Below are 56076 nucleotides of genomic sequence, written 5' to 3' on the forward strand. Positions count from 1 at the left end.
GGCCTGGACCGGCGAATGCCCCACCTGCCACCGCGAGTTACCCACCACGCGCCAGGCAGGGCACACCCGACCACTTCGGACCTAACGAAGTACTACTAGTGTCCTGCGCCGGAGATCGGTCGGCAGGAGCGGCCGAAGGAGCCGGCCGAAGCAGTCGGCCGGAGCGGTCAGCCGAAGCGGGCGGCAGGATCGGACGGCGGAATCGGGCGGCAGGATCGGGCGGCGACCCGTCCGCCCACCGGGTCGGGGACGACTCGGGGCACCCGTTTGGACTAGGTTGATCCCCGAAACGCACCAGTCGTAGGGACGAGGCGATCGGCTGTCCGGACGGGGCCCGACCGGCTCCTTCGCACTCCGACCGCCCTGCCCCGGCTACCCGCCCCTCTCCGGCCCGCGAAGGGATCAGCAGCTGTGAACCGTACGACCGTAGGTGGGCCGGAGCTCGGGGGCGGCCGGGGCGCCGGTGGCGTCCTCGTCCTCGTCGACCCGTCCGGGGCCGGGAACAGCCCGGTCGCGGAACTGCTCGCGCGGGAGCTGAACCCGAGCGTCCACCTGCGGACGGACGACTTCCTACGGGTCATCCGCAGCGGCCAGCTGCCGCCCCACCTGCCGGAGGCCCGGCGCCAGAACGCCACCGCCCTGGCCGCCGCCGCGCAGGCCGCCTTCGCGTACGCCACCCGCGGCTACCAGGTCGTGGTCGAGTCCCCGGCCGTCCCGGCCGCGCTCGACACCTTCCGCCGGGAGAGCCGCGCCACCGGCGCCGCGCTCCACTACGTGGTGCTCCAGGCCGGCCCGGCCCCGGGCGACGCCTCACCCGCCTCGCCCGCCCCGCACGACTCGCCCGCCACGCCCGCCACGCACGTCCTCGACATCCGTGGCCTCACCCCCGAGAGCACCGCCGAGTCCGTCCTCACCGCCCTCAACCGCCGCACCCACCTCCTCGGCTGGTAGGTCGGCCGGCGAGGGCGCCGGGCGGGGCCCGGCCTCCTCCTACGCCCCCACCACGCCGTCGATCGCCTCCCGCAGGAAGTCCGCGTGCCCGTTGTGCCGGGCGTACTCGTGGATCAGGTGCAGCATCACCAGTCGGAGCGACACGTCGGCCTCCCACCGCGGCTGGTGCCCGGTGACGTCGAGGGTCTCGGCGGCGAGCTCTATTCGCCGGGAGTGCTCGACCTCGGCCTGCCAGGCGGCGAAGGACTCGGCCCGGGTGGCGTCGGCGACGTCGTACGCGACCTGGTAGTCGCTGTCCGACCAGACCAGCGGGAGGTCCTCGGCGTTGATCACCCGCCGGAACCAGGTCCGCTCGACCTCCGCCATGTGCCGCACCAGCCCGAGCAGGCTCAGCGTGGACGGCGGGCTGGAGCGCTGCCGCAGCTGCTCGTCGGTCAGCCCCTCGCACTTCATGGCGAGGGTCGCCCGGTGGAAGTCCAGGAAGCCGCGCAGCATCTCCCGCTCACCACCGGTCAGCGGCGGTACGGGGCGTTCGTCGGGGGTGTTCACGGTGTCGTTCTCCTCAGAGCTCGTGTCAGCGCCGTCAAGCCGGTGGCGGACCGTCAAGCCCGCGTCCGGACCGTCAAACCCGCGTCCGGGCCGTAAGGCCCCGCGTCCGGACCGTCGAGCCCGTGCCAGGACCGTCGGGAATCCTTGCGGACTGTAGCGAACCGGCCGCCCCGACCGCCGGGATTTTCCCGCCGACCGCTCCCGACCGGCCAACACCCCGGTAGCCGCCCCGTGGAGCCGCCTCCGGTGGCTGCCCCCGTGGAGCCGCCCCCGGTCGCGCGGCGGGCGTCCGAGCCCCCTCGGAACACCGCCGCGCCCCTTTCCCACCGACCCCACCGGCCCTTCACGTACCGTGTTCGGACCATCACCGGTTTGGGTACGTACCTCGGCGCGTCCGACGCCCGGGCGCCCACCGAGCAGGAGATCCAGCGGCCCATGGACCACAACCGCATCCCCCCGACCGTCCGCCGGACGTACGGCGTCGACGACCTCAGCACCGCCCCGTCATTCGCCGGCGGGTTCATCAACTTCGGATACTGGCAAGGGATCGACCTCACCGCCCCGACCTCCGAGGACCGGGTGCGCAGCCAGGAGCAGCTCTACCGGCGGGTGCTGCGGGACTTTCCCGAACCGCGCGAACGGCTACGGCTGGCGGAGGTCGGCTGCGGTCGCGGGCTGGGTACGGCGCTGGCGCTGCGGGAGTTCCGCTTCGCCACCGTCACCGGCGTCGACATCCACCCCGACCAGGTCGAACGCGCCCGCGCCGTCAACGCCAGAGCCCTGGCCACCTACCCCGACCGGCTCGCCTACACCCTCGGCTCGGCCGACGAACTCCCCTTCCCCGACGCCTCCCTGGACGGCGTGTACTCCGTCGAGGCCGCCCAGCACTTCCGCGAGCTGACCGGCTTCGCCCGCGAGAGCGCCCGCGTCCTACGCCCCGGCGGCCGGCTCGTCGTCACCACCTTCTTCACCGCCCCCGGCCCCGACGCCACCGAACGCCTCAAGATCCTCCTCGCCGGCTTCGCCGACGGCCTGGACGTCGCCCACCCCCTGACCGGCTTCACGGACGACCTCAGCGCGTCCGGCTTCGCCGACGTCGCCACCGAGTCCATCGGCACCCACGTCTGGCCGGGCCTCGACCGCTACCTCACCGACACCGTCCCCACCGCGCACTGGACCCGCAACTTCCTCACCGCCTGGCGCGACGGCCTGCTCGACTACCACGTCGTCACCGCAGTCCGCCTCTGACCCCGTCGTTCCGGCCCGGATCCCGGACTGCTGTCGGGATCCGGGCCGGAACGCGCGGTCAACGCCCGGGGCAGGCGCTGTCGACGGCGGTCAGACCTCTCTCCTGGTCGTGCCGGCGCACAGCGCCCAGATGACGAAAGCGTCGATCGCGATCAGGACGATGGCCCAGAACGGGTAGTAGGGCAGCCACAGGAAGTTGGCGATCATTCCCAGCCCGGCGACGACGACGCCGACGGCACGGGCCCAGACGGCGCCGCTGAAGAGCGCCACCCCTGCCAGGACGATGACGATCCCGAGGATGAGATGGACCCATCCCCATCCTGCGGTGTTCATCGAGTACGTGTAATGGCGGGTGACGACCAGCAGACCGTCCTTGGCGATGGCGGAGATCCCCTGGAGGATCCCCATGATTCCGCCGGCGATCAGCATGATCCCGGCGAACACGGTCCACCCGGTCGCGAACGGACGCTGCTCGGGAACCCGGTCGGTACGGCTGGATCCGGTAACACCGCTGGTCATGGCAGGGACTCCTTCGATGACGACCGCCTCGCGGGGCAACGGGAGACGGGAGGGAAGAGAAGCGGGGCTCGGTGGCTCCGGTGAGCCACCCGGCCGGCTCCCGACCGGCACTGTCGGGGATCGGGGGAATCGATGACGCGGAGCGGAGCGGGGGCTCGGCGAAGGTCCGCGGGACACCGAGGAGACCGGATCCCGCTTGGTGTGCGCGTGCGGCCCGGTGGACTTCGCGGGGGCGCGCCGGCGGGCGACGGCCGTGGGGCCCGGAACAGAAGCCCTACGTTCACCGTAGACCCGATCCTCGGCCCGGTCCTGGGCCGGACGGCCCGCGACGGCGGACCCCTCGTCCCTCGTGTCGGGGGGCGGTCGACGGCCGCTGCTCACTCGGCGGTGCTCTCACCAGCGCTCCCGGCCCCGCCCGGACCAGCCCCACCCGGACCGGCCCCGCCCTGAGCGATCCCGTCCTGAGCGGCCCTGTCCGCACCGGCCCGTCCGGAGGCGGCGAGCAGGGCCAGGACGGCGAGTACCGCGAGGAGTACCAGGACGAGCAGGAGCACCGTCAGCACGGTCGGGTGGTTCCACAGGGCGAACACCAGGGCCAGGACCAGCAGCACCACGAGGACGAGCAGGCGCCGGTGGGCGTCGGTCCAGGTCCCGGCCCGTCCGGTGCGCACCCCGTGCGCGTCGCCCCAGCGGGCGGCGGAGTAGGCGGCGCGGTCCGCCCCGCCGCGGACGGCGCGCGGCAGCCTCCCCGCACCGGAGAGGTACGCGCCGAGTGCCACCACCACGCCCAGGACGATCGCGGTGCGCAGGCTGATCCGCAGGAAGTGCAGCAGCGTGTCGAAGACCGCCGCCGCGGCGGGCGGGGACTGCACGGCCGGCGGCAGGTGGTCGAGGTAGTAGCGGCGGGCGACCACCAGGGCGATGGCCACCAGCAGGCAGGCGCCGGCCGCGCCGAGGGCCGTGGTCACCAGGGCCCGGCGTCTGCGCCGCGCCAGCACGACGCCGATCGCGCCCAGCAGCACGGTGAGGACGGGCATCCAGTTGCCGAGCACGTCGAGTGCGTGCGCGGCCCCGCGGGCTTTCGCCAGCTTGTCGGATTGGAACAGCACCAGTTGCTTGTCCACGTCCGGGATCTTCTCCGCCGGGGTCAGGCCCGCGGCCACCAGCTGGTCCTTGAGCCGGTCGACGGCCGTGCCGACGTCGAGGGTGACGGTGCCGTCGGTGACCTGGACGGCGCCCCGGCCGTGGCCGGTGAGGGCCTGGACGACGGCGGCGTGGGCGGCGCGGTTCGCCTGGGTCCAGACGGTGGCGAAGGTGTCGCTGTGCACGACCCGGGTTGCGGCCTGGGTGACCACCTGGTCCACCGCGTCGTCGAGTTTGGGCCCGAGCGACTTGACCGCCGCGGCGGCCCTGGGCGGCAGGCCCTGGGACTGCAGCCACGCGGCCAGATCGGAGGTGACCGCCTGGCCGTCCACCTTCACGTCCACCGCGTGCGTGATCCGGTTGACCGCGGCGTCCTGGATCGCCGGATTCGTCGCCAGCGGCGCCATCGTGGAGACGTACCGGTCGGTGTCCAACGCGATGTCGTGCACCCAGACGGTGAGCAGCGAGACCGGCACCAGGATGCAGGTCAGCGTGATCAGCACGGCCGAGACGGCGCTCATGACGATGCCGCCCACCCGGGAACGGTGCCTGGGCTCCGCGCGTACGCTCCGGTTCGCCGGCTCGCCCGCGGGGGGCTCCGGCGGAGGGGGTTCCACTGGCCCGTTCAACTGTTCTCCCGGCGGTCGGCACGCGGCCGTGTCGCCGCTGTTCCCCATTCACACCGCACGGCCGGTCACCCGGCACCCCGGACTGGGCTGCCCGGAGGAGGAACCGCGGTGACGGAACGACGCCTGGGCCGTCGCCGCGCGGTCCCGGCCCCGGGCCGCGTCCTCACCCCGGGGAGGTGATCCGCGGGCGGGTGGCGGCCCGTAGCGTCGAACCGGCGCCGGGCCGCCGGGCCGGGCGCCGGACTCCGCGTGGAAGGAGCACCGCCATGGCCGAGGACGTCCTCGCCGAGACCGGGCCCGTCGACTACCTGGTGGTCGAGTTCCCCGGCAACCGCATGACCGGGGAGGGCTTCCGATCCTGGTCGACCTCGTGGACCGGGGTGTGATCCGGATCCTGGACTTCGCGTTCGTACGCAAGGACGCCGACGGCACCGTCACGGGGATGGAACTGACCGACTTCGACGGCGACGGTCGCCTGGACCTGGCCGTCTTCGAGGGCGTCGGCTCGGGCCTGCTCGGCGCCGACGACCTGGACGAGGCCGCCGCGGTCCTCGAACCCGGGAACTCGGCCGGGGTGCTCGTCTACGAGAACACCTGGGCGGCGCCGTTCGCCACCGCCCTGCGCCGGGGCGGCGCCCGGGTCGTCGCCAGCGGCCGGGTGCCCCTGCCGGACCTGCTGCGTTCCCTGGACGACCTGGAGGGCATCGCCGGGGCGGATCCGTCGGACGGTTCCGCCCCCGGGGCGTCCGTCACCGGGTGAGCCGCAGGGACACCACGGAGGGGAAGCCAACAGAGAGGAAGGACGAGTCATGCCCGGACTACTGCGAGGTGTCGCGCGCACCGCCGTCGTCGCGGGAACGGCGACCGCCGTGTCCAACCGGGTCTCCCGCCGTCAGGCGGGTCGGTGGGCCCAACAGGACATGGCGGCCGAACCCGCGCCGCCGCCCCCGCCGCCGCCTGCCGCGCCCACGACGACGAGCATGGACGACAGGATTGCCCAACTGCAGAAACTCGCGCAGCTGAAGGAGCAGGGAGTCCTCACCGACGAGGAGTTCACGGCCCAGAAGCAGCGACTCCTCGCGGGCTGACGGCCGGGGCCGGGCGCCGGCGTCCACCGGACCCGACGTCCGGCCGGTGTCCCGGCACCCCGGGACCGGGCCGGTGGGAGCACCGGCCCGGCGTGTTCACGCCGCGGAGCCGGGCCCGGCCCCCTGCTCGCCCCGGGTGATGTCCGGGTGATGCCAGTGCCCCGGGGTGAGGTCGGTGCCCCGGGGGTCAGTGGCCGTCCGCGGTGATGCCAGTGCCCCTCCGCGGTGAGGTCAGTGCCCCTCCGCGGTGAGGTCAGTGCCCGAGCGCCGCCTTGGCCGCCACGATGACCAGCCCGAGGAGCAGGTTCACCAGGCCCTCGACGGCAGTCTGGCCCGAAGTGGCGCCCGCCCGGCGGGCGCCCAGCGTCGCCCAGGCCACCTGCTGCGCCACGGCGACACCGAGGGCGAGCCAGGCGTTCTCGCCCGCACCGAGCCAAGGGCTGACCAGCACGGCCAGGGCGGGCAGCGCCGACGCCTCGACGAGCGGCCACTCGTGCCGGGCGACCTGCCGCACCGTCCGCCACCTGACCCGGCGACCGACCTCGCGCTCTCCGGCCACCTGCGCGTAGACGTGGGCGATCCAGAAGACGACCCCGGTGATCACCAACAGCAGGATCAACGTCAGCCGCGGGTGCGGCTCGTGGACACCGGAGGCGGCGATCACGGACGCGGCCAGCATCGAACCGTAGACCGCGCCGGCGTAGTCCGTCCGGCTTCCACGCCCGTCCGGAACCGGTCCGGGCAGGGCCGGGGTACGACTTCGGGACGTTGTCACGGCATCTCCTCCGTCGCTGTCGCCTCCCTCGCCGCGCGGCTCCTCCTCCCCGCACCCCGCCACGCGGCAACCCCCTCGCCGGGCCGGTGACGACCGGCGGCCTGATCCGATTCTCGCCGCTTTCCCGGGGCCCCGCCTCCCCCCGGCAGGTGGGTGGTGTGCGCTCGCCCGGCAGGTGGGTGGTGTGCGCTCGCCGTACCGCCGGACGGCCTCCGGCCCCGCTCACCCACACCGGGTGATCCCCGGGCCGGCCGCCGTCCGTACCGTGGCGGCGAAGGCTGTTTCCGCCGTCCGCCGGGGAGCGCTCCATGAACCCTTACCCTCCGATCGCCGAGCACGGGGTCATCGGCGACCTGCAGACCGCCGCGATCGTGTCCACCGACGGTGACATCGACTGGTGGTGCACCCCCCGGTTCGACTCCCCCAGCCTCTTCGCCTCACTGCTGGACCATGCCAAGGGGGGCCGCTGCAAGCTCGCCGTCGACCAGGAATCGGTGCCCGACGCCCAGGTGAAGCAGCTCTACCTGGCCGGCACGGCCATCGTGATCACCCGCTTCCTCGCCCCGCAGGGAGTGGCGGAAGTCGTCGACTTCATGCCCCCCGACACCTCCTCGACCCCCAGCGACCAGCACCGGATCATCCGCACGGCCCGGGTGGTGCGCGGAAGGGTGCCCTTCCTGCTGGAGTGCCGGCCCCGCTTCGACTACGGCCGCGCCGCGCACCGCCTCACGCTGGCGGACGAACGCAACGCGGTACTCCGAGGTCCGGACCGGGAACTGTGCGTGCAGGCCACCGAGCCGGTCGTCCTCCGCCCGGACGGCTCCGACGTCACCGCGCGGTTCACCCTGGGCGCCGGAGAGATGGCCACCGTGCTGCTGACCTCCCGCTCGCCGGACGGCCCGTTGCCCCCCGCGCCCAGTGACGCGGACACCGTCGCCGCCTTCGACGCCTGCCGGAAGTTCTGGTACGACTGGATCAAGTCATCGAACTACCGGGGCCGTTGGCGCCAGATGGTGGACCGCTCGGCGATCACGCTCAAGCTGCTCAGCTACCACCCGAGCGGCGCGCTGATCGCCGCCGCGACCATGGGACTGCCGGAACAGGTCGGTGGCGAGCGGAACTGGGACTACCGCTACACCTGGATCCGGGACGCCTCGCTCTCCGTCCACACCCTCATCGGCCTGGGCTTCCGTGACGAGGCCCTGGCCTTCCGCCGGTGGGTCCGCGACCGGATCGAGAGCGCGGGCGCGAGCGGGGAACGACTCCAGATCATGTACCGCATCGACGGCGACCCGCACCTGACCGAGGAGTCCCTCCCCCAGTGGGAGGGCTACCGCGGCTCGTTCCCGGTGCGGGCCGGAAACGCCGCCGCCGACCAGCTCCAGCTCGACATCTACGGCGAGGCCGCCTACGCGTTCGGCGCCGACGAGAGCGACATGGGGGCGCTGCGCGGCTGGGAGGCCTTCCGTCGGCTCGTGGACTGGCTGACCGAGCAGTGGGACCGCCCGGACGAGGGCATCTGGGAAACCCGCGGCGGGCGCCAGGACTTCACCTACAGCCGCCTGATGTGCTGGGTGGCCTTCGACCGCGCCGTCCGCCTCGCCCGGAAGTTCGCCCGCCCCGCGGACCTGACCCGCTGGACCTCGGAACGCGACGACATCCTGCGCCAGATCCTGCAACGCGGATGGAGCCCCAAGCGCGAAGCCTTCACCCAGCACTACTCCACCGACGTCCTGGACGCCTCGCTGCTGCTCATGCCCAAGGTCGGCTTCCTCTCCCCCACCGACCCGTCCTGGCTGTCCACGCTCGACGCCATGAACGAGGAACTGGTCCAGGACAGCCTGGTCTACCGCTACGACCCGGCCGCCTCCCCCGACGGGCTGAGCGGCTCCGAGGGCACCTTCAACCTCTGCTCCTTCCTCTACGTCGAGGCACTGGCCCGGGCGGGCCGGGTCGACCAGGCCCGCTACGCGTTCGACAAGATGCTCACCTACGCCAACCACGTCGGCCTGTTCGCCGAGGAGATCGGCCCCTCCGGAGAGCAACTGGGCAACTTCCCGCAGGCGTTCACCCATCTCGCGCTCATCGACGCGGCGGTCGCCCTCGACGAGGCACTCGACCGCCAAGGGGCCGCCTGACCCCACCGTGAGCGGTGGCCCGACGGGCCTCCGAGGAGTCCGAAAGGAAACGGCGCGTGACTTCGCTTCCCCGCCCGGTACGGCGCCGCACGAACCTGCTGCCGTCCTACGGAGTCACGATGATCCGCCCGGCCTCGTCCGACGGGTCGGACGGCGGGTCGGACGACGGGTGGGACACAGCCGAGGAGAGGAACCGGGAATGACCGGCACAGTCACCGCCCCCGCCGCCACCGGACGCCGCGTGCTGATCCCCCTGGCACTCGCCCAGTTCATCTGCAGCTTCGCCGGCTCCAGCATGAACGTGATGATCAATGACATCAGCACGGACCTGGGCACCAGCGTCCAGGGCGTCCAAGTGGCCATCACCGTCTTCCTGTTGGTGATGGCCGCCCTGATGATCCCCGGCGGCAAGCTCACCGACCGGTGGGGCCGCAAGCGCTGCCTGATGGCCGGTCTCATCACCTACGGAGTCGGCGCCGTGCTGAGTGCGGCCGCGCCCGGACTCGGTGTCCTCATCCTCGGCAACTCCATCCTGGAAGGCGTCGGCACGGCTCTGCTGATCCCCCCGGTGTACATCCTGACCACGCTGCTGTTCACCGGTACCGCCGCCCGCGCCCGCGCCTTCGGGACCATCATGGCCCTGGGCGGTATCGGCGCGGCAGCGGGGCCGCTCCTCGGCGGTGTGCTCACCACCGCCGTCGACTGGCGGGCCAACTTCGCCTTCCAGGCCGTGATCGTGGGCCTCATCGTGCTGCTCACCCGCAAGCTGGAGGATCCGCTCCCGGCCGACCCCACCCGACCGTTCGACACCGTCGGCGCCGTCCTGTCCGCGGCCGGCCTGATCCTGCTGGTCACCGGAATCCTCGCCGCGGACAACAACACCTGGCTGATGATCGCCCTCCTCCTGGCCGGCGCGGCCGTGCTGGCAGGCTTCTTCCGCTGGATCCGCCGGCTGGAACGCGCCGGACGCGAACCGCTGCTGGCGACCAGCCTCTTCCACAACCGCACCTCGAACCTCGGCCTGGTGACCCAGAACGCCCAGTGGCTCGTCCTGATGGGCGTCTCGTTCACCGTCGGCGCCTACCTCCAGGTGGTCCGTGGCTACAGCGCCATCGCCACCGGGGGGGTCTTCACCTCCGCCACCGTCGGCCTCCTCGCCACCTCGCTCGCCGCCGAACGCCTGGCCGAGCGCCGCGCCCAGCGCACCCTGATCGTGACGGGTTTCGCCACCACCACCGTCGGCATCCTCGTCCTGCTCCTCCTGGTACGCGCCGTCGACTCCGTCTGGGCCTTCACGCCCGGGCTCCTGCTGATCGGACTGGGCATCGGCCTGATGCTCACCCCCTCGGTCAACATCGTGCAGTCCGCCTTCCCCGACAGCCGTCAGGGCGAGATCTCCGGACTCTCCCGCAGCGTCTCCAACCTCGGCTCCTCGATCGGCACCGCCGTCGCCGGCACCATCCTGGTCGCCGAACTCACCCGGAACAGTTACGCGGTGGCCACGGCGGTGCTGGCGCTCTGCGGTGTCATCGGGCTCTGTGCGGCGCTGTTCCTGCCCCACGACCGGGCCACGGCGGCGCACGCGCCCGCGCCCGGCCGACACCGGTGAACACGACTCCGCGCACCGGGTCCCACCGGGTTCCCGGGTGACCGAGCGGCCCTGCGCGTGCAGACCGGAGGCCGACTCCGCCCCGGGGCCTTGCGCCGAACGGCGGCCCGCCCGAAATGCCGCCCACCGCGGCATCGCCCAGTCTTGGACCTGATCGGAAGTGCCCGTACGGGGAGCGGCCCCCGGTGGCGAGCCGCAGCGGCGGCCCGGCTGCCGACACCGACGCGAGGAGAGCGGAGTGGCGCGACAGCGTGGTCACCCCAGCCGCGCCGACCGGCTCCGCGCCGGATCCGCCTGGCTGCAGGGCCGCACGGTCACGCTGCGTGATGCCCCGTTCCCGCGCCGGCTCGCGGCGCAGCTGCTCCACATCCACGTCCTGGACACCGCCACCCGCCTCGCGGCGCAGACGTTCCTGACGGCCGTACCGGTGCTGTTCGTGATGGCCGCCTTCATGCCCCAGGAGGTGCGCAACAGCGTCTCCGACTCCCTGCGCACCGTCCTGGGCCTCCAGGGCGCCTCGCTCGACGACGTCAAGCAGGTGCTCCGGCCCAGCGGCCAGAGCGGGACCACCGACGCCTTCGGAGCCGTCGGGATCCTGGTGACGCTGCTGTCGGCGACGAGCTGCAGCCGCATCCTGCAACGCCTGTGCGAGCGGTCCTGGCACCTGCCCCACCTGTCGGGACGGCTGGCGGCGTGGCGGTGGCTCACCTGGCTGCTGGTGTGGCTCGCCGCGCTGGTCATCCAGGGGAAGGTGCGGGAGGGGTTCGGCGCGGGCGAGGCGCTCGGGATCGTCCTCTACCTGGTCACCGCCGTGCTGCTCTGGTGGTGGACGCAGCACCTGCTGCTCGGCGGCCGCGTCCCCTGGCCGCCGCTGTTGCCGGGGGCGGTGCTGACCGGTGCCGGACTGACGGTGCTCGCCGGGGCGGCGCAGCTTTACGTGCCCCGTTCGCTGAACCGCAGCGTGGCCCAGTTCGGCCCGCTCGGTCTCGTCTTCACCCTGCTCAGCTGGCTGATCGTGGTGTTCACGGCCGTCACGCTCGGTATCGGCATCGGGTACGTGGTGGCGGGCCAGGGCCGGCTGGCCCGGCTGCTGGGGACTCCGGAGCCGGGCGCGGAGCACGAGGAGTGAGGCCGCCCGGCGGCGGTCACCGCGGGTGACGGGAGCCCCCGCCGGACCCGTTCGGCCCGGGCCCTGCGGCTGCGATCCGGGCCCGTCCGGCCGGGGACGGCCGGACCGGGCGGCCCCACCGGCGGGACCGCCCGCCCCGTTGCCGGGCCCGGCCGGGTCGGAAAGGATGGGAATCGTCCGTGATCCGCGCCGCCCGCGCGCCGCCCTCCCTGAGGTGAGCACCATGGCCCTCAGCCCAGCCCTCGGGCTCCCTGCCCGCCCGGTGAACGGCGCTCGACGCGGCCCCGCCCCGACGTCTCCGGCTCCCCGGATACCCGGCGGCGAACCGGTGCTCGCGGCCCGCTTCGCCGTGCCCGCGACGCCGGAGACGTTCGTCCGAAGACCGCGCCTGGCCGACCGGCTCACCGAAGGCCTGCGGACGCCCCTCGTGTTGGTGAACGGCCCCGCGGGCGCCGGAAAGACCCTGCTCGTCGCCGACTGGCTGACCACGGGGCCACCGCCCGGCTCCGCGGTCTGGCTCACCGTGGAGCGGGAGGACAACGCACCCGGGGTCTTCTGGGCCTACCTGCTGGAAGCCGCCCGGCACCACGGCGTCGTCCTGCCGGACGACATCGGCCGTCCCTCCCGGGCCGACGAGGTCGATCACTCGCTGCTGGCCCGGCTCGCCGCCCACCTGAGCCTCCTGCCGGAACCCGTGGTCCTGGTGCTCGACGAGTTCGAGCACGTGTCCTGCGGCGAGGTGGCCGACGGACTCCAGTTCCTGCTCGCCCACGCCGGCTCCGGCCTGCGCCTGGTGCTGATCAGCCGGACGGAGCCGCTCCTGCCGATCCACCGGTACCGGGCCTCCGGCGGGGTCACCGAGGTCCGGGCCGCCGACCTCGCCTTCCGACCGGAGGAGGCCGCCGCGCTGCTGCGCCGACACGGTCTGGACCTCCCCGCGGAGAGCTCCCGCTCACTGACCGAGCGGACCGGCGGCTGGGCGGCCGGTCTGCGACTGTCGGCCCTGGCCGCCCAGGGCGCCGCGGATCCGGCGGCCCACCTGGAGGAGTTCGAGCCCGGCCGGAGCACGGTCGCGGACTTCCTGCTCGCCGAAGTCCTCGACACCCAGCCCGCCGAGACCCAGGACCTCCTTCTGCGGACGAGCGTCCTGGAGCGGATCCACCCCGAGCTCGCGGACGCCCTGACCGGCCGGACGGACGGCGCGCGGATCCTCGCGGCCCTCGCTCGCGCCAACGCCTTCGTCGAGCCCGTCGGGCACTCCTGGTACCGGTGCCACCCGCTCTTCGCCGAAGTCCTGCGCGTCCACCTGGCGGCGCGGAGCCCGGGGCTGGAGCGGGAGCTCCACCGCGGGGCCGCCCGGTGGCTGGCCGGGGCGGGGCGGCTCACGGACGCGCTGCCGCACGCCGCCGCGGCCGGCGACTGGGCGTTCGCCGCGCAGCAGGTCGTCGACCACCTGGCCATCGGCCGGCTGTTCACCGGCCGCGACGCGGAGCGGCTGGACGCCCTGTTCGCCGGGATGGCCCCCGACGTGCGGGGCCCGGCCCCGGAGCTGCTCCGGGCGGCACGCGACCTCGCCCACCACGACGTGGACAGCGGTTTCGAACACCTCCGGCACGCCGAGGCGCTTCTGGCCCGGCAACCCGGTGAGGACGACTCGGCGGCACTGCTCACCGCGGCCCAGCTGCGGGTGCTGGCGGGCCGCCTGCTCGGTTCGGCCGCCCTGGCCCGGGCCGCCGCCGAACAGGCGGAACGGTGGGAGGAGCGCGTTCCGCCCGAACTGCTGGCCGAACACCCGGAGTTGCCCGCGCTGCGGCTCAACGACCTCGGCTCGGTGCTGCTCTGGGAGGGCAGCCTGGCAGCCGCCGGCGCGGCGTCGACGGCCGCGGCGAGGACGGCCGACGGGGCCACCACCGCCGGTCCGCGGCAGGAAGCACTCGCCCGCCTCGCCTTGATCGATCTGCTCGACGGGCGGCCGGGCCGGTCCGAGGCCCGCCTGCGGAAGGCGGCGGCCGAAGCCGAACGCGCCGGCCTGCCGCCGGTCTCCCGCACCGGGGTCGGCCGGCTCGTGCAGGCCGCGCTCGCCGTCGACCGCGGGGACCTGTCCGCGGCGCGCGCGGCGGTCGACCGGGCCGCCGGGTCGACGGGGGTCTGCCCCGACCCCGCGGTCGCCGCCGGACTGGCGATCGTCCGGGCGAGGATCCTGCTGGCCGGCGGCCACGCCCGCGCGGCCGTCGACGCGCTCGGTCCGCTGGCGGAAGGCGGTCCGGCCCGCGCCGGAGCACCGCCCCGCTGGGTGACGGAGGGTGCGGCCCTGGTCCTCTCGGCCGCGCACCTCGCCGACGGTGATCCGGCCGCGGCCCTGGAGGTGCTGGAACGCGGTGGTGCCGACAGCCCGGAGTGCGCCGTCGCCGCCGCACGCGCCCACCTCGCGGCCGGCGACCACCGCAGCGCCCTGCGGGTCCTGGAGCCGATCCCCGACCACGACGGTCACGGGCCCGCGGTCACGGTCCGGGTCCTGCTGGCCAGGTCGCAGGTTGCCGCCGCCCTCGGCGACGAGGTCGGTGCGCTGCGTCTGCTCGCCCGCGCCCTCACGGCCGCCCGGCCGGAGCAGGTGCGACGACCGTTCCGGGAGGCCGGGCCGTGGCTGCGGCGGCTGATCCGCACCCGGCCGGCGCTGGTGGACTCCCACGGCTGGCTCCCCGCCGACCTCCTGCCGGGCCTGCCGGCCACCGGAGGCCGGGACGCCGCGCCGCCGGATCCGGTGGAGCCGCTGAGCGGCCGCGAACTCGACGTCCTGGAACAGGCGGCCCACATGCTGTCCACCGACGAGATCGCCGCGGAGCTGTTCCTCTCGGTGAACACGGTCAAGACCCACCTCAAGAGCATCAACCGGAAGCTCGCCGTCTCCGGTCGCAGCAGAGCCGTTCGGCGGGCGCGGGAGCTGCGGCTGATCTGACCTCAGGACCGCGGCGCGGAGGGGTGCTCAGTCCTGCCGGGCACCGTTCCCGGGCCGCCCCCGGGCCGCCCGGGAGGGGCTGGTCCGGTGGGAACGGAAGGAGTACCAGCCGGCGACCACCGTGCTCAACCCGAGCAGCAGCAGGAACATCGCGAGCAGAGCGTTGTCGGCGACCCGCACCCCGGTGAGCAGGACGACCACCACCGCCCCCGCCGTGGTCAGGCACGCCAGCCCGGTCCGCAGCACCACCAGGAGCAGGCCGGGACGCAGCACGGACCTGTTCCGGGTGCGGACCTCCTCCGCTTCGGCGTCCGCCAACCCGAACCGGAGGAGGGCGCGGTCCGCGAGCTGCGTGGTGGCGCGACGGTACATCTCGGCGCAGGCGGGCACCCAGACGAACGGGATGACCGTCCCGACGACCATCAGCACCCCGATGCCGGTCCAGCCCAGCCACTTGCGCACCCGGCCCCGCGTCGAGGTGTCGGGGGCCACCAGGCCGATCAGGTACGCCTGGCGGCGGACGACGGCCGCCCAGGAGCCCCCGCTCGTGCCGCCCGGACCAGCCGCTGCTGCGCTCCGCAGGGCCTCCCTCGCCGCCTCGGGCGTCCGATGCACCCCCTGCACCAGCAGGACCTCCACCACCGCGTCGTCACCGCAGGGATCGACACCGGCCAGGGCGCCCAGCTCCAGCACCATCCGCAGCTGGGCGAGCAGAGCGGCGACGAAGGCGACCGGCAGCAGGAGCACGAAGGGGCCGCCGAGGAAGGAGCCGTCCACCACTGACCGGCGCACCCCCCGGCTGACGACCCGCTCGGTGATTTCCTCGCGGGCGGCCCCCGCCCGCTCCGACGCGCGTGCTTCCGTCGTCGTGGCGGCCGCCTGGGGCCCGAGGTACTCCACCGCGAGGGCGGCCAACCGCTCGGGCATCCGGGCGGGGTCCGCGCGAACCGTCCGCAGCACGTCCACCAGACCGGGCTGCCGTCGCCGCGCACTCTCCGCTCCGCCCATCAGTCGCAGGATAACCCCGTCGATCAGGGGGCGCGCCGGGCGCGGATTCACCCGGTCCGGGTGATGCCGGGGCGCACCGGAGGCCGGTACATGGACGGTAGACAAGTGACTGCCACGACCTCCGGGGCAGTCCTCGATGTCAGGAGGCCCGCGGTGGACTACCCGCTGCTCGACATCTTCTTCACGACCATGTGGATCTTCCTGTGGATCATGTGGTTCTTCCTCCTGTTCCGTGTCTTCGGAGACCTGTTCCGTGACGACACGCTGACCGGCTGGGGGAAGGCCGGCTGGACCGTCTTCGTGCTCGTCCTGCCGTTCCTCGGCGTGTTCGTGTACCTGATCGCGAGGGGCAAGGGCATGGGCAGGCGCGAGCACCAGCAGGCGGCCGAGGCGGAGCAGCAGTTCCGCAGCTACATCCGGGAAACCGCCGCCGGCGCCCCGGCCTCCGCCAACACCGATCACGTCGACGAACTGGCGCGTCTCGCCGACCTCAAGAGCCACGGCGACATCACCGACGACGAGTACCGGCGCGCCAAGGAGAAGGTGCTCGCCTGACCGTTCAGCTCGTCCGGATCGCCTCCAGGCGGGCCGGGGCAGCGCCGAGCCACCAGGTCGGGTCGGCGCTGCCGTCGGTCGTGCGGCCGTCGCGGTGGACGTAGTGGCGCACATCGCGCCCCGGCTCGGCGAACGCGCCCGCGAGGGCCCGCTCCAGCCACTCGGCGCCGAACCGGAAGGCCTCGGCCGCCACGCCGCCGAGCGGGTGGAACTCGTCCTCGTAGACCCGCAGTTCCTTCGGTGCCGTGATCCGCTCGAAGCTCTCCAGCGCCTGGCCGAGGTCGGTGAGTTCGTCGAACTCCCCGATGCCGTACAGCACCGGGCAGGTGATGCCGGCCACCAGGTCGCCCAGCGGCATCCGGTGGGCGAGGTCGCGGTCGAAGGCCTCCTCGTCGGTGTACCCGGCCATGTACATGTAGTTGTTCTTGAAGGTGGGCTGGGCGCGCTCGAAGATGGTCGCGAAGTCGCCGGTGACGGCTTCGAAGGCGGCCAGCGCGGCCAGCCGCCCGTCGGTGGCGGCCGCCCGCGAGCCCCAGTAGCCGCTCATCGAGATGCCGAACATGCCGATGCGGTCCGCATCGACCTCCGGCAGTCCGGCCAGGTGGTCGAGGTAACGGCCGATGGCCCGCTCGTAGTTGGCGAGGTCGACGGTGAGTCCGCCGGCCCGGCTCTCGCCCTGGCCCGGCCCCTCGATGGACAGCGCGACCATTCCGCGGGAGGTGTAGTACCGCTCGGCCGCCCAGATGTAGTCCTCCTTGATCATGTCCATCCCCGGGCCGAGGATGACGGCCGGCGCGTTCTCGACGGGGCCGGCCGGCAGGTGCAGCAGGGCGAAGATCCGCGAGCCCTCGAAATCCAGCTCCACCCGCCGGACCCGGCCGTCGCGCAGCACACCCAGGCGTCCCACGCAGTGGTTGGCGCGCTCGCGCATGGCCGCCTTGCGCCGGTCGGTCGCGTCGAAGACCGAGTACTGGGCACGTCCCCACATCACGGCGGCCCGCAGGTAGAGGTCGGCGGCGGTCTGCGCGAAGCCGCCGCGCTCGTGGTGGGCGGCGCGCTCCTCGGCCTGGGCGGCCACCGTCGCCCACGCCTTGGGCAGCATCGCGCCGCTGCGGACCAGCGCGAACACCTTCGCGAAGTCGTTGTGGTCGTGGCCCAGCTGCTCCATGGTCCCGACGGCCTCGGGGTGCAGCGCGTCGAAGCCGCCCTGCGCGAGGGCGATGTCCAGGGCCCAGCTCTGGCCGGTCGAACGGACGGTCATGGGGGTTCTCCTTCTCGGCTTGCGGCGATGAACTAAGTACTTAGCCAATAAGTACTTAGCCATTAAGTACTCAAGCTAGGCTCCTGTCAACCGCAGCACCTCCCCCGCCGCACGCCCCCCTCAGGAGAACCGGCCATGGCCGAGCAGCCACCCACTCCCGACCGCGCGCAGGCACTGGACCGCCTGGCCCGCGCCGCCTACCGCCTCAGCGCCTCCGACTCCCGCCTGCGCGGCCGCGCCACCCGCACCCCCGGGGCCCTCTCCCTCACCCATGCCCGCGCCCTGCGCACCCTGGCCGACCAGGGCCCGCTGACCATCAGCCGGCTCGCCGCGGGCACCGAAACCACCGGAGCCGCCACCACCCAACTGGTCAACGGCCTGGTGGCGGCCGGGTACGTGACCCGCACCCGCCCCCCGGACGACAAGCGCTCCGTCGTGGTCACCCTCACCGACGCCGGGCGCGAGCGGCACCGCCAGCGCCAGGAGGCACTCACCGACGCCCTGCACACCGACCTGGGCGACTTCGACGACGACGCCCTCGACCGCGCCGCCGAGGTCCTGCACCGCCTGTCCGCGGTCTACGACCGCCTCTGACGACGCGCCCGCCGCCCCCGTACCGACTCAGCCGACCGCCACCCGACTCAGCCGACCGCCACGCCCGACCCCCGCACCGGCTCGGCCGCCGGCCCGGCCAGGGCCGCCAGTCGGCGCAGGGCGGCCCGGCGCTGGAGCGAGCCGAGCCCGACGGTCGCCACCCCGAGCGCCAGCCAGCCGACCGGGCCGGCCGCCATCACCACACCCGTCAGCAGCAGCGGGCCGGCCGACTTCTGCACCGACTGGGACATCCCGGCCACACCCAGGTAGGAGGCCTGGGCGCGCGGCGGCGCCAGGCTGACCGCCAGCTCCCAGGAGCTCACCGAGCGCAACAGCTCCGCCAGCGTCACCACCATGGCCGCGGCCAGCAGCGCGAGCGAGGCCGTCCACGGCCCGGCACCGGTCGCCGACACGATCAGCAGACAGCCGGCCAGCAGCGCCACCCCGTACCAGCGCACCGCCGCGGCGGCCCCGCGCGGACCGTCCGCCCGGGCCGAGACCCGCAGTTGCAGCAGCACCACGAGCACCGTGTTGAGCACCAGGAAGACCGGGACGACGGCGTGCGGCGCCCCGGTGTGGTGGACGAGCCAGAGCGGCAGCCCGACGTTGAGGATCGAGTCGTCCAGGTTCAGCGGCATGTCCAGCAGCACGAACAGCAGGTATCCGCGGTCGCGCCACGGACTCGGCGCGGGCGCGGCGTCGCCGCTCGGCACGGCCGACGGACCACCGCTCGGCCCGCCTCCGGACGCTGCCGCGACCAGACCGCGCCCGGCCGGCTCCCGGGTGCGCCAGACCAGCACCGCGGCCAGGGCGAAGGAGAGCCCGTTGGCCAGGATCAGCATCCGGTAGGCGGCCGTGGTGCCCACGGCGAGGCCGATCGCCGCGACGCCCGCGCCGACCGCGTACCCGGCGTTGGCCACGCTGCGGAACAGCGCCTGGTAGGTGCCGCGCCGCTCGCCCGCGACCCGGATGGCGAACAGCATCTCCAGGGTCTTGGCCGCCCGCTCGGCCAGGCAGGTCAGGGCGACCACGGGCAGCAGCGCGGCGAAGTCGTCCACCACCAGCAGCAGGCCCATCGTCCCAATCCGCAGCAGGTGGCACCCGATCAGCAGCCACCGCACGGGCACCCGCTCGGCCGCCCGCCCGGCCAGCGGGGATCCGGCGATCCCCGCCACCGCCCCCACACCGAGCAGCAGCCCGAGCCGACCGGCGTCCATCCCGCACACATAGGTGAAGTACAGCACCGAGGCCGCCGCCCACACCCCGGTGCCGGTGCGGTCCACGCACTGCGCCAGCAGCATGATCCGCGCGTCCCGCCCACCCGGCGGCTTGCGCAGTTGTGCCAGCAGTCCGTTCTCCCGCATGGCGAGCTCCCCCGTTGCGTGATCGACATCAATCTCGACGTCAAGATACTTCATGTCGAGATAGGTGCGGAACCCCCGGATCGGACCGCGCCCGCGCGTCCGCGACCGCCACCCACCACCACGCCTGCTGCGACCAGCCCGCCCCGGCCGCCGAGGTCGAGCGACCGACCACCCAGGGCGTCCAACTCGTCCTCAGCTCCTGCGAGTTCAGCGACACCCGCCAACTTCTCCCGGCCGCGCCCGATCCCGGCAACGACCGGAGCACCCTCACCCGGCCGGTGGCGTTCGAGCCCCGCCCCGGCGGCCAGACCTACGCCCTGGACGCCCCGCAGTCCCGCCAGGCGCCGAGCCTTGCCATCACGGCGAACCCGGCCACGCTCCCGCACTCCCCGACGGAGCGCTTCCCTTGCGGGATCGAGGAGTTGATCCCGACCGCAGCAGGGGCTGGGACGGCCCACTGACGCTTGAACCTGACACCGGTGTCAGGTTCTACCGTACCGGCATGACCACCACCACGGAATCCCTGCTCAGCCCGTACCGCCTCGGCTCGCTCGACCTCCCCAACCGCGTCGCGATGGCCCCGATGACGCGGTACCGGGCCGCCGAGGACGGCACGCCGCTGCCCGTCGTCGCCGAGTACTACGCCCAGCGCGCGAGCGCCGGTCTGATCGTCACCGAGGGCATCTGGCCCAGCAGTCGGGGCCAGTCCGAATGGTTCCTGCCCGGCCTGGAGACGCCCGCGCACACGGCCGGCTGGCGCGCGGTCACCGAGGCGGTGCACGCGGCCGGCGGCCGGATCGTCGCCCAGCTGATGCACGGCGGCCGCCAGGGCCACCCGCTCAACCGGCTGCTCGGCGACATCCCTGCCGGGCCCTCCGCCGTCCCCGCACCGGGCCCGGTGCACGTCAAGGACGGCGGCAAGGCCGAGGCCGTCACCCCACGCGAGATGACCCGTGACGAGATCCGCCAGGCCGTCACCGACCACGTCGACGCCGCCCGCAACGCGCTCGCCGCCGGCTTCGACGCCGTCGAACTGCACGGTGCCAACTCCTACCTGATCCACCAGTTCCTGGCCGACAACACCAACCTGCGCACCGACGAGTACGGCCCCGGCACGCTCGCCGACCGTCTGCGCTTCCCGGTCGAGCTGGTCACCGCCGTCGCGGACGCCATCGGCCCGGACCGCCTGGCCCTGCGCCTGTCCCCCGGAAACCCGCAGTTCGGCATGCACGAGGCCGACCCGGCGCCGGTCTACCGGGCACTGCTCGCCGAGCTGGACGGTCTGGGCCTGGCCTACCTCCACCTGACCGACAACGACGACTACCCGGCCCTGGCCGACCTGCGCCCGCGCTGGTCCGGCCCGCTGATCGCCAACGTCGGCGAGAACCGCGCCGCCACCGACCGCGAGCGCGGCGAGGCGGTGCTGGCCGCCGGACTGGCCGACCTGGTCTCCTACGGCCGCGCCTTCATCGCCAATCCGGACCTGCCGGAACGATTCGCCGCCCACGCCCCGCTCACTCCCGTCGACCCCACCCACCTCTACGGCCGGACGGCGACCGGTCTCACCGACTACCCGAAGCTCACCGACTCCTCCGCACTCACCGGCTGACCGCGGCTCACCGACCGGCCGAAGCCCCCCAGGCTTCTCCCCCGACCCGAAATCCCGCGCATCCGCCGAGGCCGAGTCCTACCCTGGGGCCCATGCGGATCCTCATCCTCGGCGGCACCTCCTTCGTCGGCCGCGCGATCGTCGACGCCGCCCTGCACAGCGGCGCCGAGGTCACCCTGTTCAACCGGGGCCGGACCAACCCCGGTCTCTTCCCCGACGCCCGCCACCTCGTCGGCGACCGCGACAACGGCGACCTCACCGCTCTGCGCGACGGCCACTGGGACGCCGTGGTGGACGTCAGCGGCTACCGCCCCCACCAGGTCGGCCAGGCCATGACCGCCCTCGGCGACCGGGTCGGCCGCTACCTCTTCATCTCCAGCCACGCGGTCTACCGGCGGGACGGCCTCGTCCCCGGCTCGGACGAGTCCGCCCCGCGCCGCGCGCCGCTGCGCGAGGCCGCGCAGCTCACCGAGGAGACCTACGGCCGGCTCAAGGTCGCGTGCGAGGACGACGTCACCGCCCGCTACGGCGGCCGGGCGACCATCGTGCGGCCCGGAAAGGTCGCCGGGCCGCACGACGAGCAGCGGGGGCTGACCTACTGGGTGCGCCGGGCCGCACACGGCGGGCGGATCGCACTGCCGGGCCGTCCGGAGCAGCCGGTACAGGTGGTCGACGCGCGCGACCTCGCCCGGCTGGTGCTCCGGCTGGTCCAGGACGACCGCCCGGGCGCCTTCCACGCCGTCGGGCCGGCCGAACCGACCACCTTGGGCGCCCTGATCACCACCTGCGCCGAGGTCGCGGGCACCGAGGTGGAGGTCGTCCCGGTGCCTCCGGAGACCGCCCCGCCGCCGTTCTTCCCCCTGGTCCGGGACCGACCGCTCTGGCCCGGCCAGCAGCGCGACCCGGCCCGGGCCCGCGCGGCCGGCCTGCCCGCGACCCCGCTCGCGGTCACCGCCGCCGACGTGCTCGACTGGGACCGCGACCGCGGCGAACCGCCACTCGGCCACGGCTTCACCCCTGAGCAGGAGGCGGTGGCCCTGGCCCTGGCCGCGGCGGACCGCCGCTGACTCCCTTCCGGCCGCCGCCGACCGCGCGCCGGCGGCGAACACCCCTGCCCTGACCGCTTGTCAGTGGCAGCCGCTATGGTCGGCCCCGAACGATCGCATCCGGACCAGACCGCCGACGCGGCACCGGCAACACCAGCACGAGCACCAGCACCAGCACCAGCACCAGCACCAGCACCGCCAGGGAGCACCATGACCACACCGGGCACCACACCGGACGCCAGGCCGGGGAGCGCACCGCTCACCACCGCCGACCTCGTGGCGGGCTGGCGCCGGGTCGGCGTCCGCGAGGGCATGGCGCTGATCGTGCACTCCTCGCTCTCCAGCCTCGGCCGGGTCGAGGGTGGTGCGGCGGCCGTGGTGGCCGCCCTGCGCGAGGCGGTCGGGCCGACCGGCACCGTCGCGGTGCCCACCTTCACCACCGACACGGTCTGCGACCCGGCCCCCGGGCACCCCGGCGCGCTCACCCCCGAGACAGCCGAACTCCGGTCCGCCGTACCGCTGTTCCACGCCGGGCTACCCTCTCGCATGGGCGCGGTGGCGGAGGCCCTGCGCGCGCTGCCGGAGAGCCTGCGCAGCACGCACCCCCAGGTGTCGGTCGCCGCCGTCGGGGCGCATGCCAGGGAGGTCACCGCCCGCCGCTCGCTCGGCTTCGCCGTGGGCCGCGAGTCGCCGTTCGGCGCGCTGCACGACCTCGGCGGGTACGTGCTGCTGATCGGCGTCGGGCACAACCGCAACACCTTCCTGCACTACGCGGAGACCTTCGCCCCCAACCGCCGGCTCAAGCTGCGCCGCTTCCCGATGGCGATCCAGGGCGAGCGGGTCTGGATCGAGGCGCCGGACGTGGGCGATGACAACGACACGCACTTCCCACTGGTGGGGCGGGAGTTCGAGGAGCGGGCGGGCATCCGCGAGGTGCTGGTCGGCGACGCGCCCTGCCGGTTGCTCCCGGTCCGCGACCTCATACCCTTCGCCGTCCGCCGACTCACCGAACTGCTGGCGGCGGACGGCTCCGCAGTGGCGTAGCCCGGTCGGCGCTTCCGCGCGAGCGGCCGACCGGGCCGTGCCCGTCACCTCGGTGCAGGCCGGGTTCACTGCACCCGGGCGTCAGTGCGGGCCGGGCGTCAGTGCTCGGCGTCGTGCAGGGAGTTGGTCTCCTGGATCTTCTTCCAGGACTTCGGCTCCACCGGCGCCTGCCGGTCGGCCTGGCCCGAGCCCGGCACCGAACCCGCACCGGGCGCCAGCGAGGCGACGGCACCGGCGGCCGTCGGGACCGGCCCGGTGGCCGGCTTCGCGGCGGTGAACAGCCAGGTGTCGAAGAGGCCGCCGAGCTTCTGGCCGGAGACCTTTTCGGCGTACGCCTGGAACTCCGGGATGGTGGCGTTGCCGTAGCGGCGCTCGGTCGGCCAGCCCTTGAGGATGCGGAAGAACTTCTCGTCCCCGACGGCGTTGCGCAGCGCCTGGATGGCGACGGCGCCCCGGTCGTACACGGCGCCCGCGAACTGGTTGTCGGCGCCGGGATCGCCGGGCTTGACGGTCCAGAACGCGTCGTCGGCCGGGTGCGAGGCGTAGACGTAGTCGGCCAGTTCCTGGGCGGTGCCCTCGTTCTCGTGCTCGGACCAGAGGAACTGCGCGTACCGGGCGAAGCCTTCGTTCAACCAGATGTCGCTCCAGCGCGAGACCGAGACGCTGTCGCCGTACCACTGGTGGGCCAGCTCGTGGACGACGACCGAGGTGTTGGAGCCCTTCGCGAACTGCCGGGGGCTGTAGAAGACCCGGGTCTGGGTCTCCAGTGCGAAGCCGGTCGTGACGTTGGGGACGTAGCCGCCGACCGAGCTGAACGGGTAGTCGCCGAAGTAGCCGCTCAGCCAGTCGACCAGCTCGCCGGTGCGCTCGACGCTCGCCTTGGCGGCGTCCGCGTTGTCGCCGAGGTCCTTGCTGTACGCGTTGTAGACCGGCAGTCCACCGGGCGTGGTGTCCGTGGTGACGTCGAACTTGCCGACTGCGAGGGTGGCCAGATAGGTCGCCTGGGGCTTGGTCTCGCGCCAGCTGTAGCGGGTCCAGCCGGCCTGGGAGGTGGCGCCGGTCAGGATGCCGTTGCTGATGACCTGGTTGCCGTCCGGCACCTGCACCGAGACGTCGAAGGTGGCCTTGTCGCTCGGGTGGTCGTTGCTCGGGAACCACCACCACGCCGACTCGGGCTCGCCGGCCGCCACCGCGCCGTCCGGCGTGCGCAGCCAGGCGGTGAAGCCGTACTTCTTCACGCTGGACGGCACGCCCTTGTAGCGGACCACGACGGTGGCCTGGCTGCCCTTGGCGAGCGGCCGGGCGGGGGTGATCTCCAGTTCCTGCTCACCGCTGGTGGTGAAGGTCGCGGGCCGCCCGTTGACCCGGACTTCCGAGACGTTCAGCGCGAAGTCGAGGTTGAACCGGGAGAGGTCCTGGGTCGCCGTGGCGAGGATGGTGGTGGTGCCTTCGAGTTCGTCGGTGGCGGGCTGGTACTTCAGCCGGATGTCGTAGTGCGAGACGCGGTAGCCGCCGTTGCCGTAGGTCGGGTAGTAGGAGTCGCCGACGCCGGCTGCGCCGGGTTGGAAGTCGGATGCCGAGGCGGGGACGGCCAGGAACAGGCTCAGGGCACTGGCAGCAGAGACGATCAGCCTCTTGCGCACGTGGTCCTCCAGGGATCACCGGAACGATGGGTCGGATCGATCCTTGTCCCGGTGATCCCCGGCTCACTCCCCGATTGTGAGATGTTCATGAAAAGAAACGCGCCGAAATGCCGGTGCCGCACCTGTGCCGCAACGCCGTCACACCGCCCCGCCCGTCACCCCAGGCACGCTGGCCACCCCAGCCCCACTGGCCAGTTCAGCCCCACCCGCCGCTCAGCCCCCGAGCGCCACCGGCGCCCGCACCAGCGAGCCGTACTCCGTCCAGGAGCCGTCGTAGTTCTTGACGTGCGGGTACCCCAGCAACTCGGTGAGCGCGAACCAGGTGTGCGCGGACCGCTCGCCGATCCGGCAGTAGGCGATCACCTCGTGCTCCGCCTCCACCCCCTTGCCCCCGTACAGCGCCCGCAGCTCCTCCGCCGAGCGGAACGACCCGTCGTCGTTGGCCGCCTGCGACCAGGGGATGTTGACCGCCCCCGGGATGTGCCCGGGCACCTGCGCCTGTTCCTGCGGCAGGTGCGGCGGTGCGATCAGCTCACCCCGGAACTCGGCGGGCGAGCGGACGTCCACCAGCACCGCGTCGGTCCCGGGCTTGGCGAACACCTCGGCCTTGGCCAGCACCTCGTCCCGCAGCGCCCGCAGCTCGGGCCGCTCGGGTCCGCTCAGCCGGTAGGCGGTGTGCTGGTAGTCCATCACCTCCTGGGTGAGTTCGCGGCCCTCCAGCTCCCACTTCTTGCGCCCGCCGTCCAGCAGCCGCACCGGCCCGAAGCCGCGCAGCCGCAGCAGCCAGTAGGCGTACGCCGCGAACCAGTTGTTGTTGCCGCCGTACAGCACCACGGTGGTGTCATCCTCGACCCCGGCCGCCCGCAGCAGGTGCTGGACGCCCTCGCGGTCGGCGTAGTCGCGGCCGACCCGGCTGTGCAGGTCGGTGGTCCAGTTCCAGCCGACGGCGCCAGGGATGTGGTCCCGGTCGTACGCGGTGGTGTCCTCGTCGACCTCGACGACCCGGACCGTGCCGTCGTCCAGGTGGCGGGCCAGCCATTCGGTGGCGACCAGCGCCTCGGGGTGTGCGTAGCCGTTGCCGCTCATCCCGCGCCCTCCTTCGTTCCGCCCAGGGCTGTACGGACCGGGCCTCCGGGCGCGCACGCACCGGCGCACCACAGACGGGCCGGACACTTCGAACGTACGTCCGCCATCGCTTGCGGGCCACCCCGGGGTCGTCGGGCATCCGCTGCGCCGACGCCGCGAGCGTCGGCTCCCGGACAGGCGGACGGCCCGGTGATCGGTCACCGATCACCGGGCCGTCCCGGGCGGAAAGCGGTTCCGTCGGCCTCGGGGAGCTCAGGAGAAGACCACGGAGCGCAGCTTCAGCCGGTCGCCGAGCCTCTTGCCGGGCTTCATCGCGTAGAAGACGTCTCCGGAGCAGTCGAAGTCGAGGAAGACCGTGGCCGTCGAGTCAGTGAGGTTCGCCGGCGCGAAGCCCGGGTCCTCCTCGGTGGTCCCCGGAAGGTTGATGCACTCACGGCTCTGCGGGTCGGCCAGGCCGGTGGGGACTCCCGGGCCGACCTTGTAGAGGAAGTCGCCGGTGGCGGCGTTCGCGGAGACGGGGGTGGCGAGCACGAGAGCGGCGGCACTCGCGACGGCGAGGACGGTGTTGCGGAGACGCATGAGTGAAAGCCTTTCAGGTGGCACCCGGCGGTACCGGTGTGAAGTGGTGCGAGATCACCCTAGAAGCCCGAAATCCGCAGAAACGGTTCTTCCAATCCACCCTTTCGAGTGGTTTAAGCAGAAAACCCATGACCTCGGCCGTCCACTCGCCAAACCGCTCAGTTCGGCGGAGCCGTGAAGAAGTAGCCCGAGTCGATGAGCACCGGCAGGTACGCCTTCAGCGCCGCCACCGTCTGCGAACGGTCCCCGCCGCCGTCGTGGTTGAGCACGATCGACCCGGGCCGGACGTCCTTGAGGATCCGGTCGGTGATCGCCGAGGTCCCCGGCCGGGCCCAGTCCCTCGGATCCACCGACCAGGCCATGTTCCGCATCCCGAGGTCGGCGGCCACCTTGAGCGACGCCGGGGACCAGTCCCCGCCCGGCGCGCGGAACCAGGCGGGCAGCCGGCCGGTGGTCCGGTGCAGCAGGTCGGAGGTGCGCACCAGCTCGTCCCGCACCTTGGTATCGGACAGGCTCCGCAGGTCCGGATGGGTCCAGGTGTGGTTGGCGATGTGGTGGCCGTGGTCGGCGATCTCCCGCACCAGCTCCGGGTGCTCGACGGCGTTCTCGCCGATCAGGAAGAAGGTCGCCCGGATCCCGTGCTGCTGGAGCAGCGCCAGCACCGTGGGCGTGTACCGGGGGTCGGGCCCGTCGTCGATGGTGAGCGCCACCACCCGCCGCGCCGCGTCCAGCTCGTACACCGGCTTGCTCTCCGCCTCGGTGAGCACCTTGTGCACGGGCACCGCGCTCGGCGCGGCGGCCGAGGGGGAGGCGGCCCCTGCCGAGGCGGCCCCAGGGGAGCCGGACGGCGGCGCCGACGAGGGAGCCGCCGACGGGGCGCCCGTCGCGGCGGCGGACGACGCGGCCGGTGCGTCGCCCCCGGGCCCGGCCGGCTCCACCGGGAGGGCGCTCTCGGCCACGCCCACCTCGGCGGCGGCCTCCCCGCCGCTCCAGGGGCTCCGGCAACCGGCGGCCGCCCCCAGTAGGGACATCCCGGCCGCGACCAGCAACAATCTTCGCGAAGTAATCTGACGATCTGACAGCATTGTGAATGCTTCCCCCGGCCGTCGCCGCCGCTCCCCGGCGGCAACTCCGACGGACCCGATCACCACTCCGACGGCCCAAAGCCGACCGGCCGCGCTCCCCGTCTCCCGGGGCCTTCCACCAGCCTTCCCGACCGGGCGCCCAGCCCCCGACCGGACCGCTACGCTGTGGCTTCCCCAGTGTGATGATCTGCCATCAGAGGACGTGGCCATGACGACGAGTCAGGACTTCCCCCACCCGGGCCCGCAGGACGCCGAAGCCGCCGAGCCCAGCCAGTGGGAACGTTTCGGCGTCGACACCACCGCCCCGCACTCTGCCCGGGTGTACGACTACTGGCTCGGCGGCAAGACCAACTTCCCGCCGGACCGCGCCATGGGGCAGGCCATCGAACAGGCCGTGCCGAGCGTCAAGGAGATGGCCAAGGCCAACCGCGCCTTCCAGGGCCGGGCCGTCCGCCACCTGGCCCGGGAGCACGGCATCCGCCAGTTCCTCGACCTCGGCACCGGCATCCCCACCTCCCCCAACACCCACGAGATCGCCGAGGCCGTCAGCCCCGGCACCCGGGTCGTCTACGTCGACAACGACCCGATCGTGCTCGCCCACGCCCGCGCGCTGATGGTCTCCAGCCCGGTCAGCCGCACCACCTACATCCACGCCGACCTGCGCGAACCCGACGAGCTGTTCGCCGACCCGGCGCTCACCTCGACCCTCGACCTCACCCGGCCGGTCGGCCTGCTGATGATCGCCGTGCTGATGCTGATCGCCGACGAGGACGACCCGTGGGGGCGGGTCGCCGCGCTGCGCGACGCCCTGCCTGCCGGGAGCTGCCTCGCCCTGACCACCCCCACCCCGGACTTCGACCCGGAGGCCGTCGGCAAGGTCGCCGAGGCCGCCCGGGCCGGGGGGATGACCCTGGTGCCGCGCGGCTACGACGACGTGGTCCGGTTCTTCGACGGCTGGGACCTGGTCGAGCCCGGCGTCGCCCCGGTCCTGGCCTGGCGCCCGGACGGCGAGCCCCCGGCCGACCCGAAGGCCGCGTACTACTGGGGCGGCGTCGCCGTCAAGCGCTGAGCCCCCGAGCCCCCGACCCGGGGAGTCGCCGAGCCGGTGGCGGGCAGGCGGGCGTGGCGGGCGGTGGTGGGCAGGCGGTGGCGGGCAGGCGGTGGCGGGCGGGGCCCACGGCCGGGGGCCCCTCACTTCAGCAGCCGCGACATCCGCCGGTCCGCCAGCGGCTTGCCGCCGGTCTGGCAGGTCGGGCAGTACTGCAGCGAGGAGTCAGCGAAGGACACCTCCCGAACGGTGTCCCCGCAGACCGGGCAGGGCTGACCGGTCCGGCCGTGCACCCGCAGTCCGATCTTCTTCTCCGCCTTCAGCTCCCCCGCCGCCAGCCCGCGCGAGCGCTCCACCGCGTCCCGCAGCGTGCTGCCGAGCGCGTCCCACAGCCGCGCCGTCTCCTCCTCGGTCAGGCCGGACGCGAGCTTGTACGGCGACATCCGGGCCGCGTGCAGCACTTCGTCCGAGTAGGCGTTGCCCACGCCCGCCAGGACGCTCTGGTCCCGCAGCACGCCCTTGATCCGGCGCCGGTCGTCCCGCAGCAGCGCGGCGAAGTCGTCCAGGGTGAAGTCCGGGTCCAGCGGGTCGGGGCCGAGCCTGGCCACGCCCGGCACCTCGGCCGGATCCGCCACCACGTAGACCGCGAGCCCCTTCTTCGTGCCCACCTCGGTGAGGTCGAAGCCGTCCCCGGCCTCGCCGTCCAGGCGCAGTCGCAGCGCGAGCGGGTTCTTCGGGCCGGGGCGCGGCGGTTCGGCGGGCAGGCTGTCCTTCCAGCGCAGCCACCCGGCGCGGGCCAGGTGCACCACCAGGTGCAGCCCGCCGGCCTCGATGTCCAGGAACTTGCCGCGCCTGGTCACGGGGCCGACGGTCCGCCCCTCCAGCGCCGTCACGGGCGGGTCGTACGTCTTCAGTGCGCTGATCGCCACCGGCTGCACGCGGGCGATCACGCGCCCGGTCAGCCGCTCGGACAGGAAGGCGCTCAGCGCCTCGACCTCGGGCAGCTCCGGCATGCGCCCAGTCTCCCGCACCCCGCCGCCCGCCGCCCGCCGTCCGCCGTCCGCCGTCCGCCGTCCGCCGTCCGCCGTCCGCCCATGGTGCCGTTCCGTGCCCGGGTTCCCCTTTGCCCCACCCCCGCCCCGAAGAGCAGGCTGGAACGGAGGAGGTGCCTCCCCACCATGAGCACCCTTGAGGAACAGATCGACATCACCGCCCCCGCCCTCGCCGCCTGGGAGCAGCTGCACCGCGTGCACGACTACCCCCGGTTCGTCGACGGCGTCCGCAGCGCCCAACCGCACGGACGCAACCTCGCCCACCTCGGGGTGGACGTCGACGGCGCCGAGCGCTCGGTCGACACCGAGATCACCGACCGTGGCCGGGGGCGGGTGATGGCCTGGCGGACCCTGGACCCCCTCCGGCTGAGCGGCGCCTTCGCGCTGCTGCCGCTCGACGCCCGGCACACCCGGCTGCAGATCCGGGTGGAGTACGACCCGGACGCGCTGCACCGGGTGTTCGGCGGGCCGCGCGGCTTCGCCCTGGCCGGGGCGATCGAGCGGACGGTCCGGGAGGACCTGCAGCACTTCCGCGAGCTGGTCGAGGCCCGGGTGAGCGCGGCCGACCACCACACACCGGCCGACCGTCACGCACCGGCCGACCACCGACCCCCGACCGACCACCGCGAGCCGACCGGCGCCGACCCGACGGCGGGCGACACCGACCGGTAAGAAGCGCATAAGACCAGCTCAGCGCGGGTGGTGAGGCTCTTCACAGCGCACCGCGGACCCGGCCGTCTCCCGGTCCACCTGTGGCACACTCGGATGCCATGGACATCGGCCCGGTCACCAGGACGCTCCGCGCGGCGGTCTTCGCCGCGCTGGTCGTGCTGCTCGCCGGGCTCGGCCAGGTGCTGGTCACCGGCCGCACGCTGCCGGTCGGCCCGATGCTCCTGGCATCGGTCGCCGTGTTCGCGGCGGCCTTCGCGCTCGCCGGCCGCGAGCGCGGCTACCCGGCGATCGCAGCGGTGTTCGTGCCCCTGCAACTGGGCGCCGGCGCGCTCTTCGACGTCGCCCAGTCCGCCTGCCCCTCCCTGCCGCCCGGCGCCGGGCACGGCCTCCAGCCGCTGCTGTGCGGCGGCGGTTCGCTCGGCGGCTTCCTGCTCGGCCACGGCGTCTCCCAGCAGACCGGGGTGCTGCTGCTCCTGCTGCTGCACGCGGTGATCGCGCTGGCGGGCGCGTACTGGCTGCACCGCGCGGACGCCGCGTTGGCGGGCCTCGCCCGGGCCGTCGGGATGCTGGGCGAGTTCCTGCACCGCCACCTTCCGGCCGCGGCCCGCTGGCTGCTGCTGCTCGCGGCGCCCGTCCCGGGCCGCCCGGCGGCACGGGTGCCGTTCCCCCGGGCCAGTCGGGTGCTGGTCCCCGCCGAGGACGTCGTCGTCCGTCCGGCCGTCCGGCGCGGTCCGCCGGTGTACGCCCCGACCGTCTGAGACCGGCGCCACCACGCGCCCGCGCCACCCGCGCGCCCGTGCCGTCCAAGCGCCCGCGTCGCCCGAGCCGGCATCGCCCGAGCCCCCGCGCCGCCCAGCCGGTCCTCTCCCTGCCCGCGCAGGCCCCGTCCCCCGGCCGCGCCTGCCCCTCCGCACGTTCGAGAGCACAGGACGACACCCCATGAGCAACACCCGCAAGACCGACAACGCCTCCGCCACCGAGCGCATGCGCACCGCCCGGGCCCGGACCGAGCGCTCCGACCGGATCCGCCGCCGGATCGTGGTCGGCGCCGCCTCCGCCGCCGTCCTCGCGCTCGCCGCGGGCGTGGCCTTCGCCGTCGGCGGCCCGTCCGGTTCCGGCTCGGACGCCGCCGCGAGCGGCCCGCTGGTCGTCCCGGCCAACGCGAGCGGCGACGGCGGCACGGTGATCATCTACGGCAAGGCCGACGCCCCGCACACCCTGCAGGTCTACGAGGACTTCCGCTGCCCGTTCTGCGAGCAGCTGGAGACCACCACCGGCACTGCTGTCCAGCAGCTCGCCGACGGCGGCACGTACAAGATCGAGTACCACCTGGCGACGTTCCTCGACAAGAACCTCGGCGGCAAGGGCTCGCGCACCGCGCTGGCCGCCGCCGGTGCCGCGCTGAACGAGGGCGTGGACAAGTTCAAGCAGTTCCACGACGTGCTGTACGCCAACCAGCCCGACGAGCGCAGCGACTCCTTCGGCGACGTCAACCACCTGCTGGACCTGGCCGGCCGGGTGCCCGGGCTGAAGACCGACGCCTTCGTCAAGGCCGTCCAGGACGGCACCTACGCGCCGTGGGCGGCCAAGGTCAACGAGGAGTTCGACAAGAGTGGCGTGACCGGCACTCCGACCGTCAAGCTGGACGGCAGGAAGCTGGACGTCCTCTCCGACGGCAGGGCCGTCTCGCCCGAGCAGTTCACCGCGATGGTCAAGCAGGTGACCGGGTGACGGCCGCCGGCCCCGGCACCACCGCCCCGGCCCCCGCCCCCGCCACGCGGCGGGTGTACGGAGCGGGCCGCCCGTTCGCCTGGCTGCTGCTGATCGGCGGCGCGGTCGGGCTGTTCGCCTCGGCGGTCCTCACCCTGGACAAGATCCGGCTGCTGAAGGATCCGTCGTACGTCCCCAGCTGCAACATCAACCCGATCATCAGCTGCGGTTCGATCATGCGCAGCGAGCAGGCCGAGGCCTTCGGCTTCCCCAACTCCCTGATCGGGCTGCTCGCCTTCGGGGTGGTGGTCGCGGTCGGCGCCGGGCTGCTGGCCGGGGCTTCGTACCGGCGCTGGTTCTGGCTCGGCCTGCAGGCGGGGACGGTCTTCGGGATCGGCTTCGTGAGCTGGCTGATGTACCAGGCGCTCTACCGGATCGGGGCGCTCTGCCCGTACTGCATGGTCGTGTGGGCCACGGTGATCCCGCTGTTCTGGTACACCACGCTGCACAACCTGCGCTCCGGGGTGATCCCGGCGGGCCCGCGCCTGCGAGTGGTCGTCCGGGAGGCGGCCCGCTACCACTGGGTCGTTCCGGCACTGGGGTACGCGGTGGTCGCGCTGCTGGTCCTCAACCGGTTCTGGTACTACTGGAGCACTTTGGTCTGATCCCCGGCCGCCGCCCTCCCGGTCCGCCGGGGCGGGCGGCGGCCCGGCCTGCGGGGCCGGGTCCGCGTCCGTACACCGGTGCGCCGGCACACCGGTCAGAAGACGAACGCCTCGACCTCCGCCAGGAGTTCGGCCCGGCGCCGCTCGCTGACGAACGAGGCGCGGAAGGAGTTGGCGGCCAGCCTGCGCAGGGTCTCCTGGTCGAGGCCGAGGGCGGCGTGGACGGCTCGGAAGTTGTCCTCGACGTAGCCGCCGAAGTAGGCCGGGTCGTCGGAGTTGACGGTGACCAGCAGCCCGGCGTCCAGCATCTCGCGCAGCGGGTGGTCCGCGAGCGTGTCGATGCAGCGCAGGCGGACGTTGGAGAGCGGGCAGAGGGTCAGCGGGATCTGCTCGCGAACCAGGCGGGCCACCAGTTCGCCGTCCTCCAGGCACCGCAGCCCGTGGTCGATCCGCTCCACGCCGAGGACGTCCAGCGCCTCGGTGATGTACGACGCCGGGCCTTCCTCACCCGCGTGGGCCACGCGCCGCAGCCCGGCCTCGGCGGCCCGGCGGTACACCTCGCGGAACTTCGCCGGCGGGTTGCCGACCTCGGCCGAGTCCAGGCCGATGCCCGCGATTCGGTCGAAGTACGGGCGGGCGGCCTCGAAGGTCTCCAGCGCGGACTCGGCCGACTCGTCCCGCAGGAAGCACATGATCAGCTGGGTGCTGATGCCGTACCGCTCCTCGCTGCGCGACAGCGCCCGGGTCAGGCCGTCCACCACGACGCCCAGCGGCACTCCGCGCGCGGTGTGCGCCTGCGGGTCGAAGAAGATCTCGGCGTGCCGCACGCCCTGGTCGGCTGCGCGCGCCAGGTAGGCGTCGGCGAGGTCGGCGAAGTCGTCCTCGGTGCGCAGCACGGCCATCAGGGCGTAGTAGAGGTCCAGGAAGGACTGCAGGTCACTGAAGGAGTACGCGGTGCGCAGTTCCCCGGTGTCGGCGTAGGGCAGCTCGACCCCGTTGCGGGCGGCGAGTTCGAAGGCGAGTTCGGGCTCGAGGGTGCCTTCGATGTGGAGGTGGAGTTCGGCCTTGGGAAGCGGCATGTGCGATCTGTCCGAGCGGTAGCGGGAGGAACCGGGAGGTAGGTAGGTACGGAAGGATTCATCCTACGATCTTCCCGAGCCGTGGGGCGCCTGGGGCCTCCGGGGCGCCGCGGGCAGTTCCCGGAGGGTGCGCAGCGGCGACAGCAGCGGCAGCGTGCCGGACAGCGTGAGCAGGCCGGTCATCACCCACATCGTCGCCCGCAGCCCGATCACCGCGCCCAGGACGCCGCCGGTCAGCGCGCCGAGCGGAATGGTGGCATGGACGGCGAACATCGAGCCGGCCGTCACCCTGGTGAGCAGTTCGGGCGGGGTGTAGGACTGCCGGAAGCTGCCGAGCACGATGTTGCAGAGCACGACCGCCGCGACGACCGCGACCGACCCGACCACGTACAGCGCCGTCCCGGCACCCGGCCCGGCCAGTGGCATCAGCAGCCCGAACGGTACGACGGCGAGCAGCACGATCCGCACCCCGCGCGCCGTCCCGAACCGGCGGCACAGCGGGCGGGCCGCCAGCGCACCGAGCACGCCGCCGACCGCGGCGGCGGAGGCGAGGACACCGACCCAGGCCGGGGCGATCCCGGCCTCCCGGACCAGGAACAGGGCGAGGATCGCCTGGTAGCCCATGAGCGCGAAGTTCGCGGCCGCGCCGAAGCACAGGAAGGCACGCAGGTACGGGTCGCGCAGCAGGAAGGACAGCCCCTCCCGGACCTGCCCGGGCATGGCCGCCTGCTGGTGGACCACCGGTTCCGGTCGGGCGCGGATCCGCAGCAGGGCGCCGGCCGCGATCAGGAAGCTCACTGCGTCAATGAGCAACCCGGCGGCCGCGCCGACGAGTTGGACGGTCAGACCGGCCAGTCCTCGCCCGGCGACCTCGGCCGCCGAGCCGCTGCCCGCCAGCTTCGCGTTGCCCTCGATCAGGTCCTCCGGCGCCACCAGCTCGGGCAGGTACGCCTGGTCGGCGGCGTCGAAGAACACCGAGCAGGCCCCGCTGAGGAGGGCCACGGCCAGCAGTTGAGCCATGGTGAGCACGCCGAACCAGCCCGCCACCGGCACGCTCGCGAACAGCGCGGCGGAGCCGAGGTTGCAGCCGATCATCACGGCCCGCCTGGGCATCCGGCCGACCCACACCCCGGCCGGCAGGCCGAACAGCAGCCACGGCAGCCAGATCGCACTGGTCAGCAGGCCGCCGGCGAGCGGCCCGGCGTCCAGGGTGAGCACCGCGACGAGCGGCAGCGCGACGGTGGTGACGCTGCTGCCCAGTCGGCTGACGGTCTGCCCCGCCCACAGCAGCCGGAAGTCGCGCTGGGCGAACAGGCCCCAGCGGGAGCGGGCTTCGGAGGCTCCGGAGGCTTCAGGGGCCTCGGAGGCTTCAGGGAGTCCGGGGCTCGAAGGGTTTGCGGGGCTCGAAGGGCTGGCGGGGCTCGAAGGGTTTGCGGGCGGCGGGGCGACGGCGGCGGTCACGGCTTGGCCGGGACGCTGTGGGCGAAGGCGAGGACGGTCTCGCGGTCCCGCCCGTCCTCGGGCACCGGCCGGTGCGCCCACTTCTGGATCACCGCGTGCAGGTCCGCCGCCAGCTCCCGGGCCTCCTCGGGGGTCAGCCGAAGCCAGGTCTGGGTGGCCACCGAGCAGCCGTCCCGCCAGTCGGTCCCGTATCCGCCGCGCCGCGCGGACCACTCGCGGACCAGCTCGACCTGGCGTTCCAGCAGGATCGATCCGGCCGCGTCCGCGACCGCCTCGGCGACCGGATCGCCGTCGAAGTCGGCCCTGGTCCAGCTGAGTTCGCGGTCGGCCAGCCGCCACCAGTGCTCCCGGCGGTCCCGGGCGAGTTCGGGCGCCTCCTCGATCAGTGCGCTTTCCGCCAGCACCTTCAGGTGGTGGCTGACGTTCCCGACCGCCTGCCCGGTGCGGCCGGCGAGCTTCCCGACCGTGGCCGGGCCCTCGACCTTGAGCAGGTCGAGCAGTCGGCGGCGCAGCGGATGGGTGAGGGCGGCGAGCACCCGGGAGTCCTGGATCTCCCGGGCGCCGCGCGGTCGGTCCGGGGCCGGGGGGCCGGCCGGCCGCTCCGAGGCGTGGGCCGTGCGGCCCGTCGTGTCGTCCATGGGAGGATCATATGTACAAGGGCTCTTGTACGACACTCCTTTCACAATGACTCTTGTGCACTACCGCCCGACCGAACCGGGTGTACCGGTGCCGGGCACCGGGCACCCGGTACAAGAGGGGGATTCCGCCGAGGAGGAACCGAGATGCGGCACGCCGACGCCACACACATCCGGCCCGAGGGCATCTCCCCGCACGCTCTGGGCAACGACACGCTCCTGCACGAGCTGGAGCAGCTGCACCGCACGCGCCACGAGACCTTCCTGTACGGCTCGGAGGAGGCGTTGAAGCGGCACACGCTGCGCACCGGTCAGCTGGAGGCCGAGTACCTGCACCGCTTCCCCACCCGGCAGGTGACCGCCGGACGCACCAGGGCCGGCGCCCGGGCCCGGGAGGCGGCGGCCCGGGTGGAGTCGCTGCCGGAGTGACAGCGCCCGCGTGGCCGCGCCCGGGGCCCCGTGAGGGAGTGACCCCGAGGGAGTGACGGACCCCACCGCTGCCCGGCGGGACACGCCGGGCAGCGGTGGCGTGCCCGGGGCCGGGCCGTCGGGGAGGGTGTGAGGGCAGACGCCACCGGACCCACGACCCCTCGGGAGCCCCGCATGCCCATCGCCAGCGTCAATCCCGCGACCGGCGAGACCCTGGAGACCTTCGAACCGCTCGACGCGGACGGCATCGAGCAGCGGCTGGCCCGCGCCGAAGCCGCCTTCCACAGCCACCGCACCACCCCGCTCGCCGCCCGTGCCGGGTTGATGCGCCGCGCCGCCGACCTGCTGGACGAGGACCTGGAGGCGATCGCCCGCACCATGACCGAGGAGATGGGCAAGCCGCTCGCCGCCTCCCGGGCCGAAGCCGCCAAGTGCGCGAAGGCGATGCGGTGGTACGCGGACCACGCCGAGGAACTGCTCGCCGACGAGTACCCGGCGCCGGACGACGTCTCCGACTCGGGCGCCGCCCGTGCCTACGTCCGCTACCGCCCGCTCGGGCCGGTGCTGGCCGTGATGCCGTGGAACTTCCCGTTCTGGCAGGTGATCCGGTTCGCCGCGCCGGCCCTGATGGCGGGCAACGTGGGCCTGCTCAAGCACGCGTCCAACGTGCCGCGCACGGCGTTGGCACTCGAGTCGCTGTTCCTGCGGGCCGGATTCCCGGAGGGCTGCTTCCAGACCCTGCTGATCGGCTCGGGCGCGGTCGAGGACGTGATCCGGGACCGCCGGGTCGCCGCGGTCACCCTCACCGGCAGTGAGCCGGCCGGACGGGCGGTCGCGTCCACCGCGGCGGACGAGGTCAAGAAGGCCGTGCTGGAGCTGGGCGGCAGCGACCCGTTCGTGGTGCTGCCGAGCGCCGACCTGGACGCGGCGGTGCGCACCGCCGTCCGGGCCCGGGTGCAGAACAACGGCCAGTCCTGCATCGCCGCCAAGCGCTTCATCGTGCACGCCGACGTCTACGACCGCTTCACCGCCGGCTTCACCGAGGCGATGCGGGCGCTGCGCGTCGGCGACCCGATGGACGAGGCCACCGACGTCGGCCCGCTGGCCAGCCGCCAGGGCCGGGACGACCTGGAGGAACTCGTCGAGGACGCCCGCACCCACGGCGCCCGGGTGGAGTGCGGCGGCGGGCGCCCGGAGGGCTGGGACACGGGCTGGTTCTACGAGCCGACGGTGCTGACCGGCATCACCCCGGCGATGCGGATCCACCAGGAGGAGACCTTCGGCCCGGTCGCCACCGTCTACCGGGTCGCCGACCTGGACGAGGCGGTGGCCCTCGCCAACGACACCCCGTTCGGCCTCAGCGCCAACGTCTGGACCACGGACGGAGACGAGCAGGAGCGTTTCGTGCGCGACATCCAGGCCGGCGGCGTGTTCTTCAACGGGATGACGGCCTCCCACCCGGCGCTGCCGTTCGGTGGCGTCAAGCGCTCCGGCTTCGGACGGGAGCTGTCCGGGCACGGGATCCGGGAGTTCTGCAACGTCACCACGGTGTGGATCGGCTGAGGACTCCCGGCCCGTGCCGAACCCCCGCCGGGGTCAGGCCGCCATCCGGTGCCTGCCCCGCCCGGGGGTCATCCAGCGGGCGATCACGCCGACCATGGCGATGACCGTGAGGCCCCAGAAGATCGCCATCAGCACCATGACCGGCAGCAGGCTCACCTGGGTGGCGATCATGCCGAGGCCGACCGACAGCGCGATCATGAACGTCACGACCGTCGGGCTGAGGGTGAGCAGCCAGCTCCAGGCCCGGTGCCCGAGGCTCGGGTTCGCCGGGGCCGTGGGGCCGGTTTCGAGTTCCTTGTAGGTCAGCAGGTCCATCGGGGGTCGCCTCCAATGCTGGACGGGAGGGAAAGCCTGGCCTTGGGGGGTCAGGAGGCCTTGCGCGGAGCCGCGGACTTCCGGCTGGTGGTCTTCTTCGCCGGGGACGCCTTCGCCGAGGAGGACCCCGCCGTCGAGGCCTTCGCCGACGTGGTGGTCTTCGCCGACGCGGTCTTCTTCGCCGACGCGGTCGTCGAAGCGGTCGTCGAAGCGGTCTTCGAACCGGCCTTGGCGGCCGGCGCAGGGCTCTTCTTCGCCGGAGCGCGCTTGCGCGGCGCGGGCTCCTCCTCCTCGGACGCGCCCTCCGGCTCCGCCTCGCCCTGCGGCCCGCCGGCCGGACCGCGGCCGCCCTTGGCCTGCTTGAGGCTGCTGCGCAGCGCCTCCATCAGGTCGATGACGTTGTCCGGCGCCTCGCCGGACTCCTCCTCGTGCGGGATCTCGACGCCCTCCAGCCGCGCGGTGATCACCTGCTGCAGCGCCTGCTGGTAGTCGTCGTGCAACTGGGACAGGTCGAAGTCCTCGGAGAGGGTGTCCATCAGCGACCGCGCCATCTTGAGCTCCTGCGGCCGGACGGTGACGTCGTCCTCGGGTGCGATGCCGGCCGCCGGGCGGACCTCGTCGGGCCAGATGCAGGTCTGCAGCACCAGCGTGTTGTCGTGCACCCGCAGCACCGCGGGGGACTCCCGGGTGCGCAGGGCGATCTTGGTGACGGCGATCTGGCCGGACTCGGTGAGCGCGTCGCGCAGCAGTGCGTACGGCTTGGCGGCCGCCTTGTCGGCGACGCCCACGTAGTAGGCCTTGGAGAACATCAGCGGGTCGATCTCGCCCTCGTCCACGAAGGCCAGCACGTCGATGATCTTCTTGCTGGGCAGCGGCAGGTCGGCGAGGTCGCCGTCGCTGAGCGTGACGGTCCGCCCGTCGGGGGACTCGTAGCCCTTGGCGATCTCCGCGTACGGGACCTCCTTCTCCTCCCGCTCGCAGTAGCGCTTCATCCGTACCCGGCCGCCGTCCTTGGCGTGCACCTGGTGCAGCGGGACGTCGTGCTCCTGGGTCGCGGAGTAGAGGTGGACGGGGATGCTGACCAGCCCGAAGCTGATCGTCCCCTTCCAGGTGGTCTGCATGGGGTCGCTCCTGACCGGCGCCGGGAACGGACCGCGCCGAGAACGCTCTGGGAGGCACCGACGAATGCCCCGAGAGTCCCACTTTGCCCGGATTTGCCCCGATTGGCCACAGCGAGCCCGGCCCGAGGCGACACCGCCCCGGCCGACGGGTCGACAATGAGCCGAGGAGGTCGATGCGGATGACCGCCACACCCCGGCCCGGCCAGGCCCCGCCCCCGGACCGCACGACGTACCGGGTGACCTACACCGCCTTCGGAGAGGTGCGCGAGGACGAGGTCACGGTGGTGCCCGGATACTCGCAGGAGAGCGACATCCCGCGGATCCTGGCCGCCCGGCACACCGGCCGCCCGCCGGGGCGGGATCCCGGGGTCGTCGTGCTCGGCCTGCGGGAGCTCCGGCCCCAGCCTGGCTGACGATGCGTCAGATCTGAGCTTTCCGACGCCCGGGTTCACGCCCGTGCACCCCACTTGACCTGGCCTTTTGTGTCCGGTGAGCGAACAGTTATCAAAGCCTTGTTCCGATACCCGGGCGTAGAAGTTAGGTTGCACCGCAATGCGCGGGTCTGTCCCCCCACCCTCTGGCGCGACGAGCCGAGGGTCGCCGCGCTGGAAAGGCACAGGGCACCCCTAGATGAGTGCGAACACCACCAAGCCGACGGCAGCCGACCCGGCTCCCCACGAGGCAGGGCCGCACGGACCCGGCGACGGCCACCTGAAGGCCGGTCTCAAGAACCGCCACCTGTCGATGATCGCCATCGGCGGCGTGATCGGCGCCGGCCTCTTCGTCGGCTCCGGCGCGGGCATCGCGTCCACCGGCCCGGGCATCCTGCTCTCCTACACCCTGGCCGGCGTGCTGGTCGTGTTGGTGATGCGGATGCTCGGCGAGATGGCCGCGGCCGACCCGCAGAGCGGCTCGTTCTCGGCGTACGCGGACCGCGCGCTGGGCCGGTGGGCCGGATTCACCATCGGCTGGCTGTACTGGTTCTTCTGGGTCGTGGTGCTCGCCGTCGAGGCGACGGCCGGCGCGAAGATCCTCAACAACTGGGTGCCCGGCGTGCCGCAGTGGGGCTGGGCGCTGATAGTGATGGCGGTGCTGACCGCCACCAACCTCTTCTCGGTGGCCTCCTACGGCGAGTTCGAGTTCTGGTTCGCCGGGATCAAGGTGGTCGCGATCGCCGCGTTCCTGGTGATCGGCACCCTCGCCGCCTTCGGCCTGATGCCCGGCACCCACGCGGTCGGCGCCGAGAACCTGACCGGCCACGGCGGCTTCCTGCCGCACGGGGTGGGCGCCGTGTTCACCGGCATGCTCACCGTGGTCTTCGCCTTCATGGGCAGCGAGATCGTCACCCTGGCGGCCGGCGAGTCGGAGGACCCGGAGAAGGCCGTCTCCAAGGCCACCAACAGCGTGATCTGGCGCATCGGCATCTTCTACCTGGGCTCGATCCTGCTCGTGGTCACCCTGCTGCCGTGGGACAGCGCCGCGGTCAAGGAGAGCCCCTACGTCGCCGTGCTGAACCACGTGGGCATCCCGCACGCGGGCCAGGTGATGGACGTGATCGTCCTGACCGCGGTGCTCTCCTGCCTCAACTCCGGGATGTACACGGCCTCCCGGATGGCCTTCTCGCTCGGCCGGCGCGGCGACGCCCCGAAGGTCTTCGCGACGGTGACCTCGCGCGGCGTGCCCCGCGTGGCCATCCTCTCCTCGGTGGTCTTCGGCTTCGTGGCCGTCTTCTTCAACTACACCTCGCCGGACACCGTGTTCGCCTTCCTGCTCAACTCCTCCGGCGCCGTCGCGCTCTTCGTCTGGCTGGTGATCTGCTTCTCCCAGCTGCGCATGCGCCGGATCATCGAGCGCGAGATGCCCGAGCGGCTGACCGTCCGGATGTGGCTGTACCCGTACCTGACCTGGACGGCGATCGGCATGATCGGGTTCGTGGTGGCGTACATGTTCACCGACGCCGACGGGCGCAAGCAGATGTACCTGTCACTGGTCGCCGCGGCGATCGTGCTCGCGGCCTCGGTCGTGGTGGGCCGACGGCAGCGGGCCGCGGTGGCGGCGGAATCCTGATCCACCCCACACCGCGCGGGAACGCCGGGCCCGGGAGCCGTTGCGGAGGCCCCGGGCCCGGTTCCGTTTTCCGCCCGCCCTGCTCCCGGCACCGTGACCGTCCGCTCACGCTGCGCCGATGTCGGGCCACCTGCCGTGTGAGGCCGCCCACAGGGCGTCCGGCACCTACGACCCCCGATAGTGGACGGCCGCGGCGGCGGCTCCGGCCGACCGCGACCGCCGCATGCCGGTCCGGCCCGGCCGGGCCGCGCCCGGCCTGAAGAACGCAGGCCACCGCGCCTGTCGCCCTGCGGTTCCTCCGCCACCCCAGAGGCGGAACCCGCGGGCGGCCAACTCGGACAAATGCGCCAAATGCCTCGGCGGACCGCGCCCTGGCCGCCCAGCGTGCACTACGCGCCGTAGTAGCGAGCGCCTTTGCCACCCGTCCCGCGCCCTGCCAAGAATGGCCCGTCGCCAGGCAGCGCAGCCCCCCGGTCCACCCGGTCCGCCGCGCAGCCCGCCCGCCCCGCCGCTCTCCGCCGGGGCGCCACGGCCGTCCCGGACGGCCGCGCGGGCCCCGCCCACCCGGAGCCCGCGCGATGCCCGTGCCCGGCCCACCGGCACGGCCCCCGACGGAAAAGGAACGCCCGCTTCATGCAGCTCAGCCATGCCCGCCGCAACTCCCTGATCACCGGCATCGCCACCCTCGTGGTCGCGAGCGCCGCCACCGCCGCCCTCGCCGTCCCGCAGGCCGGGAACACCGCCGACGCCGCCGCCCCCGCGGCCGCCGTCTCGGTGGACGGCAAGCCGGCCGCCGACCAGGCCCAGGCTGACACCGCTGCCGCTGACCAGCAGGCCGCCCAGGACGCCCAGGCCAAGGCCGCGGCCGACGCCGCCGCCCAGGCCCAGGCCCAGGCCCAGGCCCAGGCGCAGGCGCAGGCCCAGGCCGAAGTCGAGGCGAAGGCCCAGGCGGACGCCAAGGCCAAGGCCGACGCGGACGCCGCCGCCTCCCGCTCCCAGGAGCGCCAGAACCTCGACAGCGCACCGGCCTACTCCGGCAGCCCCCAGCAGATCGCCGCACAGATCGTCCCGGGCGGCCAGCTGCAGTGCTTCAGCAACATCGTCTTCCGCGAGAGCAGCTGGAACCCGCTGGCCGTCAACGCCTCCTCCGGTGCCTACGGCCTGGTCCAGGCCCTGCCGGGCTCCAAGATGGCCTCCGCGGGCGCCGACTGGCGCACCAACCCGGCCACCCAGATCAAGTGGGGCCTGAACTACATGAACACCCGCTACGGCAGCCCCTGCGCCGCGTGGTCGTTCTGGCAGACCCACCACTGGTACTGAGCCGCCGCCACCCGGTCGGCGCCCCCGGGGCCCGCGACGCACCTCCGCGTCGCGGGCCCCGGCCCGTTCCGGCTCGGACCACCGGCCGGGCCGGTGGTCCGTGTCCCGGCCCGGCCCGGCCCGGCCGCCGAGCCGACTGCCGCCCCACCCCGCCCCGCCGACCCGAGCCCGGCCTGACGTGGACGCGTCCGGAAGGCGACGTGAAGATATGGCGTACGGTCGTACGATTTGCACTGATTGCCAGGAATTACGGGCCGTCAGGGCTTTGCCACCGTTCGCGGGCCCTCTTACGCTCCGGCGTCATGGCCTCACCCCTGATCAGCGTCGTGCTCCCCGCCTACGACCAGCACGAACAGCTCGCCGACTGCCTGGACTCACTGCTCGCGCAGTCCCTGGCCGACGTCGAGGTGATCGTGGTCGCCGACCGCTCCCCCGAGACGGCGGGCGCCCTCGCCGACACCTACGCGGCCCGGCATCCCCGGGTGTCCGTGCTGCACCTGAACGCGGCGGTCGGAGTCGGAGTGAGCCGCAACGCCGGGGCCGCCCGGGCCGTCGGCGACTACCTGCTGTTCCTCGACGCGGACCACCTGCTGCCCCGGGACGCCCTCCGTACGCTCGCCGACCGCCTCAAGCAGACCGGCCCGGTGGACGTGCTGCTGTTCGGCCACTCCCGCCGGCACCAGGACCGGGACTGGCCCGGCGGAGCCGAGGCGCTGCTCGCCGAGGCCGGCCCCGAGGTGTTCGCGCCCTTCGACCGGCCCGCGCTGTTCGGCGCGCCGCCGCTGGTCTGGGACCGGCTGATCCGCCGCGGCCACTGGGAGGAGCTGGCCCTCGCCTTCCCGCCCGGCCGCTACGAGGAGGTCCCGGTGGCGCACGCGGCGCTGTTCGGCGCGCAGACGGCCGCCGTGCTGGCACGCGAGTGCGTCCAGCTGCGCCGCCGGGAGACCGTCCACCCGGCGAGCGGCCCGGGCAGCAGCGTCTTCGACCTCTTCGACCAGTACGAGCGCAGCTTCGCCCTGGTGGAGGACCAGCCGCACCTGTACGCGGTACGGGACGCCCTGTTCGTCCGGATGATCCGGCACTACCTGTTCGTCTTCGACCTCGCCGGCTGCGTCACCCGCGCCGAGCGGCCCCAGTTCTTCCACCGGGCCGCCGAGCACCACCGCCGCTTCCAGCCGCCCGGCCACCGGCGGCCGGGCGGCCGCGAAGGGATCAAGTTCTCCCTGCTGGCGGGAGGCGCCTATCCGGCGTTCGAGGTCGCCAAGCTCTCCCACATCGCGCGCGGCACGCTCACCGGGCGGAAATGAGCCGCCGGAAGCGAACCGGCCGGAGCTGAGCCGGCCGGAAGCGCGCCGGGCGCCCCACCGGACGCGGTAACCCGTCGGCCCGGCCCGGTCGTGCCCGGTGCCCCGGGGGCGCCGCGGCTGCCATGATCGGCGCAGCCGTCGTCGCATCGTCGCACCCCCTCCGGGAGGCCCTGGTGAGCCGTCCGTCCGCCGTCCCCGGCGCCGAGCTGGCCCGTGAGCTGGCCTCCGTCCTGCGCGGGGAGGTCCGGTTCGGCGCCGCCGAACGGACCGTGTACAGCCACGACGCGTCCAACTACCGGCACCTGCCCCTCGGCGTGGTCAAACCCGCCGACCCGGACGACGTGCGCACCGCGCTGGCGCTGTGCCGCCGGTACCGGGTGCCCGTGGTCGCGCGCGGAGCCGGGACCAGCATCGGCGGCCAGGCGATCGGTCCGGGCGCCGTGGTGCTGGACTTCCGCCGCCACCTCGGCGAGGTGCTGGAGATCGACCCCCAGGCCCGCACCGCGCGCGTCCGGCCCGGCACCGTCCTGGACGACCTCCAGCGCGCCGCCAGGCCGTACGGGCTGCGCTTCGGCCCGGACCCGTCCACGCACAGCCGCTGCACCATCGGCGGCATGATCGGCAACGACTCCTGCGGCTCCCACTCGCTCGCCTGGGGGCGCACCGCCGACAACGTCGAGCAGCTGGAGCTGCTGCTCGCCGACGGCACCGAGCTGACCGTCGGCGGCCCGCTCACCGGCCGGGAGCGCGCGGAACTCGCCGAACTGCCCGGGCGGCCCGGCGAGCTCCACCGGCAGCTCCAGGAGTTCACCCAACGCAACCTCGCCGCCATCCGCCAGGGGATGCCCCGGCTGCCGCGCCGCACCTCCGGCTACCCCCTGGACGCGCTGCTGCCCGAACACGGCCACGACCTCGCCCGGGCGCTCACTGGCACCGAGGGCACCTGCGCACTGCTGCTCGCCGCCACCGTCCGCCTCGTCGAGGACCCGCCCGCCCGCGCCCTGGTCGTGGCCGGCTACCCCGACGAAGGCGCCGCCGCCGACGCCGTCCCCGCGCTGCTGCCGTTCGGGCCGCTCACCGCGGAAGGCATGGCGGCCGACCTGGTCACCGCCCTGCTCGCGGCCGGCCCCCGCCCGCCCGCGCTGGACCGGCTCCCCGCCGGCGAGTGCTGGCTGTTCCTGGAGACCGGCGGCGCCACCCCGCTGGAGGCCTACCAGGCCGCCCGCCGACTCGCCGACGCGGTGCGTCGCGAGCGCTCCGCCGCCGTCGCCCTGGTCACCGACCCCGCCGAGCAGCGCCAGCTCTGGGCCGTCCGCGAGGCCGGAGCCGGCATCGTCACCCGCCTCCCCGGCGGCGGGCAGGCCTGGCCCGGCTGGGAGGACTCCGCCGTCCCGCCGGAACGGCTCGGCGACTACCTGCGGGACCTGCGCGCCCTGCTGCGCCGGCACAGCCTGCGCGGCGTCCCGTACGGGCACTTCGGCGACGGCTGCGTACACCTGCGGATCGACTTCCCGCTGGACGAGCCCCAAGGGGTACTGGTCTTCCGGGAGTTCCTGGAACAGGCGGCCGACCTGGCGGTCTCGTACGGCGGTTCACTCTCCGGCGAGCACGGCGACGGCCAGGCCCGGGCCGAACTGCTGCCGCGCATGTACCCGCCCGAGGTCATCGACCTGTTCGGCGCGTTCAAGCGGATCTGGGATCCGGAGAACCTGCTCAACCCCGGCGCCCTGGTCGACCCCCGCCCGCTCGACGCCGACCTGCGCTTCGTCACCGCCCCGCGCCGCCCGCTGCCACTGGCGCTGCCGTACGAACAGGACGGCGGCAGCCTGGCCAAGGCGGTGCACCGCTGCGTGGGCGTCGCCAAGTGCGTGGACCCGACCACCGGGGTGATGTGCCCGAGCTACATGGCGACCGGCGAGGAGCGGCACTCCACCCGGGGACGGGCGCGGCTGCTGGCCGAAATGCTGCGGGGGGAGGCCATCCCGGACGGCTGGCGCTCCGAGGAGGTCCGGGAGGCGCTCGACCTCTGCCTGAGCTGCAAGGGCTGCGCGAGCGACTGCCCGGTCCACGTCGACATGGCGACCTACAAGGCCGAGTTCCTCCACCAGCACTACCGGCACCGGCCGCGCCCGCTCGCGCACTACTCGATGGGCTGGCTGCCGCTCTGGCTGCGGGCCGCCGCCCTCGCCCCGGGGGCCGCCAACGCGCTGGCCCGCTCCCCGCTCCGCGGCCCGCTCAAGCGGCTCGGCGGGATCGACCCGCGCCGGGTGCTGCCCGTCTTCCCGCCCGAGACCTTCACCGCCTGGTACCGCCGCCACCGCGCCGCGCACCCGGCGCCGCCCGGCGCGCGCCCGGTGCTGCTGTGGCCGGACACCTTCTCCGACCACCTCCAGCCGAACGTGCTGCGCTCGGCCGTCGAGGTGCTGGAGCACCTGGGCTTCGACGTCCGACTGCCCTCGGGCCCGGTCTGCTGCGGGCTCACCTGGTACTCCACCGGCCAACTTGCGACCGCCCGAAGGGTGTTGCGCCGCAGCCTGCGCGTACTGGCGGCCGACGCATCGGCGCCCGGTGCGCTCCCGCCCGACACCCCCGTGGTCGGCCTGGACCCGAGCTGCACCGCCACCCTGCGCGAGGACCTGCCCCGGCTCCTCGGCTCGGACGGCCGCCCGCTCGCCGAACGCACCCGCACCTTCGCCGAGTTCCTCGACCAGTACGCGCCGGACGCGCCGCTGCCCGACGTCCCGCTCGCCGCCGTCACCCAGACCCACTGCCACCAGCACGCGGTACTCGGCTCCGCCGCCGACCGCCGGGTGGAGGCCCGGATCGGCCTGGACAACCGGGTGCTGGACTCCGGCTGCTGCGGCCTGGCGGGCAACTTCGGCTTCGAACGGGGCCACTTCGAGGTCTCCGAGGCGATCGCGGAGCGCGTGCTGCTGCCGGAGCTCCGGGCCGCCGGGCCGGACACGGTGGTGCTGGCCGACGGCTTCAGCTGCCGCACCCAGATCGCCCAACTCGGCGACGGCAGGAAGGCCCTGCACCTGGCGGAACTGCTCGCCCGGGCCCTGCGGGAGTCGGCCGGCTAGGCCACCGCGCCGCGGTCCGCCGAGCCCCGCGACCGACCACGCGGCCCCGGCCCCCACCCTCGCCGGGGTGGGGGCCGGGGCCGTGGGCCGGGGCCGTGGCCGTACGGCGGCGTCAGCCCTGGGCGGACGCCGTCGGCGTCTCCTCCGCGCAGACCGCGGAGACGAACTCGGCGACCCGGGCCTGCGGCAGACCGCGCGCGATGTCCGCCTCACTGATCATGCCGACCAACTTGTGTTCGGGGTGGTTGATCACCGGCAGCCGGCGCACCCGGTACTGCTCCATCACCCGCAGCACCTGCTCGGTGTCCTCGTCCGCCTCCACCGTCATCGGACGCCCCTGCGCCAGCTCGCCCGCCGTCACCGACGCCGGGTCACGGCCCTCGGCGACGCAGCGCAGCACGATGTCGCGGTCGGTCACGATGCCCAGCAGCTTGTCGCCCGCCCCGCAGATGGGCAGGGCGCCCACGTCGCGTTCCTGCATGATCCGGGCGGCGGCGGCGAGCGTCTCGTGCTCGCGGATGCACTCCGCGCCCGGGTGCATGATGTCGCTGGCTTTGGTCATGGTCCGCCTCCTGACCTGGCTGTCTCCCCTGTCCATCCTGATCCGGGCGGGTGGCCGACGCCACTGGGCGCCCTCAGGCCTCGGGTTGCGGCTCGCCGCCCCCGTCGGGTTCTGCCCTCCCGTCCGGCCCCGGGGGCACCGGCGGGGTCGGCGGTATCGGCGGGGTCGGCGGGTCGGGGTCCTTCAACGGGGATCGCTCCAGCACCTCCTCCAGGGGCGGGAGTTCGTGCCGGTCCGGTTCCCGCTCGAACGTGTCGTCGGGGACTTCCCCGGTCTCCACCGCCTCCTCCGCGGCCTTCGCCCCGGCGGCGGCCGCGGCAGCCGTCAGCAGGTTCCGCTGCTGGACCTCGGTCGCGCTGTCCAGGAAGCGCAGCAGCTCCACCGGGAAGGGCAGCACCAAGGTGGAGTTCTTCTCGGCCGCCACCTCCACCACGGTCTGCAGCAGCCGCAGTTGGAGCGCGGCCGGGGTCGCGCTCATCACTGCCGCCGCCTCCGACAGCCGCGCCGACGCCTGGTACTCGCCGTCCGCCGTGATGATCCGCGCGCGCCGCTCCCGCTCGGCCTCCGCCTGGCGGGCGATCGAGCGCTTCATCGACTCCGGCAGCGCGACGTCCTTGATCTCCACCCGGTCGATCTCGATGCCCCAGCCCAGAGCCGGGCTGTCGATCATCAACTCGAGCCCCTGGTTGATCGGTTCACGGTTGGCCAGCAGGTCGTCCAGCTCGCTCTTGCCGATGATCGAGCGCAGCGAGGTCTGCGCGACCTGGGAGATCGCGAAGTTGTAGTCCTGCACGTTGACCGTCGCCTTCACCGGGTCGACCACCCGGAAGTAGACCACCGCGTCCACCCGCACGGTCACGTTGTCCCGGGTGATGCCCTCCTGCCCCGGGACCGGCATCGTCACGATCTGCACGTTCACCCGGCGCAGGCGGTCCGCGATCGGCACCAGCGCCACCAGCCCCGGCTGACGCACCTCGTCGCGCACGCGGCCGAAGCGGAACACCACGCCCTTCTGGAACTGCTGGACCACCCTGATGCTCAAGGCCGCCCAGATCGCCCCCAGCCCGGCCAACCCCCCGAGGGCGCCCAGCACCGCATCGACGATCATCGCGGCCTCCTCGCGGCTCCGCGCACACCGGCGCGTCCGGCCACCGCCGACCCGGCCGGGCCGGGAGCCACCGGAGCAACTGCTTCCACGCTACGCCTGCCCGGCCGACCCCGATCGAACCGAACGGACCGACCGGACCGGTGGGGGCGGCGGACCACGGACCAGCGGACCAGCGGGACGGCGGAAGGGCGGGACGCCTAGGATCGAGCGCATGCCGCTCATGGCCACGCCTCCGACTCCCGCCGACGACCCCGGCGACCCCCGCCACCCGGCCGAGGCCGCCGCCCGAGCCGACGGACTTGCCACGCTGGACCGCGTGGTCACCGACTGCCGGGCCTGCCCCCGCCTGGTCGAATGGCGCGAGGAGACCGCCCGTACGAAGCGCCGCGCCTACCAGGACTGGGACTACTGGGCCCGCCCCATCCCCGGCTTCGGCCCGCCCGACGCCCCGCTCGTCCTGGTCGGCCTCGCGCCCGCCGCGCACGGCGCCAACCGAACCGGCCGGATCTTCACCGGCGACCCCTCCGGCGACCTCCTGTACGCCGCCCTGTACGACCTCGGGCTCGCCAACCGCCCGGAGTCCGTGCGCTACGGCGACGGCCTGGAGCTGTACGGCGTGCGGATCACCGATCCGGTCCGCTGCGCCCCGCCCGACAACAAGCCCAGCACCGCCGAACGCGACACCTGCCGCCCATGGATCGCCCGGGAACTGCGACTGCTGCGCCCCACCGTCCGCACCGTCGTCGCCCTCGGCGGCTTCGCCTGGCAGGCCATGCTCCCGGTGATCACGGACGCCGGCTGGCAGGTCCCCCGCCCCCGGCCCGTCTTCGGCCACGCCGCCCGGGTCGACCTGCCCGCACGGGACGGCGGGCCGCCGCTCCGGCTCTACGGCTGCTACCACGTCAGTCCCCGCAACACGAACACCGGCCGCCTGACCACCGCGATGCTGCGGGACCTGCTGCGCGACGCGGCGCATTCGGCGGGGCTGCGCACCCGGTAGGCGCCCGGCGGTCGAAAGTGCCGCAGGCACCCTCGTGCCGGGTGTGAGCGTCATGGCATACTCCGGAGCGTGACGATCTCCACCCATGCGACCAGGGCCCTGCGCGCCGCGGTGTTCACCGCGCTCGCCGTGCCGCTGGCCGCGCTGGGCCAGGTCGTCATCACGGGCCGTCCGCTGCCGCTGTCGCTGGTGGCCTCGGCCTGCGTCGTCGTCTTCCTGGTCACGGCCGCCCTGGCCGGCGGGGAACGGCGGATGCTGCACGTCTGCGCGGTGATGGTGCCGGTCGAGCTGCTGCTCAACACCACCTTCAACCTGGGCCAGACCGGCTGTGGGCCGATGCTGTCCGGCCAGGTCCCCGCACGCGGGGTCAACCTGCTGGTCTGCGGCGGCGGTTCGATGGACGGCTCGCTGCTGTCCGGCCCGCTGGGCCACGCCGGGCAGTTGGCACCCGCCGCGACCCAACTGCTGCTCCTCCTGGTCCACCTGGTGATCGCGCTGGCGGCCGCCGCCTGGCTCCGGCTGGGCGATGCGGCGCTGTCGGGCCTGGCCCGGGCGATGCGCGCGCTGCGCGAGTCGCTGACCCGCCCGCTGCGCGCCCTGCTCGTCCTGCTGCTCCCCGCCCCGGTGCGTCCGGTGCTGCGGGTGCCACTGCCGGTGTCCGACCACGAGCGGCCGCGCCGCGAGGCCGTGGTGCTGAGCCCGGCACCCCGGCGTGGCCCGCCGGCCTTCGCGCCTGCCTGCTGATCGCCTCCGTACCGGCCCGCCCCCGGACCGCCCCGGACCCGATCGCCTCCGTACCCGGCCCAACGGCCCCCGTACGCCCGCAGGCAGTGCGCACGACTCCCGCGTCCACCGACCCCGCCGCACCCGGTGCGGTTTCCCGCGCGCACCCGCGCGCCGCGTACAGGAGTTGACCTCCCCATGGCTCAGGCCCCCAGCAAGCAGCAGGCCAACCGCATCAGTGCCCGCGAGCGGATCCAGGAGGCGCAGCGCCGCGAGCAGCAGGCCGCCAAGCGCCGTCAGCGGATCGTCGTGACGGTGGCCGCCGTCGCCGTGCTCGCCGTCGCGGGCGGTGCCGCCGTCGCGATCGGCTCGGCCTCGAAGAAGGACGACAAGGCCCCGGCTGCGGCCGCCTCGGCGCCGCTGGTCGTCCCGGCCAACACCACCGGCCCGGACGGCACGGTGATCACCTACGGCAAGGCCGACGCCCCGCACACCATGGAGGTGTACGAGGACTTCCGCTGCCCGATCTGCAAGCACTTCGAGGCGGCGAACGGCGAGACCGTCAAGAAGCTCACCGAGGACGGCGGGATCAAGGTGGAGTTCCACCTGGCGGCCTTCCTGGACAAGAACCTCGGCGGCAAGGGCTCGCGCACCGCGCTGGCCGCGGCCGGTGCCGCGCTGAACGAGGGCGTGGACAAGTTCAAGCAGTTCCACGACGTGCTGTACGCCAACCAGCCCGAGGAGCGCGAGGACGGCTTCGGCGACGTCAACCACCTGCTGGAGCTGGCCGACCAGGTGCCCGGGCTGAAGACGGACGCCTTCGTGAAGGCGGTCACCGACAGGACCTACGCGCCGTGGGCGGCGAAGGTCGCCGACGCGTTCAACGACAGCGGGGTGACCGGCACCCCGACGGTCAAGGTCGACGGCAGGCCGGTCACCCTGTTCAGCGGCAACGCCGTGGTCTCGCCGGAGCAGTTCACCGCGCAGGTCAGGCAGGCCGCCGGCCTGCAGTAGGCCCGGCCCGCACCGCATTCGCACGGCGATTCGCACGGCGCCACCGGCCCGGCCGAACTCCCGGCCGGGCCGGCCCTCCCCACCAGTCACCGGAGTGTGCTGCCATGTCTGCCGCTACCACCGCGCACCTCTCCCGACCCGCGCCCGCCGTCGGCCGGGCCCCGATCGGCGCGAGCCGGGCCTACGCGTTCCTGCTGTTCCTCGGCGGCCTGGTCGGGCTCGCCGCCTCGGCCGTCCTGACCTTCGACAAGCTCCGCATCCTGGAGAACCCGTCCTACGTCCCCGGTTGCAACCTCAACCCGGTGATCAGCTGCGGCTCGGTGATGCGCACCGAGCAGGCGGAGGTCTTCGGCTTCCCGAACCCGCTGCTCGGCCTGGCCGCGTTCGGCGCGCTGGCGGCGATCGGCGCGGGGCTGCTCTCCGGCGCCGCCTACCGGCGCTGGTTCTGGCTGGGCCTGCACGCGGGCACCGCGCTGGGCGTGGTGTTCGTGCACTGGCTGGTCGACCAGGCGCTGTACGACATCGGCGCGCTGTGCCCGTACTGCATGGTGGTGTGGGCCACGGTGGTGGCGCTGTTCTGGTACACGACGCTGCACAACCTGAGCACGGGTGTGATCCCGGTGGGCCCGCGTCTGCGGGTGGTGGTCCGCGAGGCGGCGCGGTACCACTGGGCGCTGCCGGTGCTGTGGGCGGCCGTGATCGCACTGCTGGTCCTGAACCGCTTCTGGTACTACTGGAGCACGCTGCTCTGATCGGCCGTCACCCCACGTACCCCGACGAGTGCAGCAGCGCGGCGGCGCCGGTCCGCCGGGCCTCCAGGGCCCCGCCGAGCCGGCGTGCCGCGCAGGGGTGCAGCAGCGCGGCGGCCTGGGCGGGCGTGAACCAGCCGTGGTCGGCGATCTCCTCGGCCTGCAGCCGGACCACCGCGCCCGCCTCGACCGTCCCGCCGTCGAACATGAACTGCACCGCGGGGTGGGCGTGTTCGCCCTGGTCGGGGATGGCGTCGCGCCACTCCACCACGAGCAGTCGGAGCTCGCCCGCCACCAGCCCCGTCTCCTCGTGCAGTTCGCGCGCGGCGCACTCGGCGGGCCCCTCCCCCTGGTCCATCCCGCCGCCGGGGAACTGCCACTGGTCGCGGTAACTGGCCTTCAGCAGCAGGACCCTGCCAGCTTCGTCGGTGAGCAGCACGCTGCAGCCGACGTAGGCGCGCACCAGCCGGGCGAGCCACTCCTCCTCCGAGAGTGCCCAGGTGTCGCAGGTGTCCGTCATCGTGCCTCCTCCGCCGAGTGCCGTTTCTCGTGGACACTCTGCCGCGATCCCCGCTCCGCAAACGGTGGTTCGCACCCCATCACCCGAACGAGTGCCCGCAGGGACGGTCCGGCGGCGCGTCAGCCGAACACCGCGCGCCGGAAGGCGTTGCGCAGGTCGGTGAGCGGCTGGGTGACCCGGTCGTGGTGCACCTTGTTGGTGAGCAGCAGCGCCCAGCGGCCGAGCCGACGGGAGACCCAGAAGCCGGTGCCGGTGAAGCCGTAGTGGACGAAGGTGCCCTCGGCCGGGTCGGTGCCGGGGGCGTACAGCCAGGACAGGCCTCGGGCGGGCCGAAGGCCGCCGGTCTGCTCGCGCAGCGACTCCTCGATCCACGGCTCACCCCACGGCAGTTCGGGCGGCGGGGCGAGCACCGCGGCGAGGAACCGGGCGAGGTCGCGGGCGGTCGCGAAGGCCCCGGCGTTGCCGGAGACGCCGCCGAGCAGCCGGGCGGAGGGGTCGTGGACGACTCCGCGCAGGTGGCCGCCCGCCTGCTCGTCGTACTCGGTGGGCGCGGTCCTGGCGGTGGCCGCCGAGTCGAGCGGTCCGTACCGGGTGTCGGTCATGGCGAGCGGGCGCCAGGCCCAGCGCTCGGCGAGAACGTCCAGCGGCGCGCCGCCGAGGTCCTCGACCAGGTAGGTGAGCAGCACGGCGGCCCGGTCGGTGTACTCGACGGCCGTCCCGGGCTCGCGGTGCAGCGGGGCGGCGATCACCCCGGCCCGGATCGCCGCGGGTCCGCGCCCGTAGAGCGACTCGAATCGGGTGTACGGAGGCATCCCGGCGGTGTGGGCGAGGAGATGGCGGGCGGTCACTCCGCCGACGGGACGGCCGGCGGCCGGTGGCCACCATCGAACGAGCGGTTCGTCCAGTGGCAGCCGCCCGGCCTGCCACAGCGCTCCGGCGCAGGGCCAGAGCGCGACGATCTTGGTGAGGCTCGCCAGGTCGTACAGCGTGTCCGGCCCGGGTGCGAGCCGCGCGTACGGGCCCCGCCCGAGCGCGCCGTGGCTGCCGCCGCCGAGCGTGCCCCCGGCGTCGCCGACGGCCCACACGGCGCCCGCCCCGACGCTGCGGACGCCCGCACGGACCAGCCCGTCCAGCTCCCCGCCCGGCGCGGCCAGCGCGGGGAGCCGGTCGGCTCCGGGTACTCGGTGGCTCATCCCCGTCCCCCAGGGTCCGTCGTCAGGTCAGCCGTCAGGTCAGCCGTCAGGTCAGCCGTCAGGTCGACGGGAACCTACCCGGCGGGCCGGGCGCTCAGACCGCGGCGGCGAGTTCCTTGCCGAGGCAGATGCTCTGCGGGTGCTCGCGGTAGATGCCGAACTTCTGGATCGCGGCGTAGCCCTCGGACCCGTACAGCGCGATGGCCTCGGGCTGCTCGGTGCCGGTCTCCAGGATGAAGCGGGTGCGGCCCGCCTCGACCGCCGTCTCCTCCAGGCGGCGCAGGACCGCCCGGGCCAGGCCGCGGCCGCGGGCGTCCGGGATCACGAACATCCGCTTCAGCTCGGCGTCGCCGTCGCGCAGCCCGTGCGGGCCGGCCTGCTTGGCGCGCCAGCCGCCGCAGGCGACCGGCCGGCCGTCGAGGTAGGCGATCAGGAACAGTCCGGCCGGCGCCTCGAAGTCCTCGGGGTGCAGCACGGTCTCGTCCGGGTCGCCGTAGCGGCGGACGTACTCCTGCTGCACCTCCGCCGACAGGGCCTGGGCGTCGGGGTGGGCGTAGCCGGTGGTGCGGAACTCGACGGTGCCGGTGTCCTCGGCGGCGGGGATGGCGGTGGTGTCCATGGTTGAAAAGCCTACGATCTCCGCTCAGCGCCCCTCGAACCGGGCGATCAGCTCCTCCTTGCCGAACATCCGGGCGGTGTCCAGGGCGCTCGGGGTGCCGGCCTGCGGATCGGCGCCGCCGGCCAGCAGCGCGGCGAGCACGTCCTCGGCGCCCTTGAAGACGGCGCCGGCCAGCGGGGTCTGGCCGCGGTCGTTGGCCAGGTTCGGGTCGGCACCGCGCTGGAGCAGCGCCTCGACGGTCGCCGCGTGGCCGTGGTAGGCGGCGAGCATGACGAGGGTGTCGCCGCGGTCGTTGGTGAGGTCCGCCGGGGCGCCGGCGTCCAGGTAGGCGGCCAGGGTGGCGGTCTCCCCGGCCCGGGCGGCGTCGAACAGCTTCCCGGCCAGTGCGATCACCTCGGCGTCGGGGGCGTCGGCGGGCTGCTGGCTGGCGGCGTCGGTCATGGCGGGCGGCCTTTCCGGTCGGTTCGTCGGGCGGTCACGGGCTGCGCCCAGGGCACGGTAGCGGCCGGTGCCGGAGCGGGCCAGCCGGTGTCCGTGATCCGGATGGCGGCCCGGCCGCCACGACACGCGGCCGCGCGGTTCGCGCAGCCATTCGAGCGAACTTCCCCGACCCCCCGGAAGCTTCCCGTCCGCCCGGCGGGAATGCCTGGCCGCACCGGATCCCCGCGGCGACCGGCCCCACCCCGGCCGGTTCGCATACCGCCATCCGGCGTCAGGAACGGTATCGAACGGCAGAACCACCCATTTGCACCGTTCCATCATCTATTACTTTTTGTCACGATTAATGCACTTTCCGTAACACCCCCGCTTGTCCCCCCTCCTGAGGAGCGGAACGTGATCCTCTCGATTTCCGGCATCGTCCTGTTCGGCACCATTGCCTTTCTCTTCTTCCGCCGAGACGGACTGAAGGTCTCCCACGCCATCGTCTGCGCCCTCCTCGGCTTCTACATCGCCGGCTCCTCGATCGCCCCGAGCATCACCGCGGGCGGCGCGAGCCTCGCGAGCCTGCTCAGCGGCATCAAGTTCTAGCCGCCGCCACTCTCCCCCGTACCGGCCCGGGCGCGGATCCCACCGCCCCGGGCCCCGTCGTACCCCACCCCGCCCCACCCGTCCCACTCGCCCGGGGAGTCAAGGAATGCCGCTCCACCGCCACCTCAGCAAGGGCCGCGAGGCCGCCCGGACCGCCGGGGAACACGCCGCCGACATGTTCGCCCCGCTCTCCGTCATCGGCCGCGGCCTGCGCCACCAGGTCGGCTGGGCCAAGTCCCGCTGGCAGGCGACCCCGAAGGACCGTCGCGGCCCGACGCTCTTCCTGACCGCCGCGATGCTGGTCGGCATCTACCTGCTGCCGCACGGCCTGCTGTTCGCCCTCGTCGCCCTGATGGCCAGCGCCGCCTGGGCCGGCCGGGCCCCCAAGTCACCGCCCGCGCCGCCCGCGCCGGACGTCGCCGAC

Annotated in this window: 54 protein-coding genes and 1 pseudogene (1 of these 55 only partly in view); 32 read left to right on the forward strand and 23 right to left on the reverse strand. The window is 73.7% G+C overall.

The genetic code is table 11. The features are described from left to right. Positions 1-411: 411 nt before the first annotated feature. Complete coding sequence (locus IF30_RS0127045; protein WP_051711269.1) at positions 412-951, forward strand: hypothetical protein; 540 nt, start codon at positions 412-414, stop codon at positions 949-951. Between the two features lie 39 nt (positions 952-990). On the opposite strand, the gene IF30_RS0127050 is transcribed toward IF30_RS0127045, so the two are convergent. Then, positions 991-1446, reverse strand: a complete 456-nt coding sequence (locus tag IF30_RS0127050) for a DinB family protein (protein ID WP_051711301.1) — start codon at positions 1444-1446, stop codon at positions 991-993. Positions 1447-1872: 426 nt separating this feature from the next. Between IF30_RS0127050 and IF30_RS0127055 the strand changes: the two genes are divergently transcribed. Then, on the forward strand, positions 1873-2748 hold the full coding sequence (locus tag IF30_RS0127055) for a class I SAM-dependent methyltransferase (protein WP_234322858.1): 876 nt from the start codon (positions 1873-1875) through the stop codon (positions 2746-2748). A 90-nt stretch (positions 2749-2838) separates the two neighbouring features. On the opposite strand, the gene IF30_RS0127060 is transcribed toward IF30_RS0127055, so the two are convergent. Beyond that, positions 2839-3267 carry a DUF7144 family membrane protein gene (locus tag IF30_RS0127060; protein ID WP_030243277.1) on the reverse strand — a complete coding sequence of 143 codons (429 nt, stop codon included), beginning with the start codon at positions 3265-3267 and terminating at the stop codon, positions 2839-2841. Between the two features lie 377 nt (positions 3268-3644). Beyond that, positions 3645-4946 (reverse strand): hypothetical protein, encoded by a 1302-nt coding sequence (locus IF30_RS0127065; RefSeq protein ID WP_234322859.1) that lies wholly within the window; start codon positions 4944-4946, stop codon positions 3645-3647. Positions 4947-5305: 359 nt separating this feature from the next. On the opposite strand from IF30_RS0127065, the pseudogene IF30_RS42050 reads away from it, so the two are divergent. Together IF30_RS42050 and IF30_RS0127075 are read left to right on the forward strand one after the other, a co-directional pair. Continuing rightward, a pseudogene (locus IF30_RS42050) lies at positions 5306-5799 on the forward strand (DUF6325 family protein). A 49-nt stretch (positions 5800-5848) separates the two neighbouring features. Further along, positions 5849-6127: an SHOCT domain-containing protein gene (locus IF30_RS0127075; protein WP_030243280.1), complete on the forward strand. Its 279-nt coding sequence runs from the start codon at positions 5849-5851 to the stop codon at positions 6125-6127. A gap of 253 nt (positions 6128-6380) precedes the next feature. Here the strand turns inward: IF30_RS0127075 and IF30_RS0127080 are convergent, their stop codons facing one another. Beyond that, the gene (locus IF30_RS0127080) at positions 6381-6902 is read right to left on the reverse strand and encodes a hypothetical protein (RefSeq protein WP_051711271.1); all 522 of its coding nucleotides are present in this window, start codon (positions 6900-6902) and stop codon (positions 6381-6383) included. A gap of 308 nt (positions 6903-7210) precedes the next feature. Between IF30_RS0127080 and IF30_RS0127085 the strand changes: the two genes are divergently transcribed. From IF30_RS0127085 to IF30_RS0127105, 4 genes are all read left to right on the forward strand, one after another. Beyond that, positions 7211-9040 (forward strand): glycoside hydrolase family 15 protein, encoded by a 1830-nt coding sequence (locus IF30_RS0127085; RefSeq protein WP_030243284.1) that lies wholly within the window; start codon positions 7211-7213, stop codon positions 9038-9040. Positions 9041-9239: 199 nt separating this feature from the next. Continuing rightward, the gene (locus IF30_RS0127095) at positions 9240-10649 is read left to right on the forward strand and encodes an MFS transporter (protein WP_037901354.1); all 1410 of its coding nucleotides are present in this window, start codon (positions 9240-9242) and stop codon (positions 10647-10649) included. A gap of 238 nt (positions 10650-10887) precedes the next feature. Then, entirely contained in the window at positions 10888-11778 is an 891-nt protein-coding gene (locus IF30_RS0127100) for a YhjD/YihY/BrkB family envelope integrity protein (protein ID WP_234322860.1), read from the forward strand. 223 nt (positions 11779-12001) lie between these two features. Next, the gene (locus IF30_RS0127105; RefSeq protein ID WP_078891729.1) at positions 12002-14734 is read left to right on the forward strand and encodes a LuxR C-terminal-related transcriptional regulator; all 2733 of its coding nucleotides are present in this window, start codon (positions 12002-12004) and stop codon (positions 14732-14734) included. 27 nt (positions 14735-14761) lie between these two features. Here IF30_RS0127105 and IF30_RS43960 read toward each other — a convergent pair whose 3' ends face one another. Next, the gene (locus IF30_RS43960; RefSeq protein ID WP_158835512.1) at positions 14762-15742 is read right to left on the reverse strand and encodes a hypothetical protein; all 981 of its coding nucleotides are present in this window, start codon (positions 15740-15742) and stop codon (positions 14762-14764) included. A 153-nt stretch (positions 15743-15895) separates the two neighbouring features. Here IF30_RS43960 and IF30_RS0127115 point away from each other — a divergent pair, with 153 nt between their 5' ends. Continuing rightward, positions 15896-16297 (forward strand): SHOCT domain-containing protein, encoded by a 402-nt coding sequence (locus tag IF30_RS0127115; RefSeq protein ID WP_030243291.1) that lies wholly within the window; start codon positions 15896-15898, stop codon positions 16295-16297. Positions 16298-16301: 4 nt separating this feature from the next. On the opposite strand, the gene IF30_RS0127120 is transcribed toward IF30_RS0127115, so the two are convergent. Further along, a complete protein-coding gene (locus tag IF30_RS0127120) occupies positions 16302-17558 on the reverse strand; it encodes an alpha/beta hydrolase (protein ID WP_030243293.1) in 1257 nt (418 codons plus the stop codon). A gap of 135 nt (positions 17559-17693) precedes the next feature. Here IF30_RS0127120 and IF30_RS0127125 point away from each other — a divergent pair, with 135 nt between their 5' ends. Beyond that, entirely contained in the window at positions 17694-18152 is a 459-nt protein-coding gene (locus IF30_RS0127125; RefSeq protein ID WP_030243295.1) for a MarR family winged helix-turn-helix transcriptional regulator, read from the forward strand. A 47-nt stretch (positions 18153-18199) separates the two neighbouring features. Here IF30_RS0127125 and IF30_RS0127130 read toward each other — a convergent pair whose 3' ends face one another. Continuing rightward, complete coding sequence (locus IF30_RS0127130; RefSeq protein WP_234322861.1) at positions 18200-19516, reverse strand: MFS transporter; 1317 nt, start codon at positions 19514-19516, stop codon at positions 18200-18202. A gap of 278 nt (positions 19517-19794) precedes the next feature. Here IF30_RS0127130 and IF30_RS0127135 point away from each other — a divergent pair, with 278 nt between their 5' ends. From IF30_RS0127135 to IF30_RS0127150, 4 genes are all read left to right on the forward strand, one after another. Next, a complete protein-coding gene (locus tag IF30_RS0127135; protein ID WP_030243298.1) occupies positions 19795-19977 on the forward strand; it encodes a hypothetical protein in 183 nt (60 codons plus the stop codon). 41 nt (positions 19978-20018) lie between these two features. Then, the gene (locus tag IF30_RS0127140; RefSeq protein WP_030243300.1) at positions 20019-21125 is read left to right on the forward strand and encodes an alkene reductase; all 1107 of its coding nucleotides are present in this window, start codon (positions 20019-20021) and stop codon (positions 21123-21125) included. A gap of 92 nt (positions 21126-21217) precedes the next feature. Further along, positions 21218-22192 carry an NAD-dependent epimerase/dehydratase family protein gene (locus IF30_RS0127145; RefSeq protein ID WP_030243302.1) on the forward strand — a complete coding sequence of 325 codons (975 nt, stop codon included), beginning with the start codon at positions 21218-21220 and terminating at the stop codon, positions 22190-22192. 189 nt (positions 22193-22381) lie between these two features. Beyond that, complete coding sequence (locus tag IF30_RS0127150; RefSeq protein WP_051711274.1) at positions 22382-23215, forward strand: aminoglycoside N(3)-acetyltransferase; 834 nt, start codon at positions 22382-22384, stop codon at positions 23213-23215. A 98-nt stretch (positions 23216-23313) separates the two neighbouring features. Here the strand turns inward: IF30_RS0127150 and IF30_RS0127155 are convergent, their stop codons facing one another. The 4 genes from IF30_RS0127155 to IF30_RS46985 form a co-directional block, all read right to left on the reverse strand. Next, positions 23314-24858, reverse strand: coding sequence for a M1 family metallopeptidase (locus IF30_RS0127155; RefSeq protein WP_030243305.1), 1545 nt, complete (start codon positions 24856-24858; stop codon positions 23314-23316). 213 nt (positions 24859-25071) lie between these two features. Further along, complete coding sequence (locus IF30_RS0127160) at positions 25072-25944, reverse strand: sulfurtransferase (protein ID WP_030243307.1); 873 nt, start codon at positions 25942-25944, stop codon at positions 25072-25074. Positions 25945-26196: 252 nt separating this feature from the next. After that, complete coding sequence (locus IF30_RS0127165) at positions 26197-26523, reverse strand: hypothetical protein (RefSeq protein WP_030243309.1); 327 nt, start codon at positions 26521-26523, stop codon at positions 26197-26199. Between the two features lie 158 nt (positions 26524-26681). Beyond that, positions 26682-27482: a polysaccharide deacetylase family protein gene (locus tag IF30_RS46985; protein WP_158835515.1), complete on the reverse strand. Its 801-nt coding sequence runs from the start codon at positions 27480-27482 to the stop codon at positions 26682-26684. 334 nt (positions 27483-27816) lie between these two features. Between IF30_RS46985 and IF30_RS0127175 the strand changes: the two genes are divergently transcribed. Beyond that, positions 27817-28677: an SAM-dependent methyltransferase gene (locus IF30_RS0127175; RefSeq protein WP_037901358.1), complete on the forward strand. Its 861-nt coding sequence runs from the start codon at positions 27817-27819 to the stop codon at positions 28675-28677. Between the two features lie 122 nt (positions 28678-28799). Here IF30_RS0127175 and IF30_RS0127180 read toward each other — a convergent pair whose 3' ends face one another. After that, on the reverse strand, positions 28800-29669 hold the full coding sequence (locus IF30_RS0127180; RefSeq protein WP_030243312.1) for an Fpg/Nei family DNA glycosylase: 870 nt from the start codon (positions 29667-29669) through the stop codon (positions 28800-28802). Positions 29670-29834: 165 nt separating this feature from the next. Between IF30_RS0127180 and IF30_RS0127185 the strand changes: the two genes are divergently transcribed. From IF30_RS0127185 to IF30_RS0127200, 4 genes are all read left to right on the forward strand, one after another. Next, positions 29835-30380 (forward strand): SRPBCC family protein, encoded by a 546-nt coding sequence (locus tag IF30_RS0127185; protein WP_063752792.1) that lies wholly within the window; start codon positions 29835-29837, stop codon positions 30378-30380. A gap of 98 nt (positions 30381-30478) precedes the next feature. Then, positions 30479-31138, forward strand: a complete 660-nt coding sequence (locus tag IF30_RS43970) for a hypothetical protein (protein ID WP_051711279.1) — start codon at positions 30479-30481, stop codon at positions 31136-31138. A gap of 181 nt (positions 31139-31319) precedes the next feature. Then, complete coding sequence (locus tag IF30_RS0127195; protein WP_030243315.1) at positions 31320-32111, forward strand: DsbA family protein; 792 nt, start codon at positions 31320-31322, stop codon at positions 32109-32111. Next, positions 32108-32755: a vitamin K epoxide reductase family protein gene (locus tag IF30_RS0127200; RefSeq protein WP_030243316.1), complete on the forward strand. Its 648-nt coding sequence runs from the start codon at positions 32108-32110 to the stop codon at positions 32753-32755. The genes IF30_RS0127195 and IF30_RS0127200 overlap by 4 nt, the downstream gene beginning before the upstream one ends. A gap of 95 nt (positions 32756-32850) precedes the next feature. On the opposite strand, the gene IF30_RS0127205 is transcribed toward IF30_RS0127200, so the two are convergent. From IF30_RS0127205 to IF30_RS0127215, 3 genes are all read right to left on the reverse strand, one after another. Further along, entirely contained in the window at positions 32851-33834 is a 984-nt protein-coding gene (locus IF30_RS0127205) for an adenosine deaminase (RefSeq protein ID WP_030243317.1), read from the reverse strand. A gap of 63 nt (positions 33835-33897) precedes the next feature. After that, on the reverse strand, positions 33898-35295 hold the full coding sequence (locus tag IF30_RS0127210) for an MFS transporter (protein ID WP_234322862.1): 1398 nt from the start codon (positions 35293-35295) through the stop codon (positions 33898-33900). Beyond that, positions 35292-35933, reverse strand: coding sequence for an ArsR/SmtB family transcription factor (locus IF30_RS0127215; RefSeq protein ID WP_078891732.1), 642 nt, complete (start codon positions 35931-35933; stop codon positions 35292-35294). The genes IF30_RS0127210 and IF30_RS0127215 overlap by 4 nt, the downstream gene beginning before the upstream one ends. A gap of 144 nt (positions 35934-36077) precedes the next feature. Here IF30_RS0127215 and IF30_RS0127220 point away from each other — a divergent pair, with 144 nt between their 5' ends. Next, entirely contained in the window at positions 36078-36359 is a 282-nt protein-coding gene (locus IF30_RS0127220; RefSeq protein WP_051711280.1) for a DUF6158 family protein, read from the forward strand. A 174-nt stretch (positions 36360-36533) separates the two neighbouring features. Further along, complete coding sequence (locus tag IF30_RS0127225) at positions 36534-37922, forward strand: NADP-dependent succinic semialdehyde dehydrogenase (protein ID WP_030243321.1); 1389 nt, start codon at positions 36534-36536, stop codon at positions 37920-37922. A 33-nt stretch (positions 37923-37955) separates the two neighbouring features. On the opposite strand, the gene IF30_RS0127230 is transcribed toward IF30_RS0127225, so the two are convergent. Next, positions 37956-38237, reverse strand: coding sequence for a hypothetical protein (locus IF30_RS0127230; RefSeq protein ID WP_030243322.1), 282 nt, complete (start codon positions 38235-38237; stop codon positions 37956-37958). Between the two features lie 50 nt (positions 38238-38287). Then, a complete protein-coding gene (locus IF30_RS0127235) occupies positions 38288-39358 on the reverse strand; it encodes a Ku protein (protein WP_030243323.1) in 1071 nt (356 codons plus the stop codon). Between the two features lie 179 nt (positions 39359-39537). Here IF30_RS0127235 and IF30_RS0127240 point away from each other — a divergent pair, with 179 nt between their 5' ends. The 5 genes from IF30_RS0127240 to IF30_RS0127260 all read left to right on the forward strand — a co-directional run bounded on the left by IF30_RS0127240 (position 39538) and on the right by IF30_RS0127260 (position 47135). Then, on the forward strand, positions 39538-39771 hold the full coding sequence (locus IF30_RS0127240; protein ID WP_030243325.1) for a hypothetical protein: 234 nt from the start codon (positions 39538-39540) through the stop codon (positions 39769-39771). Positions 39772-39988: 217 nt separating this feature from the next. Beyond that, a complete protein-coding gene (locus IF30_RS0127245; RefSeq protein WP_030243326.1) occupies positions 39989-41425 on the forward strand; it encodes an amino acid permease in 1437 nt (478 codons plus the stop codon). A gap of 633 nt (positions 41426-42058) precedes the next feature. Then, positions 42059-42745, forward strand: a complete 687-nt coding sequence (locus IF30_RS0127250; protein WP_030243328.1) for a transglycosylase SLT domain-containing protein — start codon at positions 42059-42061, stop codon at positions 42743-42745. Between the two features lie 302 nt (positions 42746-43047). Continuing rightward, positions 43048-44052 carry a glycosyltransferase family 2 protein gene (locus IF30_RS50335; RefSeq protein ID WP_051711282.1) on the forward strand — a complete coding sequence of 335 codons (1005 nt, stop codon included), beginning with the start codon at positions 43048-43050 and terminating at the stop codon, positions 44050-44052. A 122-nt stretch (positions 44053-44174) separates the two neighbouring features. Next, positions 44175-47135 (forward strand): FAD-binding and (Fe-S)-binding domain-containing protein, encoded by a 2961-nt coding sequence (locus IF30_RS0127260; protein ID WP_078891733.1) that lies wholly within the window; start codon positions 44175-44177, stop codon positions 47133-47135. A gap of 112 nt (positions 47136-47247) precedes the next feature. Here IF30_RS0127260 and IF30_RS0127265 read toward each other — a convergent pair whose 3' ends face one another. Both IF30_RS0127265 and IF30_RS42060 read right to left on the reverse strand, forming a co-directional pair. Further along, complete coding sequence (locus IF30_RS0127265) at positions 47248-47697, reverse strand: CBS domain-containing protein (protein ID WP_030243334.1); 450 nt, start codon at positions 47695-47697, stop codon at positions 47248-47250. A gap of 73 nt (positions 47698-47770) precedes the next feature. Next, positions 47771-48805, reverse strand: coding sequence for a slipin family protein (locus IF30_RS42060; RefSeq protein WP_051711284.1), 1035 nt, complete (start codon positions 48803-48805; stop codon positions 47771-47773). Positions 48806-49016: 211 nt separating this feature from the next. Here IF30_RS42060 and IF30_RS0127275 point away from each other — a divergent pair, with 211 nt between their 5' ends. The 4 genes from IF30_RS0127275 (at position 49017) to IF30_RS0127290 (ending at position 52294) form a co-directional block, all read left to right on the forward strand. After that, a complete protein-coding gene (locus IF30_RS0127275; protein ID WP_037901359.1) occupies positions 49017-49805 on the forward strand; it encodes a uracil-DNA glycosylase in 789 nt (262 codons plus the stop codon). 69 nt (positions 49806-49874) lie between these two features. After that, on the forward strand, positions 49875-50549 hold the full coding sequence (locus IF30_RS42065) for a hypothetical protein (RefSeq protein ID WP_037901361.1): 675 nt from the start codon (positions 49875-49877) through the stop codon (positions 50547-50549). Between the two features lie 177 nt (positions 50550-50726). Then, positions 50727-51542 carry a DsbA family protein gene (locus IF30_RS0127285; protein ID WP_030243340.1) on the forward strand — a complete coding sequence of 272 codons (816 nt, stop codon included), beginning with the start codon at positions 50727-50729 and terminating at the stop codon, positions 51540-51542. A 104-nt stretch (positions 51543-51646) separates the two neighbouring features. Then, positions 51647-52294 carry a vitamin K epoxide reductase family protein gene (locus IF30_RS0127290; RefSeq protein WP_030243342.1) on the forward strand — a complete coding sequence of 216 codons (648 nt, stop codon included), beginning with the start codon at positions 51647-51649 and terminating at the stop codon, positions 52292-52294. A 7-nt stretch (positions 52295-52301) separates the two neighbouring features. Here IF30_RS0127290 and IF30_RS0127295 read toward each other — a convergent pair whose 3' ends face one another. The 4 genes from IF30_RS0127295 to IF30_RS0127310 all read right to left on the reverse strand — a co-directional run bounded on the left by IF30_RS0127295 (position 52302) and on the right by IF30_RS0127310 (position 55064). After that, positions 52302-52811, reverse strand: coding sequence for an NUDIX domain-containing protein (locus IF30_RS0127295; RefSeq protein ID WP_037901363.1), 510 nt, complete (start codon positions 52809-52811; stop codon positions 52302-52304). 119 nt (positions 52812-52930) lie between these two features. Further along, a complete protein-coding gene (locus tag IF30_RS0127300) occupies positions 52931-54004 on the reverse strand; it encodes a serine hydrolase domain-containing protein (protein ID WP_051711285.1) in 1074 nt (357 codons plus the stop codon). A 94-nt stretch (positions 54005-54098) separates the two neighbouring features. Next, complete coding sequence (locus IF30_RS42070; RefSeq protein WP_051711292.1) at positions 54099-54623, reverse strand: GNAT family N-acetyltransferase; 525 nt, start codon at positions 54621-54623, stop codon at positions 54099-54101. Between the two features lie 24 nt (positions 54624-54647). After that, positions 54648-55064 (reverse strand): ankyrin repeat domain-containing protein, encoded by a 417-nt coding sequence (locus IF30_RS0127310; RefSeq protein WP_030243349.1) that lies wholly within the window; start codon positions 55062-55064, stop codon positions 54648-54650. Positions 55065-55457: 393 nt separating this feature from the next. Here IF30_RS0127310 and IF30_RS0127315 point away from each other — a divergent pair, with 393 nt between their 5' ends. Both IF30_RS0127315 and IF30_RS0127320 read left to right on the forward strand, forming a co-directional pair. After that, positions 55458-55652, forward strand: coding sequence for a hypothetical protein (locus IF30_RS0127315; protein WP_030243350.1), 195 nt, complete (start codon positions 55458-55460; stop codon positions 55650-55652). A 106-nt stretch (positions 55653-55758) separates the two neighbouring features. Further along, a protein-coding gene (locus tag IF30_RS0127320; protein WP_078891734.1) for a hypothetical protein crosses the window boundary here: on the forward strand, positions 55759-56076 show its 5' end (the start). The gene runs 1299 nt beyond the window's last position; only the first 318 of its 1617 coding nucleotides appear in the window; its start codon is at positions 55759-55761; its stop codon lies off the right edge, out of view.

Source organism: Streptomyces sp. NRRL S-350 (assembly GCF_000719705.1).
In the GTDB taxonomy this organism is placed as follows: domain Bacteria; phylum Actinomycetota; class Actinomycetes; order Streptomycetales; family Streptomycetaceae; genus Kitasatospora.

Bases quoted from the DNA above. Each gene is read 5' to 3' on its own strand.
- IF30_RS0127050 (WP_051711301.1), bottom strand. From the start codon at position 1,446: ATGCTGCGCGGCTTCCTGGACTTCCACCGGGCGACCCTCGCCATGAAG.
- IF30_RS0127060 (WP_030243277.1), bottom strand. From the start codon at position 3,267: ATGACCAGCGGTGTTACCGGATCCAGCCGTACCGACCGGGTTCCCGAG.
- IF30_RS0127075 (WP_030243280.1), top strand. From the start codon at position 5,849: ATGCCCGGACTACTGCGAGGTGTCGCGCGCACCGCCGTCGTCGCGGGA.
- IF30_RS0127085 (WP_030243284.1), top strand. From the start codon at position 7,211: ATGAACCCTTACCCTCCGATCGCCGAGCACGGGGTCATCGGCGACCTG.
- IF30_RS0127095 (WP_037901354.1), top strand. From the start codon at position 9,240: ATGACCGGCACAGTCACCGCCCCCGCCGCCACCGGACGCCGCGTGCTG.
- IF30_RS0127105 (WP_078891729.1), top strand. From the start codon at position 12,002: ATGGCCCTCAGCCCAGCCCTCGGGCTCCCTGCCCGCCCGGTGAACGGC.
- IF30_RS43960 (WP_158835512.1), bottom strand. From the start codon at position 15,742: ATGGGCGGAGCGGAGAGTGCGCGGCGACGGCAGCCCGGTCTGGTGGAC.
- IF30_RS0127120 (WP_030243293.1), bottom strand. From the start codon at position 17,558: ATGACCGTCCGTTCGACCGGCCAGAGCTGGGCCCTGGACATCGCCCTC.
- IF30_RS0127125 (WP_030243295.1), top strand. From the start codon at position 17,694: ATGGCCGAGCAGCCACCCACTCCCGACCGCGCGCAGGCACTGGACCGC.
- IF30_RS0127130 (WP_234322861.1), bottom strand. From the start codon at position 19,516: ATGCGGGAGAACGGACTGCTGGCACAACTGCGCAAGCCGCCGGGTGGG.
- IF30_RS0127140 (WP_030243300.1), top strand. From the start codon at position 20,019: ATGACCACCACCACGGAATCCCTGCTCAGCCCGTACCGCCTCGGCTCG.
- IF30_RS0127145 (WP_030243302.1), top strand. From the start codon at position 21,218: ATGCGGATCCTCATCCTCGGCGGCACCTCCTTCGTCGGCCGCGCGATC.
- IF30_RS0127150 (WP_051711274.1), top strand. From the start codon at position 22,382: ATGACCACACCGGGCACCACACCGGACGCCAGGCCGGGGAGCGCACCG.
- IF30_RS0127160 (WP_030243307.1), bottom strand. From the start codon at position 25,944: ATGAGCGGCAACGGCTACGCACACCCCGAGGCGCTGGTCGCCACCGAA.
- IF30_RS0127165 (WP_030243309.1), bottom strand. From the start codon at position 26,523: ATGCGTCTCCGCAACACCGTCCTCGCCGTCGCGAGTGCCGCCGCTCTC.
- IF30_RS0127175 (WP_037901358.1), top strand. From the start codon at position 27,817: ATGACGACGAGTCAGGACTTCCCCCACCCGGGCCCGCAGGACGCCGAA.
- IF30_RS0127180 (WP_030243312.1), bottom strand. From the start codon at position 29,669: ATGCCGGAGCTGCCCGAGGTCGAGGCGCTGAGCGCCTTCCTGTCCGAG.
- IF30_RS0127185 (WP_063752792.1), top strand. From the start codon at position 29,835: ATGAGCACCCTTGAGGAACAGATCGACATCACCGCCCCCGCCCTCGCC.
- IF30_RS43970 (WP_051711279.1), top strand. From the start codon at position 30,479: ATGGACATCGGCCCGGTCACCAGGACGCTCCGCGCGGCGGTCTTCGCC.
- IF30_RS0127195 (WP_030243315.1), top strand. From the start codon at position 31,320: ATGAGCAACACCCGCAAGACCGACAACGCCTCCGCCACCGAGCGCATG.
- IF30_RS0127205 (WP_030243317.1), bottom strand. From the start codon at position 33,834: ATGCCGCTTCCCAAGGCCGAACTCCACCTCCACATCGAAGGCACCCTC.
- IF30_RS0127215 (WP_078891732.1), bottom strand. From the start codon at position 35,933: ATGGACGACACGACGGGCCGCACGGCCCACGCCTCGGAGCGGCCGGCC.
- IF30_RS0127220 (WP_051711280.1), top strand. From the start codon at position 36,078: ATGCGGCACGCCGACGCCACACACATCCGGCCCGAGGGCATCTCCCCG.
- IF30_RS0127225 (WP_030243321.1), top strand. From the start codon at position 36,534: ATGCCCATCGCCAGCGTCAATCCCGCGACCGGCGAGACCCTGGAGACC.
- IF30_RS0127230 (WP_030243322.1), bottom strand. From the start codon at position 38,237: ATGGACCTGCTGACCTACAAGGAACTCGAAACCGGCCCCACGGCCCCG.
- IF30_RS0127235 (WP_030243323.1), bottom strand. From the start codon at position 39,358: ATGCAGACCACCTGGAAGGGGACGATCAGCTTCGGGCTGGTCAGCATC.
- IF30_RS0127240 (WP_030243325.1), top strand. From the start codon at position 39,538: ATGACCGCCACACCCCGGCCCGGCCAGGCCCCGCCCCCGGACCGCACG.
- IF30_RS0127245 (WP_030243326.1), top strand. From the start codon at position 39,989: ATGAGTGCGAACACCACCAAGCCGACGGCAGCCGACCCGGCTCCCCAC.
- IF30_RS0127250 (WP_030243328.1), top strand. From the start codon at position 42,059: ATGCAGCTCAGCCATGCCCGCCGCAACTCCCTGATCACCGGCATCGCC.
- IF30_RS50335 (WP_051711282.1), top strand. From the start codon at position 43,048: ATGGCCTCACCCCTGATCAGCGTCGTGCTCCCCGCCTACGACCAGCAC.
- IF30_RS0127260 (WP_078891733.1), top strand. From the start codon at position 44,175: ATGATCGGCGCAGCCGTCGTCGCATCGTCGCACCCCCTCCGGGAGGCC.
- IF30_RS0127265 (WP_030243334.1), bottom strand. From the start codon at position 47,697: ATGACCAAAGCCAGCGACATCATGCACCCGGGCGCGGAGTGCATCCGC.
- IF30_RS42060 (WP_051711284.1), bottom strand. From the start codon at position 48,805: ATGATCGTCGATGCGGTGCTGGGCGCCCTCGGGGGGTTGGCCGGGCTG.
- IF30_RS0127275 (WP_037901359.1), top strand. From the start codon at position 49,017: ATGCCGCTCATGGCCACGCCTCCGACTCCCGCCGACGACCCCGGCGAC.
- IF30_RS0127285 (WP_030243340.1), top strand. From the start codon at position 50,727: ATGGCTCAGGCCCCCAGCAAGCAGCAGGCCAACCGCATCAGTGCCCGC.
- IF30_RS0127290 (WP_030243342.1), top strand. From the start codon at position 51,647: ATGTCTGCCGCTACCACCGCGCACCTCTCCCGACCCGCGCCCGCCGTC.
- IF30_RS0127295 (WP_037901363.1), bottom strand. From the start codon at position 52,811: ATGACGGACACCTGCGACACCTGGGCACTCTCGGAGGAGGAGTGGCTC.
- IF30_RS0127300 (WP_051711285.1), bottom strand. From the start codon at position 54,004: ATGAGCCACCGAGTACCCGGAGCCGACCGGCTCCCCGCGCTGGCCGCG.
- IF30_RS42070 (WP_051711292.1), bottom strand. From the start codon at position 54,623: ATGGACACCACCGCCATCCCCGCCGCCGAGGACACCGGCACCGTCGAG.
- IF30_RS0127310 (WP_030243349.1), bottom strand. From the start codon at position 55,064: ATGACCGACGCCGCCAGCCAGCAGCCCGCCGACGCCCCCGACGCCGAG.